Here is a 57,671-nt window from a genome sequence, read left to right on the forward strand (position 1 = left end):
TTGTCGGCCAGCATCATCGCATCTTTTGCTATGAAAGTTTTTATCGTGAAAACCCCGATTTCTGGAAAAAAATTGGCTAAGGTCAGCACTTTGTTGGGCGCTTTGAACGTAAAACGGCCAGCGGTGAGCGCATTTGGTTAGAAGCCAGTTACAATCCCGTCTATGACGCTGATGGCCATGTTTGTAAGGTGATTAAGATCGCATCTGATATCACAACCCGTGTCGAAGCCGCAAAACGGGTGGCCGATATCGCCGTTACCACCTCAGAAGAAACCTCGCAAATCACGCATAATGCCAATGAGGTGCTGGAAGAAACGGTGCGTAACTCCGGGCTGGTTGCTGTTCAGGTAAATGCCGCAACCGAGATTGGCGCAAAGCTCAATGCTTCGGCCAAAAGTATTACTGAAGTCGTTGATACAATTAACGTTATTGCCGCACAAACCAATATTCTGGCACTGAATGCCGCCATTGAGTCAGCGCGGGCTGGCGAAGCCGGACGCGGATTTAGTGTCGTCGCTGCGGAAGTCCGCCGACTGGCTGCATCGACCGCCAGCGCCACGCAAAAAATAACGTCCGTCGTAGAAGTGAATGCTGATTTGATCCAGCAGATGTATCAACAGTTGGATGCGGTAAAACAATTCGTGGTCACCGAACAGGATAAAATCAGCGACCTCTCGCGGAGCCTGAAGGAAATTAATCGCGGCGTGCACCAGTTTGTCAGCGTCATCCATCGGCTGGATGTGTAATCCACCCTGTTCAGTCGACGGGTTTAGATGGCGGAGAAAGAGCAATGATGAGCGAATACGGCAACAAGCTTATCTGGCCAGCAGCCCTGTGCTGCTGGCTTTGCACCACGTCCGGACCCGGCTGACATCAATGAAGAAGTGCCCCATCTCCCATGTTAAAATAGTATATTAATCGCATCTCTTAAGTTTAATCAGACCATTTTTCGTATGATCTTGCACAAAATCTGGACCATCAACCCAAACATATTTTTTCTTACTTTTATCAAAGAAACCGTGCCATCTGAACAATCCTGAACTGCCCTTAATGGTCATTTCAGCCACCGATTTCGTTGTGCTGAAACTATCCCACGCAAGGTTCATTCCACCCGTACCAAGATCAAGCGGCTTATCAAAATATACAGCGACCTGATTAGCGGAAACCTCTTTTGAATGGATTGAGATGATGATTTGATTGTCATTCACAATCAACGGACTGGGGATTTTACTTAGCTGAATTGAAAAACCCTCGTCATCACAGGTCGTTCCCCATGTGCCGAGATGAGACTGTGCATAAGACGTAAATGACAGAAAAAATAAACCAGCAATTAAAATTTTCATTAATACTCTTCAAAATATTTCAATAAAATGACGATGTTCTATGCGAAACAATAAATCCGGAGCAGTTAGCGCTCAACAAACAGTGACTGATTCTTTGCCAGATAGAAAGGCCTCAGATAAGCCACGGTATTGGACAATGGCAGTATTTCCGCACTCAGGTTGATGCCAATTTCCTCACGCAGATAACGCCGTCTCGTCTCAATACGATTCCATAACGCCGGATAGTGTTTGCTGATCTCTGCCTGAAGCGTGATATCCGCAAGTACCACGCACTCTTCCGCGCTAACGCCTGTGTAACCCGCGACCGAAGGGATGATATCAATCTGCATGATCATGCCGCTTTTCAGCGGTTCATCTGACCCCTCATAGACCGGGGAAGACATCCATTCTTCATCTGAAACGAGGTGACCCGGATTCAGGTGCCAGCCATAGCGTTCTTTAGGTAATACACGTTCCACCAACTGGTAAAGCTCGTCGCCGGTCATGCCACAGTGAATATTTTCCAGCCAGGCGACAACCGCAGCGAAATACGGTTTAGCCATACGCTGAAACCACTCTTCCTGCCCGGCAGGCAATTCACTCTCATCGGCAATGACAAAACCGGTTCTGCTGGACAATCCGCCTTTAAAGCCAGTGGTCAATGATAACGGATCACCCTTCTGCACTTTCTTATAGCTCGGGTATATATTGGCTTTATCGAAGCGGCTACCGGTGGCGGCAATGGATACCACCGTGTTGTCCTGGCCTTCCGCGGCCAGCAGCGCGCCCAGATCAACTTCACGGACGCCAACCTCAATCGCATTGATGGCATCAAGAATACAGTTTGATGCGAGGTTAGCGCCGTGTTCATAGTGAGCAATTTCGTTCGCATTACAGGTCGCACGCGCCCCCGATTTGCCACTAATAAAGAGGTGAGCGGCATTCTCCAGCTCTGCACTGGCTTTCAGGGTGCATCTGACCGCCTCAACAATAAAATACGGCAGATCAAAGAATGTTTTGCCGTTCCCGGCCGCCGGAGTGAACATCTTCCAGCCCACCAGCCCTACCTTACTTTTATTGTTAAGCCCGGCGGCGGTGAAGATACTTTCCAGCGGCGCTTCGTTATCCATTGGCTGATTTGGCAGAGAGAAGTACGGGCTGTGTGCCAGCGTAACCGGCACGCGTGAAAAGCGCGCGAGCTTCAGGTTTTCATTGCCCAGTACCAGTGTACATTTGCCACTGGTTTCCAGAATTAGCAGGCCTTCTTCAAAACGCGGAATAAATCCCGTCAGATAGGCGAAGTTAGCGCCATGCTCTTTGTCTGCGTAAATCACAAGAGCATCGAAGCCTTCGTTCTTCATCCCATTCAGGATTTTTTCTTTTCGCGCCAGAATCGTTTCATCTGTCAGGAGAACAGGCTCAACCTGGGTAAATTTCACCGGGGCGACGGTCGGTCCTAACTTTATTGTTGTGGAAACCATGATGCACTCCCTCAGGTTACGAATTAATGGTTAAGTAGCAGATGGATCACTGTGCGTAGCAGGATACCCAGCAAAACACCGGGAATGACGTAACGAAACAGCCTGACAAAGCGACTGGCAATACCCAGAAAAATACCGATGCCAGGCAGATCAAAGGTCTGAATCATTAAGCCAGCAGAGGCGTTAATCTGCTGAGGTGTGATCAGCCCTTTCTGTATCAGCTCCGTCATCACGCCGTAATATGCGGTGCCCCCTGCCAGCATTTTGGTCAGTGCCGGCATAACAAAGATATCCGGGATATTGAACATGCCGAGCAGCGGGGCAAGCAGTGCGGTCAGCCCTTCAATCGCCCCGGCCGCTTTCAGTATGCCCACCACCGTCAGCGACAGGAGAAGCATGGGAACGGATCCCAACGCCAGGCGAATTGCGTCTGAACCGGCACCGTTAATGACGGCGATCAGCCCCTGAGGCGCATTACCCTCCAGTCTCTCTTTTTCCGCCAGCGGCAGAGAATCCGTCGACAGCCTGCGCCCGCTAAGGTGATAGGTGAACGCCGCCGCAGCCAGCCCCCCGACGATTGAAATGATCACGGCTTCGCCCCAGTGCAGGCCAAAAGGGATAAGGGGATAAAACACGTTCCCCTGGCCCATGGCAAAAAGCATCGCCAGGGCTGCCGCGAGGTGACGGTCGGAAGTGCCGCGTTTCTCCATAATCGCCAGCGCCGCCAGCGGTGCGGCGAAACTAACAAAGTTCAGCTGGATCAGCGCAAAAATAGCCAGTCCGGTGATGCCAAATGGCCTGAATATCGGCGTCATCACACGCACAATCGCGTCAAGCACGCCCTTCTGTTCCAGATATCTCATGATAATCAGCATGACTACCATCACCGGGATCAGGGTGTAAAGTGCAACATCAACAGAGGTTCGCCCTGCCGACATAATAATGCCAATGATATCCATTAACGGGTTCCACAAGGGGAGAAAGAGGCGTGATCCACCTACTCAACATTTGCAATTCGGGCATGATCAGAGCAGATATAAGCATGCTAAAATGATTGAACAGATTAATCTATTTTTGCAGATTGTTGAACAGGTTAGCCAGTGCGATATACGCTTCCACGCCCCCTAATCCATTGACTTTACGGCCTGAAATAAGAGAATCTTCTTATCACTCGCCCATCAGAAAGAACCGGAGCATACCATCACCCGTTCTCGCCGTATTCCCGCCGTCATCGCCCTTAAAAGGTCGGCCGCACTGGCTATCGCCGCGCTGTTGCTGTTCAGTTGTTCTTCCGAACCGCCGAAATCGCTGGTCACCCCGCTCCCTCCGGTGGCAAAACAGCCACTGCCAACCCGGCCTGAGCTGGCGAAGGAACCGATGCGTGGCGTCTGGCTGGCGACCGTTTCGCGGCTGGACTGGCCGCCGATCGCTTCGGTCAATGTCAGCAGTGCGGCGCTGCGTATCAGCCTGCAGCAAAAAGCGCTGACCGATAAGCTGGATAAACTGAAAAGTCTCGGCATCAATACCGTATTCTTCCAGGTAAAACCCGATGGTACGGCGCTATGGTCGTCAAAAATCCTGCCGTGGTCAGATATGCTGACCGGGAACATTGGCGAGGATCCGGGCTACGATCCGTTGCAGTTTATGCTCGACGAAGCGCATAAACGCGGCATGAAGGTGCATGCCTGGTTAAACCCTTATCGCGTATCGGTGAATACCCAATCCTCTACCGTTACCGAACTGAACCGCACGCTGTCGCAGCAACCTGCCAGCGTCTATGTACTGCATCGCGACTGGATCCGCACCTCGGGGGATCGTTTTGTGCTTGACCCCGGCATCCCGGAAGTGCGCGACTGGATCACCAGCATCGTCGCTGAAGTGGTGGCGCACTATCCTGTCGATGGCGTGCAGTTCGATGACTATTTCTATACGGAATCGCCGGGATCTGCCCTCAATGACAGCCAGACGTTCCGGCAATACGGTCAGGGATACACTAGTAAGGCAGACTGGCGGCGGCACAACACGCAGCAGCTGATCGAGCAGGTGTCGCGCACCATCAAACAGTTAAAACCGGATGTCGAATTCGGCGTCAGCCCGGCTGGCGTATGGCGCAATCTGTCACACGATCCGGCAGGCTCCGATACACGGGGCGCGGCAGCCTATGATGAATCCTTCGCCGACACCCGCCGCTGGGTGCAACAAGGCCTGCTGGACTATATTGCCCCGCAGGTGTACTGGCCTTTCGCACGCCAGGCGGCACGCTACGATGTGCTGGCAAAATGGTGGGCAGAGGTGGTGAAACCCACCAGCACGCGCCTGTATATCGGCATTGCGCTGTATAAAGTCGGGGAACCGTCGAAGAATGAGCCAGACTGGACGGTACAGGGAGGCGTGCCGGAGCTGAAAAAACAGCTCGACTTGAATGAGTCGCTACCGAATATTAATGGCACCATCCTGTTCAGAGAAAACTATCTCAACCAGCCACAGACTCAGGATGCGGTAAATTACCTGAAAAGCCGCTGGGGTCAGGCCGCCTCCACGCACTAAAATAACCCGCAGGATCAGCAGGCTACCGCCCTGCCGATCCTGCTTTATCCCCCTCGCATCCTGCGCAAAAGTTTCTACCAATCTCAGCCCGCTTTACACGCAAATCTGTTATTTGACGGCCGATAAATTCCGTAATCTGTTCAGTAAACCCCTTAATCTGGATAACGAACCGGGATAACACCCTTATGTGTTTTTTAATCCTTGATAGCCGCCGTAATACCGTCACCTGAGGAATCATATTGATGAAAGTGCAGAAAATAGAACAGCCCGCCGCCATCGAATCGCTGGAGTCATGGGGAACCGTTGAAGGCCTGCCGGGCACCTCTGCCATCAAGCTCTCCGGCCTGCAAAAAGTGATTCCGGGGAAGGAAGATATTGATACCGGGATTTTTCAGTGTGGCGCGGGCAGCTATCGTCGCTCGGTTAAACAGGCTGAAATTATGCATTTCCTCGGTGGCTCCGGGTCATTTACACCCGACGGTGAAGAGACGTTAACCTTCAAAGCGGGTGATTCCTTCTTTTTCGAAGCCAACACCGAAGGCACCTGGGTGGTGGAAACCGAGATGCGTAAGCTGTATGTGATTTTTGATGCGGAAGTCTGAGTAATTCAGCCCTACCTGATCCCCTGTTTTGTCCTGCGGGGATCGGGTGTTAAACCCATAACCCCCCTTTTTACATCAATATCTTACGCAATCGATAATTGATAAAACTCTGGCCACGCACCGACACCTGCTGGGCTTCAACCAACTGGAAGCCGTGTCGGATAAAGAAGGGTTTCGCGGTAATGCTCGCCTCGGTATAGATAACCGGGATGTCCATCTTCACTACCGCCAGCTCCAGCCACTTTAGCAGCGCGGTTGCCACACCGCAGCGCTGATGCCGGGGATCGGTAAATAACATATCCAGATGTCCGTCATACTCCACGTTGCCAAACCCGGCGAGCTCCCCATTGCGGATCGCTAACCAGCACTGACTCTCTTTGAATCGTTTCTCCCAGGCCGTCCTGTCTACCTGCACCCAGGCGTCAATCTGTTCCGGGTTGTAATCTTGTGAGGCTATCTGACGCACCGCGCCCTGAAACAGCGTAATAGCAGCATCAAGATCGCTGGCCTGGAATGCTCTGATAGTGATGCTCATCGGTTCTCCATCTTGCCTGGGGTTATCACTTGTCCCTACATCTTAGTCTATGATTGTTATGGCCTGACAGCTATCCCGATCCCGATAACACCTTTTCCGACTAACGCTCAGAGTAGCGGAGCGCCGTTGTGTTGCCAGCGATCCCCGAGCGCTGGATAAAACGAGGACAGTGAATGGAAACCCGATCATATTTAAAACATTGGGGCGCCGAGTATGTGGCCACCGATACCGTTCGTTTTCGCCTCTGGGCCACGGGCCAGAACAAGGTCAAACTCCGGCTTTCTGGCAAAGAAACGGACATGCAGCCCACGGGAAACGGCTGGTTTGAGCAGCTGGTCAGCGGCGTATTACCCGGTGCGGAGTATCAGTTTGTACTTGCCGATGGCATGACGGTGCCGGACCCCGCTTCCCGCGCGCAGCGTGATGATGTCGATGGCCCTTCGCTGGTGATCGACCCCACCGCTTACGTCTGGCAGAACACCCAGTGGTCAGGACGGCGCTGGGAAGAAACCGTGGTCTATGAGCTGCATATCGGCACCTTTACGCCGCAGGGCACATTCCAGGCGGCGGCAGAAAAACTCCCTTACCTGGCGGAGCTGGGCATCACGATGATCGAAGTGCTGCCGGTGGCGCAGTTTGGTGGCCGTCGTGGCTGGGGTTATGACGGCGTTCTGCTGTATGCGCCCCATGCAGCCTACGGCACACCGGATGATTTTAAAGCCTTTATCGATGCGGCGCACGGTTACGGCATCTCGGTGGTGCTGGATATCGTGCTAAATCATTTTGGTCCGCAGGGGAATTATCTGCCGCTGCTGTCCCCCGACTTCTTCCACCCGGAGCGGATGACGCCCTGGGGAGCGGGTATCGCCCATGATGTCGAGGCCGTGCGTCAGTATATTGCAGAAGCACCGCTTTACTGGTTGCGGGAGTTTAACCTCGATGGCCTGCGTTTCGATGCCATCGACCAGATTGAAGACACCACCGACCCCCATATCCTGATTGAGATTGCCCAACGCATCCGCGCTGAACTGCCTGAGCGGCCGATCCATCTGACGACCGAAGACTGCCGTAACGTGATTTTCCTGCATCCACGCGACGCTGACGGCAACGCCCCGCTGTTTAACGGTGAATGGAATGATGACTTCCATAATGCGATCCATGTGTTCGCCACCGGGGAAACCCATGCCTATTACCAGGACTTTGCCGACCACCCAGAAAAAGGCGTGGCGCGGGCGCTGACGGAAGGCTTTGTCTATCAGGGTGAGGTTGCCGTTCAGTCTGGCGAAGCGCGCGGCGTCGACAGTCGCGGTCAGCCCCCTGCGGCGTTTGTTGATTTTATCCAGAATCATGATCAGGTGGGCAACCGCGCGCAGGGCGACAGGTTGCTCACCCTGACCGGGGCCGACCGTAACAAAGTGCTGCTGGCCACACTGCTGCTCTCACCGCATATCCCGCTGCTGCTGATGGGCGAAGAGTATGGCGAGACCAACCCGTTCCTGTTCTTTACTGATTTTCATGGCGATCTGGCGCGGGCCGTACGCGAAGGGCGAGCCAGAGAGTTCGAAGGCCACGCGGGGCATGAAGGGGAAGTCGTCCCCGATCCGAACGCGGAAACCACCTTCACCCGTTCTAAGCTCGACTGGCATAAGCCTGACAGCGCAGAGGGCAAAGCCTGGCTGGCGCTGACCAGACAGCTGCTGACACTGCGTCAAAACGTTATCGTGCCGCTGCTGGGGACTGCGGGCGGTCATGCAGGCCAGGTGCTGAAGACCGCACCGGGGTTTGTGGCCGTCAGCTGGACCTTCCCCCGGGGCCAGTTATCCATTGCTCTGAACATCGGTGACTCAACGCAGCCACTGCCCGCGCTGCCCGGCAAAACGATTTTCGCCTGGCCGGCTGATACGCAGGATCTGCCACAGCACGCCATCGTGGTTCGTCTTCTGCCAGGAGAGGAAAAATGACCATTCCAACCGCCACATGGCGTATTCAGTTTCGTAACGGCATGACGTTTGATCGCGCTGCCAGCCTCGTGCCCTACCTGAAACAGCTGGGTATCAGCCATCTCTATGCTTCGCCGATTTTTACGGCGACCACCGGGTCAACTCACGGCTATGACGTCACGGATGCCAATGAGATCGACCCGTCGATTGGCGGCCGTGCGGGGTTTGACCGTCTGGTCAGCGCGCTGAAAAATGCCGGGCTGGGACTGATCCTCGACATCGTGCCGAACCATATGGCGGCCTCGCTGGAAAATGCCTGGTGGCGCGATGTGGTTGAACACGGTGAGGCAAGCCGCTACGCGCGGCATTTTGATATCGACTGGTCACGCCGTCTGACGCTGCCGTTCCTGGGCGATGCCTTTGAGACGGCGCTGGATAACAATGAGATCACGGTGCAAGCCGATCCCGACAGCGGTAAACCCGCGCTGGCGTACTACGACACCTTCTACCCGCTGAAACCGGAAACCTGGCAGGAATGCGAAGCCGATGTGCTGGCACTCACCGATCGGTCGGAGATGGCGGCACTCCACCAGCGTCAGCCTTGGCGGTTGATGTGCTGGCGTGATGCGGCCAATGAACTCTCCTACCGCCGTTTCTTTGAAATCACCGGACTGGTGGGAATGCGGGTTGAGGATCGCGGCGTGTTTGATGATACCCACCGTTTGATCCTCGAACTGGTCCATTCCGGTGCCGTTGACGGGCTGCGGGTTGACCATGTGGACGGGCTGGCCAACCCACAGGCGTATCTGACGCGCCTGCGCCAGCAGGCAGGCCCGGACTGCTATATCACCGTAGAGAAAATCCTTGGCAAAGATGAACAGCTGCCGAGCGACTGGCCGGTTTCCGGCACCACCGGCTATGAGTTTATGGCAGCGCTCTCCGATGCGCTGGTCGATGGCAGTCAAATCAGCGCCCTGCGCAAAATCTACAATGATGTGCTGGATAAGCCAGTGAATATGGCCGCCGAACTGCGAGAAGCAAAGCGGCTGATGGTGGATAAGAACTTTGCCGGTGAGTTCAGCACGCTGCTGACCCTCGCCGGTGATATTGCCGCAGAGGAAAATGCGCTGTTGCCGGAGAACAATCTGCGGCAGGCGTTGCGCGAACTGCTGATTGCCTTCCCGGTGTACCGCACTTACGGCACGGAAAACGGATTGCCTGCGGCCGATAGCGAATTATTGCAACAGGTGGCAAACCACGTCAAAAACCGTACCGATGCCCCTGACCCGGCCGCACTTAATCTGATTCTGCGCATTCTCACGGGCGACATCCCGGCACACACGCGTCAGCAGGCCACCACGTTCCGCATCCGTTTCCAGCAACTGACTGGCCCGCTGATGGCGAAATCGGTCGAAGATACCCTGTTCTTCCGCCAGCACATGTCGCTGGCGCTGAATGAGGTTGGCGCGGAACCGCTGCCGCGTGCCTTCTCGCTTGACCGCTTTCACGCAGAGATGAAAGTGCGCCTTGAGCGACAGCCGGATGCCCTTTCCGGCACCACCACGCATGATACCAAACGCGGCGAAGATGCCCGGGCGCGGCTTTATACACTCTCCGAGGCCCCGGCGCACTGGGCTGCGTGCGTGGCGCGCTGGTGCGAGATGAACCGCAGCTGCGTGGTGACGCTTGACGATGGCCGGGCGCCAAAACCCTCTGTCGAGTGGATGCTCTACCAGGCGCTGGCCGGTGTCTGGCCTGCGACGCTTCAGCCCCGGGATCACGCCGGGCTGGCGGCGCTGGAAGAGCGTTTTCTCGCCTATGTGCAAAAAGCACTGCGCGAAGCGAAGCAGCGTACCAACTGGACTGCCGTAAACGATGACTACGAGAATGCGGTGCTCGACTATGCGCGTCACCTGCTCTCGCCGGCTAATACCGACTTTTTGCATGATTTCACCGCTTCGCTGCAACCGTTTATCCAGGCCGGGCTGGTGAACAGTCTTACCCAGACGGTGGTGAAACTGACTGCGCCAGGCGTTCCGGATATTTACCAGGGCAGTGAAACGCTCGATTTCAGTCTGATCGATCCGGATAACCGCCGGGAGCCGGACTTTCCCGCACTGCAACAGATGCTGACGGCACACAAAACGCCGCTGGATAGCGATCCGGCGCACTGGCTGAGCGGCCAGCTCAACCAGCATGTGATCGCCAGCCTGCTACAGCTGCGTCAGGCCCGTCCGGCACTGTTTCGTCATGGCGATTATCTGCCGCTGAGTGCACAAGGCCCGCGCGAAGACCATCTGATCCTCTTCGCCCGGCTGGACAGTACCCATGCGCTGATGGTGATTGCCCCGCGTCTGGCGCTGAAGCTGCCGGATAACGCCGGAGAATCTGATCAGACGGCGCCTTCTGCCTCGACCACCATCGCGCTGACGGCACCGCTTTCCCACCGTCGCTACCGTAATATCCTCAGCGGAGAAGTGATGTTTGTGACCGATCAGATCACGCTGGCTGTCACAGACACGGGTTTGCCGCTGATACTCAGCAGTGAATAGCATCCAGAAAAGTGAATAACAGACGCTACCGCTTACCATTTGCCAAGGGATGAAAAGAACGCTATGTCGAACGCAACACCTTATGTCATCGAAGCCGGGTTAAGCCACCAGCTGGGGGCCAATTTTGATGGTGAAGGGGTGAATTTCGCCCTCTTCTCCGCGCACGCTGAGCGCGTTGAGCTGTGCCTCTATGACCCCAGCGGACAGCAGGAGATCGCCAGACTGGAACTGCCGGAATACACCCATGAAGTGTGGCATGGCTATGTGCGGGGGCTCCAACCGGGTGCACTCTACGGCTACCGCGTTTATGGTCCCTATGAACCGGAAAACGGACATCGTTTTAATCCGCATAAGCTGCTGATCGACCCGTATGCCCGTGAACTGTCAGGGGATATTGAGTGGAATGAGGCGCACTTTGCTTACGATTTGTATGATGATGAGAAGGACCTGACCTTTGATACCCGGGACAGCGGCCCGTATACCCCCAAATGCCGGGTTATCGATCCGGATGAATTCCTCTGGCATGATGAAAATCGCCCGGTGGTCCCCTGGTCAACCACCGTGATCTACGAAGCGCATGTCAAAGGCTTTACCCAGTTGAACAGTGCGGTACCTGAAGCGCTACGCGGCACCTATGAAGGCATGGGCCATCCGGCCGTCGTGGATTACATCAAAAGCCTTGGCGTGACGTCAGTTGAATTGCTGCCAGTCCACTGGTTCCCGGACGATCAGCACCTGCTGGACAAAGGGCTGAAGAACTTCTGGGGCTATAATTCGCTCGCGTTCTTCTCTCCGGCTTCGCGCTACTTTGGCCCTAACGGCATTCAGGGTTTCCGCGATATGGTGCGCGCCTTCCACGATGCCGGGATCGAGGTGATCCTCGACGTGGTGTATAACCACACGGCAGAAGGTAACGAACTCGGCCCGACGCTGTCCTTTAAAGGCATTGATAACTTCTCTTACTATCGCACCTTGCCGGATCAGCACCGTTATTACATCAACGACACCGGCACCGGCAATACGGTCAACACCTCACATCCCCGGGTATTACAGATGGTAATGGATTCCCTGCGTTACTGGGCAGAATCGATGCATATCGACGGTTTTCGCTTCGATCTGGGCACTATTTTGGGCCGTGAACCGGGGGGCTTCGATCCCCGCGGCGGTTTTTTCGATGCCATCATGCAGGACCCGGTGTTGTCGCGTCTGAAGCTGATTGGCGAGCCCTGGGATATTGGCCCAGGCGGCTATCAGGTTGGCGCTTTTCCACCCGGCTGGGCGGAATGGAACGATAAATACCGTGACACGGTGCGGGAATACTGGAAGGGAGACAATGTCTCAACCGAGTTCGCGGCTCGTTTGCTGGGCTCAGGCGACCTCTACGATCAGCGCGGGCGTCGTCCCTGGGAGAGCGTCAACTTCATCACCGCCCACGACGGTTTTACGCTGAATGACCTGGTGTCGTACAACAACAAACATAACGACGCCAACGGCGAGGACAACAACGATGGTCATAATGATAATCGCTCCTGGCATTACGGTGTCGAAGGACCAACGGAAGATGAAGGGATCAACGCGATACGTGAACGTCAGAAGCGTAACTTTCTCGCCACCCTGCTATTCTCCCACGGGACACCGATGCTGCTGGCGGGTGATGAATTTGGTCGCAGCCAGCGCGGCAACAATAACGGCTACTGCCAGGACAACGACATCTCCTGGATTAACTGGGACGATGTACCGGAAAGCGGCGAAATGCTGCGTGAATTTACCCGCCAGCTGATCGCCCTGCGCACCGCTCAGCCTTTACTGCGGCGTGAAAGCTGGCGCGATAATATGGATATCAAGTGGTTTAATGCAGGCGGTGGTTTTCAGCAGCCGGAACAGTGGGATGAAGGTTCAACGCTCGGCGTCTATATTGGCCGGGCAGACCTGACGGAGGAGGAGAGCATCTGGCATGACGTGCTGATGTTGTTTAACCCATTTGAGGGCAATGTGCCCTTCCTGATCCCGCAGTTTGGCGAAGGTGGCTGGGTACTGGAACTCTGCACATCGGACAGAGCCACACCCGGCCAGGTGATCACCAAAGAGAAAAATGTCGAGCTGGAAGGTCGCAGCATTGCCCTGTATCGCAGGCCTTAATCGTACGCTTTCTTATCGGGTTAGCGCAGGTCAGCTTAACGGCTGACCTGATGCCCAATTACACCACCGATGGCTGCGCCGCCCAGTGTTCCCCAGGTGCTGCCTCCGGTCAGGACCGCACCACCCACCGCCCCCACACCCGCACCAATAGCGGTGTTTCTGCCACGATGAGACATGCCACAGGCCGTTACTGAAAGAGTCACCAGCAAAACAATGGCAATAGTACCGCTGCGTTTTAACAACATAAAAACCTCATTACCATTACGCATAATGGAAGGCAAAAAGTTAACGTTTTATTGTTCTTTTCCATCCCCTGGAAGAACCACTGCTCCTTTGCTGCAGAATATAGGCCTTGTTGTTGACCTCGGGCAGGTAAAAATTCTTATAAAATGGCACTATTTTTTGCCGCCCCTGACACCCCGCCAGCCACTGCTACAAGCGACCTGTACGCGATTTAACCTCTGCATTCGTGATGATGCATAAGCCCCCCTTCAGCGTTTTCACCGTGGTTTAGCTCTCACATCCACTGCCCTGTAGCCCGAAATGAAACCCTGTGAAACAGCTCACGCTCTGATATGAAACCGGTTGCAGAAATCGGTTTCACTGATAGCATCAAATCAGTTTCACCCTCTGTTACATAACCAGCTACCCATAATAAAAAGGTCTGACAATATGGCAGTTATCAGGGATTACAATAAGTTAGCAACTGATATTCTTCACGAGGTCGGCGGTGAAAATAATATCAATACCTTCTCGCGCTGTGCGACCCGTTTGCGTCTGGTACTAAATGAAACGCCGGATGGCGCTAAGGCGAAAGTCCAGAGCCTGCCGGGCGTCATCGCCGTGGTTGAGAGCGGTGGACAGTTTCAGGTGGTGATCGGCACCCACGTGGCCGATGTGTTCAATGCCCTCTCGTCACTGATTGGCGAGCAGCACGCCGGCGGCACCGCTAAACAGAAAACGCGTGTGCTGGATGCCGTCATCGGTACCATGTCGGCGGTGTTCGCGCCCATCGTTTATATTCTTGCTGCCGCCGGTATTCTTCAGGGGATCTTAATTGTCGTCGGCCTGATTGATGCGGATATTAAAACCTCCGGCACCTTTGCCATCTTCAACTTTATGTCGTGGACACCGTTTGCCTTCCTGCCGGTGTTTATCGCGATTACCGCGGCCAGGCACTTCAAATGTAATCCGTTTATCGCCGTGCTCTGCTGTTGCGCCCTGATTAACCCGGAATGGACATCCATGGCAGGCCGGATTGCCGGGGGCGAAACCATCAGTTTCCTGTTTATCCCGCTGGCCAAAACCGTGTATACCTCATCGGTATTACCGCCGCTGTTCCTTGTCTGGGCGCTCTCCTGGCTTGAAAAACGCGTTGAGAAAATCCTGCCGGAGGTGATCAGCGCCCTGTTCACACCGCTGATCTGCTTCGTGGTGATTGTGCCCCTGACGCTGATTGTGATTGGCCCGATCACCACCTGGGCGGCGATGGGCATTGCCAGTGGTTATAACGCCCTGTTTGCCTTTGCCCCTGCCGTTGCGGCTGCCGTTATTGGCGGTGTCTGGCAGATTATTGTGATCTTCGGCGTTCACTGGGGCATTACGCCGGTGATAATGGCGAACTTCGATACACAGGGTTATGACTCCTTCCAGGCCTACCAGACGATTGCGGTGATCGGTCAGATGGCCGCCGTGTTTGGTGTGTTCCTGAAAACGCGTAACCGGGCGCTGAAAGCGACCTCCTTATCTGCCGGTGTCACTGCGATTTTCGGTATCACCGAACCGGCTATCTACGGTGTGACGCTGCGTTTCAAAAAACCGTTTATCTGCGGCTGTATTGGTGGCGCCATTGGTGCCGTCGTGGCCAGTATGTTTGGCTCACTCTACTACGCGTATGCCGCCTTGCCGGGTCTGTTTACCCTCGTCAATGCCATCAGCCCCGATGCCCCGATGTCGTTTATTGGTGAACTGGCGGGCAGCGCCACAGCCATTATCCTGACGATTGTCATGGTGCAGTTTGTCGGCTTTGAAGATCCGATTGATGAAGAAATCCTGAGTGAAAAAAGTCAGCAGGCTCCTGCTGCGACTGCAACTACCGCTACTCCAGCTCCGGCTCCGGCTCCGGCACAGAACCTGGCACTATTCAGCCCGCTGTCGGGTACGGCAATCGCGCTGGAAAGTGTTAACGATGAAACGTTTGCCGGAAAAATGCTGGGTGACGGCATCGCCATCAGCCCGAGTGAAGGCCAGGTGGTGGCACCGTGTGATGCCGTGGTGGCCACGTTGATTGATTCTCATCATGCTATCGGGCTTCTCTGTGATAACGGTGCCGAGCTACTGATCCACGTGGGCCTGAACACCGTTAACCTGCAGGGCAAGCACTTCCACCCGCTGGTGAAAGAAGGTGACAGGGTCACGGCCGGGACGCCGCTGCTGACATTTGATAAGGCCGAAATCGAAGCGGCGGGTTACGACCTCACTACCCCGGTGCTGGTGGTTAACAGCGACGACTATCAGCTGGATAAACATCAGTCCCAGGGCGTTATTAAGCCACTGACACCGTTGATGACCCTCTCCTGATGACATAAAAACCCCGGCGTGCCGCGCAATGGCACGCCGGGGTTTCAACCTCTTCTTCCACCGCTGATTGCCAACACCCCGGGTATTCTGCTGGGGCTGATTACTTTTAGTACCGGGTTGTAATGTTTTTATGTCTGCGATATCTCCAGTTTTTAGTCGCTGGCTATTTAGTGTAAGGTCCGGGTCCAGTTTGACCACGCCGGAGCGGCAAAAGACGCATCCCTGCGGGCCTCGGCACGCGACGTCCTGTCGCGTGACGTCCGGCTTACCTCAAACTGGCCCCATCCCCTCAGAAAATGTACTTGCGGTGGGTTCTTATATCCCGAGATATTGAGACAGGATGTTTACAATTTTCATTCGTCCTCCCATGCGTTATCCAGATAAAGGAACGACTTTCTCTTCCCAAAATTATTTTTATCTTGAAAAGTAACGCCACCAAGACCACTGGAGTGCAACCCCCAGGTCCCATAGGACCCATCTTTGAAAGTCACAGTACCTGATGCTACACAAGGAGAATAATGTTCATGAAGCCACTCGCCGATATAATCAGCTTCTTCAGCCTTAGCAAAGTAATTAATTAACTGCTCTTTAGTGGGGTTGAAAAGTTTACACCACTTAGCATACCCATCTTTATCTTCAGCAAGTCCATCATAATGGCCGCTCTCAATAACCTCTACATGCTCCACCTGCCTTGCATGAACAGCCAATGAAGAAGATAATAAAATAAAGATCAATGTTATTTTTATTCCCATTTTGCTGTACTCGCTTCGGTTGTGTTTTTTCTTCCAATATCGGGGTGTCGGTGAACCTCAGTCATGGGCACTTGAAATTGACGAGTCAACTCTGACACCAGCCATTTAAGTGATTGGTTTTGCTCATCGGTAACCGCCTCAAAAACCTCCTTATTATCAGGGCCAATAGCAAGGCCAACCATTTCAATGCCAATGCTGTCAGTATTGTTTGGGAATCGCGCAGGGAAACTTTTCTCTCTTTCTATATTGGATATTTCCTGCGAAATTCCATCTTTCCAATAAGCTTTAGTATGCAATGCGAGCAGACGTGTTTCTGTTGGTTGGCATACTTTCTGTAGAACACATTTGGACTGCACCAGACCAACATGCCAGGTCATTTTGAATAATGAAGCCGTTTGATAAACCTTGCCATCCTTGTCGATCAAAAAATGCGCTCCGTTAGCCGATTTGTTGCCATAACTGTTAAAGGTACTTTGCGCTGTCGGACTGGCAGTTTGATGCACCACAATACCATTAACGCTATCGAGGCTTCCCCGCTCAATCGTTTTAAATATTTTCCGCTCAATGCGATCATCATAAATATAACCATCTTCATCTATATACATTTTACACTCCTTTATAAATGCACTAAATAATCGCGCTAGCTTTAATGTCATAACCCATCGCTACCACACCCAGTTTATTTCCTTCTGCACTCTGTGGATCGGCAAAATCCGCCTCCCTGCGGGCCTCGACTTCCGGCATTCATGCCGCGTGACGTCCGGTTTACCTCAAGCTGGGCCGCTCCGCGCATAACTTGTGCTTGCGGAGGGTTCTTAAATAGCGAGGCATCGAGACAGGATACTTACGATTTTCATTCTTCTTCCCATGAATTGTCGATGTAGTAAAAATACTGTCTTTTCCCTTTGGTAAAATCTACCCATCCAAGTCCGCTGGAGTGAATTCTCCACTCGCCAGAAGAGCCATCCTTAAATGTGATTGTGCCGGATGCCACGCAAGGTGAATAATAGTCATCCATCCACTCGCTGTTAGAGGCTGATTCTTCGGCTTTAGTGAAGTAATGGATAAGCTGCTCCTTAGTCGGGTTAAATGTCTTACACCCTTCCTTTTCGTACTCATATCTGCCCTCGCTATCGTAAGCACCTGTCTTAACGATGTTAATCTGGCTTACTTCTCTTGCCTGAGTAAATACAGGAACAAGTAATAAAAATAAAAAAATGACTTTTATTATTCCCATTTGGCTGTGCTCATATCCAGTAGCATTAGTCTTCCCATGCATTATCAAGATAAAGAAACGATTTTTCTTTTCCGTAATTTTCTTTATCTTTAAAAGTAACGCCACCAAGACCACTGGAGTGTAGTCCCCAAGTGCCATATGCACCATCTTTGAACGTAACGGTACCAGATGCTATACACGGGGAGTAATATTCATGCAGCCATTCACCGCTATAATCAGTCTCTTCAGCTTTAGAAAAATAATTGATAAGTTGTTCTGTCGTAGGGTTGAATAATTCACACCACTTAGCATACCCATCTTTATCTTCAGCAAGGCCATCGTAATGCCCCCCTTCAATAACCTCAATGTGTTCTACTTGCCTGCCCTGTACAGCTAGTGAAGTAGAACATAAAAAAATAATTAATATTTCTTTCATTCCCATTTTGCTGTGCTCGCTTCGGTTGTGTTTTTCCTTCCAATATCAGGATGTCGGTGAACCTCAGTCATGGGCACTTGAAATTGACGAGTCAGCTCTGACACCAGCCATTTAAGGGATCGATTTTGTTCATCAGTGACAGATTCGAAAACTTTTTTATTCTCAGGCCCAACAGCCATTCCAACGATTTCAATGCCTATACTGTCAGTATTATTTGGGAACCGGTCAGGGAAGTTCTTCCCTCTCTCTATATTGGATATTTCTTGAGAAATCTCTCTTTCCCAAAATCTTTGGGTATGTAATGCCAATAAGCGCACTTCAGTCGGTTGGCATACTTTCTGTAAAAAACATTTTGACTGCACCAGACCAACATGCCAGGTCATTTTGAATAACGAAGCCGTTTGATAAACCTTGCCATCCTTGTCGATCAAAAAATGTGCACCGTTGGCCGATTTGTTGCCATAACTGTTAAAGGTGCTTTGAGCTGTCGGACTGGCAGTTTGATGCACCACAATACCATTAACGCTATCGAGAACCCCTCTCTCAATCGTTTTAAATATTTTTCGCTCAATGCGATCATCATAAATATAACCATCTTCATCGATATACATTTTATACTCCTTTATAAATGTACTAAATAATCGCGTTGGCTTTAATGTCATAACCCATCGCTACCACACCCAGTTTATTTCCTTCTGCGCTCTGTGGTACGTATTCTAATTTCACTCTTGAAAAACTGAGGCCGACTCTTTCTATCGGCATTGGCATGTGGTTCATACCCATCGGCTCTACGCTGGTAATAATCAGCTCTTGCAGGGTTATTGTTAAGAAGTCTAATGGAGAACCACCGGCTTTTCTGACGGTCAGAATAGCCTCCGGGATATGTTTTCCCGCAAGGCAATATTGAATGAGAGTGGTCGAGGATTTATCAATGTAATGTTTGAAATATAAATCGTGTACGGTTGATTTTCCCGAACCTCCGCCACTTCCCGAGTGCATATTCGCTGGCTGAGCGACTGACCAGTTCCATCTTAAAACCTCAATTTCCCCTTTATGAGAATGATCGAGTGATTCGCCCTCAATACCATTGATTTTGATAAACATATCCTGAGCCATACATCCTCCTTGTGGTGGGCATCCGGTTATAACGTGAATCTTTCCTCTGTTTGGGTGCTGCGCGCATAACCTGACAGGCCCCATAACGAAATGGGGACCCTATCAGTTATCTGTGGCAACGTCAGTCATGGTTTTGCCTGGAATATCAGAAGTTCTGGTGCGATCGCATTCAGGAGTGCGGTCGGGTTTTCCCGGCGGAAAAGGCGGTCATACTCACCCCGGCGAACACCAGAGCCAGACCTGTCATAAACAGCCCTGATAGCGAGGTACCCAGAAAGACCACCGATGCCAGCGCGCCAATCAATGGTACGCCCAGCGTAAAGCTGGACATGGCAAACACGCTGATGCGCCGCCCGTGTTCAGACGAGATGACAAAGCAGACTGAGGTGGCAACCGGGCCAATAAAGAACAGCAGCCAGAGAAGGCCGGAGCTGAAATGGATCGCCTCAACGGGGCCATCAAGTAAACGGGCAAAGAAAATCAGTGGAATGGTGGCAATCAGCATTTGCCAGGGGGCCAGTGATAGCGGCGTTGCCGTCCACTTATGGTGCTTCACATGGATAATCACCAGTGACCACGAGATGGCACCGGTAATCAGAAACGCACAGCCCATCACGGCGCCAGGTGCGGACCAGTTCATTTCCAGCGGAGAGCAGATCAGCCCGATACCCACCAGCCCGGTTAACAGCGCAATGATCTGAATGAAAGATGGCGTATGGCGCAACAGCAGCCAGGAAGAGAGGATCCCCCACAGCGGCGTGGTATACGCCAGCAGTACTGCATGGCTGGTATCAGTGTATTGCATGGCGATCATCCCTAATCCGGTGAAGACCACCATCTGGAAAATGCCGATGCTAAGGATCACGGGCATATCGCTTTTGGCCGGCAGTTTCAGCTCTTTTTTAACCGCGACAAACAGAAACAGACAGGCTCCGGCGCTGCCGAAACGGATCGCCGCAAGCCATAACGGCGGCACATCGTTAAGCGCCATCTTGGTGGCAGGCCAGCTAAGCCCCCATAAAACCACCATCACCAGCAGCCACAAAACCGTGGTTTTCATTGAATGCTGCCCGGCATTCTGTACGGCTGTTTTCACGTTACTCATCATCATCACTCACTGTGCATCGATGTGATGATTTTATTTTCCCGTTACAGGAAAAGCTGTTCTAATTACCCGCCATAACGCTAAAAAAAGAAACGGTTTCCGTCAAAACACAATTTACAGGTAAAATATGCCCCAAGACACGATTGAACTGGATGAAACCAGTCTGCGCATACTGGATCTGTTGCAGCAAAATGCGGATATCAGCAACGCTGAGCTGGCGGAACGCGTGGGCCTGTCCACCTCCCCCTGCTGGCGCAGAGTCACGGAAATGAAGGAAAAAGGCGTTTTAAGAGGCGCAGTGATGCTGGCCGATCCGCTGAGCCTTGGCCTGGCGGTGAACGTCTTTGTGCATGTCTCGCTGAAGCAGCAGGACAAAGTGTCACTGCGGCATTTCACCGATGCCATCAGCGAACGCCCGGAGGTCATGGAGTGCTATCTGATGACCGGGGAGTCGGATTTTCTGCTGCGGGTGGTGGTGGAAAATCTGCAAAAATATCAGTTGCTGATGATGGATTGCCTGACGCAGATAGAGAGCGTATCCAGTATTCGTTCCAGCTTCGCCTTAAGCCAGGTGAAATACACCACCGCCCTGCCAACGCAGCATCTCAGAACGTCACCAGGGCGATCGGCGGCGTCTTCTCGTTAAGGGGGCTTGATAACCTGGTCGCGCATAAGTCAGAGGTTCCCCAGTACCAAGAAAGTCGAATTTTCTTCGTACTGACGTTAAAATGGGCGGAAAATCGCCCCTTTTAACGTCCTGTTTTATTCCGTGAGACGAAATGTTTTACGCCACTCACTCGGGCTGACGCCGAATTTTTCGCGAAACAATTGTCGAAAGGTCACAGCGGACTGAAATCCTACCTGCCCGGCCACCTGTTCTACAGGCATCGCCAGCGTTTCAAGGAGTTCCTGGCTACGATAGAGTCGCGCCACGGTTAGCCATTCGACCACGGACATACCGGTGGCTTTATTAAAATGCCGGGTTAACGTCCTGCGGCTCATTGACGCCCTGTTAGCCAAAGAATCAAGATCGTGGGGTAACTGAAGGTTCCTTTGCATATAGTCGAGTAGCATATTCATTCTGTTATCTGTCGTATTGTGCGGGATTGACTGTTCAATGAACTGAGCCTGGCCACCGTCACGATGCGGAGGCGTCACCATTCTCCTTGCGATCTGATTCGCGATCTGGCTTCCCAAACGCTGCCGAATAACGTGCAGGCAACAGTCCAACGCGGCAGCGGTCCCTGCAGAAGTGATCAGGCCGTCGTCTTCCACATAAAGCGCATTCACATTCAAATGAACGTTCGGGAATAATGTGCGGAAAATCGCTTCATATTCCCAGTGTGTCGCGGCCTGGCGCCCATCAAGCAGCCCGGCATAAGCCAGTACAAACGTCCCCAGACATAATCCCACAATCTGGCTGCCCCCTGCTCTCGCCTTGACCAGGGCATCAAGCAACGGCTGCGGCGGGCGTTTCTCAACCTGGTTCCAGAAGGGCACGATAACAATATCCACCTGCGCCAGCGCATCAAACCCGTGGTCCGCCTGGATTGCGGTTGCTTCTTTTGACCAGATGAGTCCCGGCGTCTCGGTACAGATAAGGCGTGTAAACAGCGTGTCATCTGTCGTGGCATCCCCAAACAGAATCAGTGGAACTGACACGTGAAAGGTGCTGAACCCTTCAGTAACAACAATCGCAACCGATGCCACAGACATACAACACTCCCGGACTGATTTGAGGATATTAGAACGTGACTGACTCTCCGTCTGCAGGTGCGCTGACAAAATCCTCCAGATGATTAATCCGTGCATACTCCAGCAACGCCTGGCGAGTCACCAGGCAATGATTGATGGCTTCCATATGGGTAGCAACAATCTGGGCTTCTGGCAGCACAAGATGGGCTTTCAGGACATCTTCTTTACCGAAGATAATCGAACCATATCCCAGAACATGCGCCCAGCCCGTGTTCATTATCACTACGCCGGGCAGATATTTACGCATATTATCCTCAACGGCATCGATCCAGATGGAGTCACCCACCAGATAAAGTGATTTCTCATCCGGGTGCTGAAACACAATCCCACTGGACTCTCCAAGTCGCTCCGCTAATTGAGGGTTGGCATAAGCCTCATCAGACCCATGCTGGCAGCGGGTCTTGATGAGCGATATGTCGCCAAACTGACTGGTTTCAGCCAGCACCACCAGGTTACTGAACCCTTGCGATCGCAGAAGCTGTTCATCACTGTCATTTTGCACAAAAATCAGCTTCTCTTTTGGAATGAGCGCCACGGCTGCTTCGTCCCAATGATCCTGATGCGTATGGGTAACAATGATGGCGTCAACGTCCAGTAATACTGGCACATCGAAGGGCAGCTCAACCATCGGATTACGGATTTCTGAGCGGACAGTGCCTGGAAACCCCGGCCATGCCTCTTTTTTGGATAGCATGGGATCGATTAGAAACGTCTTTCCTGCATAAACAATCCGTTGAGTCGCATTGCGCACCTGAGTAATTTTCATCGATATTCACCTTAATGTTATGCCTGTTGGCAGTGCCGGTGCTTAACCTGGCCCGAAAAACATTATCGATGATATCAGGACAGTCAGCGATCCCCCTTCAGGCCATATTGCGATGGGATCGGGTCAACATCACTATCAAACCACTGATCTAACAACAAACACACACCGTGTTTCAGGTGGTGTCAAAAAAATAACAATGATTCTATAAAAGAAAATGATTATCATAATCATTAGTATTGAACTTTAGCTGCGCCACCCTGTCTCGGGGCCATCTGGCCCGTGACTGACCGATAAAAAATGGCCACGCTTTTTGTTATTCCCTATTTCGCACAAGGAAAAACCATGTCTTCCCGCACCTTCTCATCCCACACCAGGGGAATGGGCTCGCCTCTGCGCGTGCCGGGCCAAAAAACGACGTTGTCCGTTTCACTGCTGGCGCTGATGATCCATGCGCTGGTTAACCCGGCCATGGCGCAGGAAGCCGCCTCCCCGCAGGAAATGGTGGTGGATGCCACTGCAGATGACACCGCCGCCAGCGAGAAGCAGGATTACACAGTCAAAACCACCCGCGCCGGCACCAAAATGCTGATGACCCCGCGCGATGTCCCGCAGTCATTAAGCGTCGTCACCGAGCAGCGAATGCTGGATCAAAATCTGCAAACCGTGGGCGAGGTGCTGGATAACACCACCGGGATCGCCACCCAGCTGGTTGACAGCGAACGCTCCTCTTACTTCTCTCGCGGTTTCCAGATCACCAACTACACCTTCGATGATATCCCTACCTCAGCGGCAGATAACTGGAACTACGGCGATGCCGGAGAAGACACCGCCATCTATGACCGCATCGAAGTCGTGCGCGGCGCAACCGGGCTGATGAGCGGTGCGGGCAGCCCGTCGGCGTCGGTCAATATGGTACGCAAACATGCCGACAGCAAGACCGTGACCGGCAATCTGAGCGCCAGCTATGGCCGCTGGAACACCCAGCGTTACGTGGCCGACCTCTCTGCCCCGCTGAATGAAGAAGGCACCGTGCGTGGCCGCGTTATCGCCGGTTATCAGGATCAGGACGGCTGGCTGGATCGCTACCATAAAAGCAAAAAGTTCCTCTACGGCGTGCTGGATGCCGATGTGACCGACAACACCACGGTGTCGCTCGGCTACGACTATCAGGAGAGCAACACCGGCAACCCGACCTGGGGTGGATTGCCGACCTGGTACAGCAACGGTTCGCGCACCCATTACAGCCGCAACCTCAATCCGTCGGCCGACTGGACGCGTTACAGCCTCGACTCGCGTAAGGTTTTTGCCAACGTCAAACATGACTTTGATAATGGCTGGACCTTCCGCGTCAATGCCACGCACGCTGAGCAGACTTTTGCTGACAAGCTGCTGTATGTGATGGAGTTCCCCGATGCGGTTACCGGGACCGGGGTCAGCGGCTATGGCAGTCTGGATCGCGGTAAGCGCACGCAGGAATCCATTGATACCTATGCCAGCGGTCCGTTTGAACTGCTGGGGCGTAACCATGAGTTGATGGCCGGCGTCAGCTACAGCCGCCAGCATAACCAGACCTACAGCGTGGACGGTGCATTGGATTATGCGCAGATGGGCAGTTTTGATAATAACTGGAACGGCAACGTTCAGGAGCCCGAATGGGGTGACTGGTATCTGAATGCCGATGACGTGATCCGCCAGAAATCGGCCTACACCGCCGCGCGCTTCTCGCTGGCCGACCCACTGTCGCTGATCCTCGGCGCACGTTACACCCAGTGGAGCACCGTTGGCAGCAGTGGCAACATGAACAAAAATAACATCACGCCATACGGTGGCCTGGTATATGACATCGATGACACCTGGTCGGCTTACGCCAGCTACACCTCGATCTTCCAGCCACAGACCTACCGCAGTACTGATGGTGCTTATCTGTCGCCAGTGACCGGGAAAAACTATGAAACCGGCCTGAAGTCTGACTGGTTTGATGGGCGTCTGACCGCCACCTTTGCGGTATTCCGTATTGAGCAGGAGAACGTGGGTCAGGAACTCAGCGGCACGTTTGTGAATGGCTCCAGCGAGCAGGCGTATGTTGCGGCTAAAGGCGCGGTCAGTAAAGGCGCGGAGTTTGAGCTGAACGGTGCCGTCACCGACAACCTGCAAATGACCTTCGGGGCAACGCGCTATGTGGCGCGAGATACCTCCGGCCGTTTCAACAGCAATATGCCGCAGACCTCATTTAAACTCTTCTCCCGCTATCGTTTACCGATGTTGCAGGACCTGACCATCGGCGGCGGGCTTAACTGGCAGAACCGCACCTTCCAGGATGCCACCGGCCCGGATGGTGAAGTGCAGCGCGTCTACCAGGGCAGCTATCCACTGGCCAACCTGTTTGCCCGCTACCAGTTCACCAAACAATTGGCGGTACAGGCCAACGTCGATAACCTCTTTGACCGCTCTTATTACTCATGGGGCAGCGATTATGTGGTTTACGGCGAACCGCGTAGCTACTCGGTCAACCTGTCGTACGCCTTCTGATAAAAAAAGCCCCGGCACGATGCCGGGGCTGATCATACAGACAAGACGATTACTGCATAAATGAGAACTGCGTGGTGATACTGGAAGAGATTGGCTGACGCGGTTGATCAGTTTTTTTTAGAGAAAAAAATCCTGACAGTACCGACTGCAACGATGGTTAAAAGACTACTTAAAAACCAATAATCCGGCACAACAAAATAGTAAAAAACAAACAAGAAAATAACCACCATATTCACGATCAAATCAGACGCTGTATCCTTTATGAAATATAACAATGCTTTCATTTTTATTTATTTCCTTTTTAGCTACTGTCAAACTATCACAAACCAAATAACCAATAAAAAACAAAGAGTAAAATCATAAAATATCCAATAACGTTGGCGATAAAACTCAACTGTCGCCTTAAACTACGCTATTCCCGTTTCCCAACCCGCGCCTTATCAGCGCGGTAACAATCGATGCGATGAATCCTTATAACCGACGTGAACACAGTGTGACAGGATGGAGTTATCCGCGCCAATGCGCCCTGTCACCGTCATTAAGGAGTGCCTGTGTCTGCTATCGAATCCCTGGCTGAAGCCACTGAATTTTATGTTAACTCCCCGGAACACTTCGATCCGCTGCCGCGACCGTCACAGCCTGCGAATATCATTACCAGTGATGCTGAAGCGATTGCTGTCGCGGAACGGCTGGCGCAGCAGTTTGCACCGGGGGCTGCCCGCCGCGACCGTGACGGTATTTTACCGGTGGCCGAGCTGGACGCGTTCTCCCAAAGCGGCCTGTGGGGCATCAATATTCCACGGGAATACGGCGGCGCAGGTGTTTCCTATGCCACGGTCGCGAAGGTGATTGCCATTATCTCCGCTGCGGACTCGGCGCTGGGGCAGATCCCGCAAAATCACCTGGCGGGTGTTGCCCATCTGCTGGAGGACGGAACGGAAAGCCAGAAGCAGACGCTGCTGGCAGGCGTGTTATCGGGACTACGCTGGGGCAACGCGTTCTCCGAAAAAGGCACCGCCACGGTGGCCGATTTCAAAACAACAGTGCGTCCGCATAACGGTGAACTGGTGGTGAATGGCGAGAAGTTCTACGCCACGGGCGCGTTGCTGGCGCATCTGGTGCATACCGTGGCGGTAGATGAAGAAGGTCGCGCCAATCTGGTGGTACTGGATCGCGATGCTGCGGGCCTGACAGTGATCAACAACTGGTCGAGCTTTGGCCAGCGCACTACTGCGTCCGGCACCGTGCTGCTGGACAATGTTCATGCACCGCAGGAACGACTGATTCCCGTCTGGCAGGCATTTGAACGCCCAACTGCCGCTGGCCCGATTTCTCAAATTATTCAGGCGGCGGTGGATACGGGGATTGCACGCGGTACGCTGGCCGATACACTGGCCTTTGTGCGCGAGAAATCACGCCCGTGGATCGACAGCGGCCAGGAACGCGCCAGCGATGATCCCTTTACCATTGCTGCCATCGGCGACCTGCAAATCCGTCTGCATGCCGCCGAAGCGCTGCTGTGGCGCGCCGGAGAGCTGATCGACGTTGCTGTCACCACACCCAGTGAAGAAACGGTGGCCGCCGCTACCGTCGCCACAGCCGAAGCCAAAGTGCTGTCCACCGAGATCGCCATTCTTGCGGGTAACAAGCTGTTTGAACTGGCCGGCACGCGCTCCACGCTGGCGGAATATCAGCTTGACCGCCACTGGCGCAATGCCCGCACTCACACCCTGCACGATCCAGTGCGCTGGAAGTATTTCCATGTCGGGAACTACTATCTGAACGGCGTTAACCCACCGCGCCATGCGTGGAGTTAATGCAGAAAAAAGCCCGCATCAGCGCTGAGGTATCCCCACAAAAATGAATGGCTTCCCGTCTGGCGTCAGGTCCGGGGCCAGTTTGAGCACGCCGGAGCGGCAAAAGACGCATCCCTGCGGGCCTCGGCACGCGACGTCCTGTCGCGTGACGCCCGGCTTACCTCAAACTGGCCCCGTCCCCGCAGAATCGTTGCTCGCTGTGGATTTTAAAACCGCAACAGCATGACGCTCTCTGTGCATTGGTTAGGGTTTTGACCTGGATTTTGACGTTGAGGCGGCATTCAGCAGCGCTGAGGAAGCACAGTGAACCAGGACGAACCGCCACGACGGCGGTGAGAGGGAGAGCCGGCACAGGGATGTGCCGTCACGACCGGTGCGTCGGTGAACGACGCTTGCGAAGGCATCCACGCAGTGGACGCAGCGCCTGCCGCAAAGCCCGGGTCCCCAGGGTGGGGGCGACTGCCCACCCTGGGGCGCTCAGCCCGCGCAGCGGGAAAGCGAAACGCCCTTGACGTTGACCTGAACCTGGCCATCGTGCAGGCTTGCGTCACTGGCCGACCGGAAAAGAAGGTGGCTGCTAATAATGCAGGTCTTGTTTTGTGGGGATCCCTCAGCGCATCAGCGGGCTTGATGATCAGACGGCGCGTTTCTGGCGCAGGGCGTTAAGATGTTGCTGTATTCCCTCCTCAAGACAAAACACGCAATTCAGATGTGAGCAGTCTTCCAGTATCAGGAAGCGCAGATGAGTGTTGCCATGCTGTTTAGCAAATACCGCCATCGCCTGCGCACTGAACAGCTCATCGTCCCCGGCGGCAAACCACGAGGTGGGCAATGGTAGCGCCGCCAGCTGTTTTGCCGGATGACGAGGGGTCAGCGCATTCGCCATATTAACACTGTAGTGCTGCACGAAATCCAGTGCAATGGCCTTCACCTTATCCGGGAAATTCAGCCGCACCGCCGGGTAGTTGCCCAGCAGCTTGCCGCCACTTAACGCGTTGATGATAAAAGGCCACTGACTCACCTCAGCAAAGGGAGCGGAGGTCTGAGGGCAACGCACTTCAGGCGCAAATAGACCCAGCTCAGGGGCCAGCAAAATCAGGCTGTCTGACCGTTGTTGCGGGTGATAGTGCGAGAAATAGTTAATCAGCATCCCGCCGCCGCTGGAGTGCCCGAGCAAATGCATCGCGGTATGTGGAAAAAGGGTTCGCATCCAGCTCACCAGCGTATCGACATCACGCCAGACGATGGAAACGTTCACCAGCTGGCCTTTTGCCCCTGTCGATCCGCCGTGGCCGCGAATATCCACCAGACAAACTGCGATGCTTTCATCCTGTGTTATCTGCCGGGCAAGAATGTCATAGCCAGCATCCAGATGGACGCCGCCGCCATGATAAACAATGATCAGATCATTTGGCGTCTGTTCTGACCGATAAAGGCGATAACGCAACCCTTCTCTTTCTAAGGTATTGACCTGCGAAGGCAGCGGTAATGTCGCAGCAAGGTGCTTTGCCTGGTCGATAAAATAATCGAAATTAATCATGTTGATCACTCCCTGTGAGATGTCTCAGCTGGGATGCCATCATACGCGACACTTAAAATCATGCCTATTGCCGATGCTGCGTGTTCAAACTGGCTTCAGCCTTTGTCACACCGTTTTACGGGTATACATCGCCAGCACCCCGCCTGTGAGAAGCAATGCAACAATCGATGTACCGATCACCGAAACAAAGCCACGGCTAAAGGCCGCTTCGGCCAGATTCAGCAACACGCGCCCTTCCGCAGGTATCAGCGATCCGGCGGCAATTAACGCACCATCAATGCTGTCCTGTGCCAACGCGGGCAGATGCGGAATGGCAGACATATCATACGAATACAGCGCGGCCAGAATCCCGCCGAGAATGGTAATACCGATTGCGCCACCGAACTCAAACGCCACGCCCTCAATCGATGCTGCCGTCCCTGAGCTGTTTTCCGGTGAGTTGAGGATGATCGCGGTCGATGCCGCCGTCATCGCGCCACCAAGTCCGGCGCCGGTCAGCGCCAGGGCTGCGACCGTCATCCACAAGGCGGCATCATACACCATCAGGTAAACCGCCAGGCCCGCCGCAGAGAGCAGCAAGGAATACTGAATCGCCCGGAGTGAGCCTATATGCGGCACCAGCCATCCTACCGCAGGCCCGGCAATAAAGGAGGCGAGCGGCAGCGGCAAAATAAACAGCCCGGCCAGTAAAGGCGACATAGACAGCACCAGTTGCAGCCGCTGCGTCACGGCCAGTTCAACGCCGATGACGCAGGCAATCGACACCATTGCGGCGATCACACCCGCCGTAAAGAACCGGTTGCTAAACAACGCCAGATCGAGCATTGGGCTGGCTGAGCGCTGCTGTTTTCTGACAAACAGCAGCGTCATCATCACCCCGATTACCCCGGCGATCACCGCAATGCTGAGCTGCGGTGACGGCTTGCTGAACTCCTTCATGGCATAAATCAGCCCGGTGAGGCCCGCCATAATCTGAACGGCAGCGGTCAGACTGAATACCCGGGTGTGGTCGCCCGGTATCGGCGGGATCAGTTTCAGCGAAAACAGCAGCACCAGAACCACAATCGGGACGTTGATCAGAAAAACCGATCCCCACCAGAAATACTCCAGCAGCAGCCCACCAATCACCGGACCGAGCGCCGCCCCGCCGGAAGCCACCGCGGCCCAGATGCCAATCGCCAGTGAGCGCTCGGCGGGATCGTCAAAGGCTCTGCGCACAATCGTCATGGTTGCGGGCATCATCATCGCCGCCCCGACAGCCAGCAGCGCACGAGAGGCAATCAGCATCTCAGCGGAAACGGAAAATGCCGCCGCCAGCGAGGCGATGCCAAAAATGACCAGCCCGAGAATGAAGAAGCAGCGTGCGCCAATACGGTCATTCAGCACGCCCATGCTGATCAACAAACCTGCCATCGTCAGCGGATAGGCATTAACGATCCACAGCTTCTGCGTCGCCGTTGCCTGAAGATCATGGGTCAGGCGCGGCAGCGCGGTATAAAGCACGGTCATATCAATGACCACCAGTAATAAAGCGCTGGAGATCACCGCCAGGATTACCCAGCGAAATGAGGAAGACATATCAACTTTCCTTGTGGGTTATACGATGATAGCTGATGCTTGCTATGCTTTTGGTAAACATACCGGCCGTTTTCCTGATATTTTTAACGTTAACTTATGTGTTAACGTAATAATAATGGTCGTAAGTTGAGGCTGCGTGGAGGTTATGTGGAGATTGTGTGGAGAGGGAATGAGATGACACAAAAAGCGGAACAGAAATGAAGAATATTAAAATTTTGCTCGCTGAAGACGAGGAAGATATTGCCGAGATCCTTTTTGCTTACCTGCAAAAAGAAAGCTTTACCATTATTCATGCCGCTAACGGGCGTGAAGCACTGGAACGTTATTTTGAGGATCGGCCTGACTTTGTCATCCTGGATATTAAAATGCCATTTATTGATGGCTGGCAGGTACTTAACGATATCCGTAAAGACTCAGATGTCCCCGTGATGATGCTGACCGCACTGGATGCTGATGTGGATAAAATTCATGCACTGAGAGTCGGCGCCGATGATTACATCGTTAAACCTTTTAATCCGGCAGAAGTGGTGGCAAGAATTCACGTGATATTACGCCGCCTGCCCTTCTACAGTAATAATAAAAACCAACATATCTACAGCAGTAAAAATATTGATATTGATACGGTTAATCATCTGGTGAAAATAAAAAGTAGCGGTACAGAAATGGGTAATAGGCTGACCTCAACGGAATTTAAAATCCTGATGCATTTGATCCGTTATCCGAAGCGTGTATTTACCCGCCGGGAATTGCTGGAACATTGCCTGCCAGAAGGTGAAGCCAGTGAGCGCACCGTTGACAGCCACATCAGCAAACTGCGTAAAAAGATTGAGCAGGCCGGGCTGTCTTCTGTTCCTGAGAGCATTCGCGGCTTCGGCTACCGGCTGGGAGATTAAGATGGCAAAGCCAGGCATCCGTTACCAGCTGTTTATCCTGACCTCGAAAGTGGCTGTCAGCACGCTGGTGCTGCTGTCGGTGGTTTACAGCGTCTATATCGGCATTTTTTATGATGGCAAAGATGAGATCAGCTGGATCCCTTCCTCGCATGACTGGATCCTGACGCTGATCTCCGGCGTATTATCCGCCGCGGTGGCGCTCTATTTTGTCTGGGGCTTTGCCAAACGCGTGATTATTCCGCTGAATGCGGTTGCGCACAGTGCGCGCCAGGTGGCTGAAGGCAATCTGAGCATCCGCGCAGAACACAGCACCTCCGAAATACGCGAAACTGCGCTGCTAATCGATGATTTCAATTCGATGGCGGAGAAGCTGGAAGTGATGTCGCATGAGATGAAAAAGTGGAACGCGGCCATTGCCCATGAACTGCGCACCCCGGTCACCGTATTGCAGGGGCGTATCCAGGGAATGATGGAAGGTATTTTTGACCGCGACGATCGGCAGTTCGCTATCTTACTCCGTCAGACGGAAGGATTATCGCGAATGATCGACGATCTTCGGGTACTCAGCCTCTCCGACAGCGGCCAGCTCTATCTCTACCGGGAAACGCTGCATCTGAAGGAAATACTGACGTCATCCGTCGATTCCTTCCGCGACAAGCTGAAACAGCGCGGGCTGGAGCCGGTAATTGAAGCCGAAGATATTGTCTGTTTTGTCGATGAAGTGCGCCTGCGTCAGGTGCTCTTCGCGCTGCTCAGCAATGTCAGTAAATATGCGGTTCCGGGCGTGGTAATGATCACCTGCCGCCCCTCCAGTGATGCCATTGTGCTGACGGTGGAAGATGAAGGCCCCGGTATTGGTTATGCCGATCAGGACGCAGTATTTGACGCCTTTTTCCGTGCAGAAAACGACCGGGTGCAAAAGCCCGATGGTTCCGGCCTTGGCCTGGCAGTGGTGTATGCCATTGCCCGAGCGCACGGTGGCACCGCACGCTGCCTGCCCAGCCGACTGGGCGGAACCTGTATGCAGATTACGCTTCCGGGTGGTGGGAAATAGGGATGCAGACTAAAGAACTCAATTCCCTTGCCTCAAGCAGGCATTACCACTTGCCGTAAGGGTATTTCTTTCCTTTGATAAAATCTTTTATGTCCTGGTCATATCCATAAGAAAAATCGCTCTTAGTGATTCCTTTGCAAATATCTAATTTATCCCCGGATAACGTTTTCAGGACAGAGGGCTTTATACGATAGTTATGTTCGAAACGGATACCATTTACCCAGACGGCCACCTTTCCTCCTGGGGCCAGCCCCATCTGTACACTGTCGTAATACGCAGCCTTACCAAGATAGTCCTTGTGTACGCTGGGTTTACGCATTTTATCCACCACATCCCAGGGAAAAGTCAGATGAGTTTCATAGACCTTTTTATCAATCACTGAATCCCAGCAAAAAATAATATGCTTGGGAGGTTTTTCAACATGATTCCAGTAACCATTGAGCGCCCGCGCACTGTCGTTCCACTCACCCACCACGTCATGTAATGGCTGCGTGCTGTCCAGGGTATTAAAGCGATAAACAGTACCAGCCGCATCCTGTACCACAACAAACGTCACCAACGCGGGTAGGTATATGGGCGTGAAAAAGTTAAATTTCCACTCCGTTGGTTCCGTGTTGTGAGCCGCCTTGTTGGTCTGACCTGCTCCCTGGCAGGCAGTCAGGATCAATAGCGAAAGCAGCCCTGCGATACGTTTTATTTCCATATTGTGTTCCCGTCCCTACTCTAAAAACCACCTGAACTCCCTTGCCTGAAGCAGGCATTACCACTTGCCGTAAGGGTATTGTTTTCCTTTGATAAAATCTTTTATATCCTGATCATCTCCATGAGAAAAATCACTTTTAGTTATTCCTTTACAAAGAATTAATTCATCCCCAGAAACCGTGTTTAATACTGATGGCGTTACACGGTAATTAGGTTGAGGTCCTGTGCCGACTAACCAGACTGCCACTTTTCCTTCAGGGGCCAGACCAAACTGGATATTGTCGTAATACGCAGTCTGGCCAAAATAGTTTTTATGCCCGCTGGGCCTGCGCATTTTTTCCACATCAGCGTCAGATAACGTCAGCCGGGTTTCATACACTTTCTTATCAATGATCGAATCCCAGCAGAAAAACAGTTGTTTTGGCGGATGCTTCACATGGTTCCAGTACCCGCTGGGTGCCCGCGTGTAATCGTTCCATTCACCGACCATGTCACTGAGATCGGGCGTACTGTTCAGCGTCACAAACCGCGAAACCCGGTTGTTGGCATCAATAATAACGGCAAAGGTCACCAGTGCGGGCAGGGCTTTGGGCGTGAAAAAGTTAAATTTCCACGCTGTCGGCTCCGTATTTTGCACTGTCTTACTGGCCTGGCTTACTCCCTGGCAGGCCGTCAGCATTGAAAATGAAATCAGTACTATAAGGCGTTTTATTTCCATATTATATTCCCGTCCATATCGTAAGTGGTTCGTTGCCAGCGATAATCCGGCCTGTTGGTAAAGGTAACCAGCTTAGCGGGCTTTACTGCTCCGGTAATTCTTCCCTGACTATCTTTTATCACGCTGTTCCAGTTGGCCGAGCAGTGAAGGTATTTTCCGGCCAGTACATTAATTTCCGGGGTGGTAAATCCGCTGGCCCGCTGGCCGTTGCGAACGGCGCGCCCCATCACCATAGCTTTTTTATAGAATTCATAGAGTTCTGATGGCAGTTTTAATTCTGTATTCGTACTTCGAATGGGTTCAAACACCACCCCTGCATCCTGCGCGGCATCGATCATCACCCGCAGCGCCACCTTTGACCAGTCATTACGCGTGGGGCGTTCAAGGGTTAGTGCGGCAGCGCTGCGTTTTTGCAGCGTGCCGTAGCGGTCGGCGGGCATTCGGTCATCATGCCAGGCTCTGAGTTTAATTTTGTTGCCCTGCAGCAGCGGCGCAATCATGGGATAACAGGCCATAATCCTGAACTGTGCCCCGGCATGCCGATAGGTGTTGGTTTCCTTATCGGGAACAGAAACCGGCACGGTTTCAAACTGCGGGCGCGTAAGGAAACAGGCTTCGTACTCGTCGGGATTATACCCACCGCCAATATCCGAGTGCGCCCCCGGCAACGCCAGTTCCGGCCAGGCAGGTTTTACGCTGTTCAGGGCGAAGTTAAAACGGCACTCATGCTGCGCGGTGATATGGAATACTTTCTCCGCCACGCCGGGCCGCAGCACAATATTCACCTCTCCGGTATCCGCGCTGTGCGGGTTAAAGCCGTTAATCGGCGTGCCGACCCCCGCCACGGTATCGAATATCCCCAGGAAGCGGGTTTTGCCGCCGGGCGTGCCATTGAACTTAATCTCACCTAATCCGGCTTTAATCGCTGCCACAATGGCATCGTCCTGATCAAACACGCGGTTAGCAAAATGTCGTGCTGCTGCCGCGCCACGACTAAACCCAAAGATATCGAACTGCAACTCACTAATAATGAGAGATTTGATATCGGGAAGTTGAGAAAGATAGTCCTGAATACTGGTCACCAGCAGTGTCACCGCCTTATCAGTTTTGCTGACTACCCCAGTACTGCCTCTGCCAGTCCCCATCCCGTAGGAACTGTCCCCCTGACCACTTTCAGTACCGATCCCCTCAATATAAATGGCTCTCTGTGTATATGCCCTGTCCTGGTTATACAGCGTATACAGCCAGTGAACATTGGTGAAATAGCCCAGATGGCTTCCGGCGGCGAAACCGCTGTGACCATATTTTAACTTTACACACTGAGCCTGAGCAGAAGAGGAATCCCCGTCACTCATACCAAAATGCTCGCCAGCACAGGCATTCTGACGGTCAGCACTGTTATCCGCATTATTCCCCGACCCATCAAAAAACACCCCGATCGTCAGCATGATTTCGCGCCGCTTTTTCTTCGCGGACTGGGCGTATTGTTGCGGTACGATGCCCTGAGAGGGGGCGAACAGCGAGAGTTCAATCGGCTGTGGCTTGCGCTGCCTTACGCTGGCGGGTTCTTTGCCGTAACCGTCAGGAATGGAGGAAATAAACGTAGCCCCGCAGGGGCAGGAACTGACGCTGTCGAGCGTGCCGGCCAGTGACATCCCGCCCACCCTTATTTTGCCCGGCCCGCTGATGATGCGGTACGTCATACCCGGGTTCTTACCACAGGAGACCAGACTGCCCTCCCGGGGAAGCTCCGCACCACGCAGAAAAACGGTCGAGTGACCGCTCAGTACTTCCCCACCGCAGGTGGTTTTATCGCCAACGCGAAGAAAATATCCCTTTGTCACAGGCTGTCCTTAGCTCATTCACGGTGAACATTAAATGCACAAAGAACAACTTAACCCAAACGCTTCTGAGGAGAAATAGGCGTTCCGCTAACAAAGCCCTCGTTTTTTTACGATTTATCGTCCGGGTCAACTTAATTTCAAGGCGTTATATCTGACACCGTTTTTGTGAGAATGAATCGTAAATACCCGTCAGGAGCGATTTTATTCCTGCATAAAAAGCAAGCGCTACCATTTGCCGTAAGGGTATTTCTTTCCGTTGATAAAATCTTTTATGTCCTGATCATAACCATAAGAAAAATCGCTCTTAGTGATTCCTTTGCAAATATCTAATTTATCCCCGGATAACGTTTTCAGGACAGAGGGTGTTATACGGTAGTTATGCTCGAAACCGATTCCATTCACCCAGACGGCCACCTTCCCTTCAGGGGCCAGCCCAATCTGGATACTGTCGTGATACCGGGTCTTTCCCTGATAGTATTTGTGTGGGCTGGGCTTACGCATTTTATCCACTATCTCATCGGACAACGTCAGATGAGTTTCATACACCTTTTTATCAATCACCGAATCCCAGCAAAAAATAATATGCCGGGGGGGATGCTGTACATGATTCCAGTACCCGTAAAGTGCACGCGCACTGTCGTTCCACTCACCCGTCACGTCATACAGCGCCTTGGTACTGTCGAGAGTATTAAATCGATAATCAATATTGCCCATATCCAGGATGGCGGCGAAGGTCACCTGCGCAGGCAGCCCTTTCGGTGTGAAAAAATTAAACTTCCACTCTGTTGGCTCTGCGTCGAGAGCCGTCTTGTTGGCCTGGTCTGCCCCCTGGCAGGCCGTCAACGTCAGTAGTGAAAGCAGCACAGCGATCCGTTTTATTTCCATATTCTGTTCCCGTCCCTGTTCTAAAAACTACCAGACACCATACGGATACACTTTGTTTTTAATGAACTCTGGTGTATCCCCGTAGTATTTATACCCATTCGGGTGTTTGGTTATTCCTTTGCACAGCGCTAATTTATCGCCGGAAACCGTTTTCAGCACTGCAGGTATTACGCGATGGTTCGGTTCAAATCCTATGCCATCTATCCAGACGGCGACTTTTCCTTCAGGGGCCAGTCCAATCTGGATACTGTCGTAATACGCAGTCTTGCCAAGATAGTTCTTGTACATGCTGGACCTGCGCATTTTATCTATAGCGGCATCAGGTAACGTCAGGTGAGTTTCATACACCTTTTTATCAATCACCGAATCCCAGCAGAATAAAATATGACGGGGGGGAGATTTTGTCCGGTTCCAGTGTCCATTGGCAGCCCGCGAGCGTTCGTTCCACTCGCCGACAACGCTATCCAGCGCAGGCGTATAGTCTAAGGTGTTAAACCGATAATCAATATTGCCAGCATCGAGGACGGCGGCAAAGGTCACCAGTGCGGGCAGGGCTTTGGGTGTAAAAAAGTTAAATTTCCACTCCGTTGGTTCCGTGTTTTGAGCCGCCTTGTTGGTCTGACCTGCTCCCTGGCAGGCAGTCAGGATCAATAGCGAAAGCAGCCCTGCGATACGTTTTATTTCCATATTTAGTTCCCGTCCTTGCGCTAAAAATTACCAGACACCATACGGATACACTTTGTCCTTAATAAATTCTTTTGTATTTTCTCCGTATTCATAACCGTTTGAAAAACGTGTTATCCCTTTGCAAATCTCTAATTTTTCCCCGGAGAGCGTTTTCAGGACAGACGGGGTGACACGATAATTAGGCTCAAATCCTACCCCCCTTAGCCAGATAGCCACCTTCCCCTCCGGCGCCAGCCCAATCTGGATATTGTCGTAATACGCCGTTTTGCCAAGATAGTTTTTATATACGCTCGGCCTGCGCATTTTATCTACTACTTCCCAGGGGAAAGTCAGATGGGTTTCATAGACCTTTTTATCAATCACAGAGTCCCAGCAAAAAATAATATGCTTGGGCGGTTTTTCAACGTGATTCCAGTGTCCGCCAGGTGCCCGCGAAATGTCGTTCCACTCACCGATGACCTTATCCAGATCCGGGGTGTTGTTGAGCGTATTAAATTGATAAACGGTGCCAACCGCATCCTGGACCACGACAAAGGTCACCAGGGCAGGCAACGCTTTGGGTGTAAAAAAGTTAAATTTCCACTCTTTTGGTTCCGTGTTTTGAGTCGCTTTGTTGAGTTGTCCTGCTCCCTGGCAGGCCGTCAGGATCAATAGCGAAAGCAGCCCGGCAATACGTTTTATTTCCATATTCTGTTCCCGTCCATATCGTAAATCGTCCGTTGCCAGCGTTCATCCGGCCGGTTAGTAAAAGTCACCAGTTTCGCGGGCTTCACCGCCCCGGTGATCCTTCCCTGAGTGTCCCGTATCACGCTGTTCCAGTTGGCCGAGCAGTGAAGGTATTTTCCCGCCAGCGCAGTAATTTGCCCGGTGGTATACTCGCTGACCAATTGACCATTGCGGACAGCGCGGCCCATCATAATCGCTTTTTTATACAACTCTTTTAGTTCGGTCGGTAATGAAAGGTTGTCATCTTTAGGTAGTATGGGTTCAAACACCACCCCCGCATCCTGCGCGGCGTCGATCATTACCCGTAGCGCCACCTTTGACCAGTCATTGCGCGTCGGGCGCTCAAGAATTAGCGCGGCACCGCTGCGTTTTTGCAGCATACCGAAGCGGTCGGCGGGCATTCGGTCGTCATGCCAGGCTCTGAGTTTAATCACGTTACCCTCAAGCAGCGGCGCTATGGCCGGATAACGCGTCATGATCCCAAACTGTGAACCGGCATGACGATACGTTGCGGTCTCCTTATCAGAAACAGAAACCGGCACGGTTTCAAACTGCGGGCGCGTAAGGAAGCAGGCTTCGTACTCGTCGGGATTATACCCGCCACCAATATCCGAGTGTGCCCCGGGCAACACCAGCTCCGGCCACGCGGGCTTTACGCTGTTCAGCGCAAAGTTAAAACGGCACTCGTGCTGTGCGGTGATATGGAAGACCTTCTCCGCCACGCCGGGACGCAGCGCGATATTCACCTCTCCGGTATCCGCGCTGTGCGGGTTAAAACCGTTAACCGGCGTACCGATCCCCGCCACGGTATCAAATATCCCCAGAAAACGGGTTTTACCGCCGGGTTTACCAGTGAGTTTAACTTCACCCACTCCGGCTTTAATCGCTGCCACAATGGCATCATCCTGCTCGAACACCCGGTTGGCAAAATGCCGCGCCGCCGCTGCCCCCCGGCTAAAACCGAAAATATCAAACTGTAATTCTTTGATAATACAATCTTTGGCTTCAGGGAATCTGAAAAGATAATCCTCGATACCCGTTACCAGCAACGCCACCGCCTTATCGGTTTTACTGGCTACGCCAGTGTTACCTCTACCGGTTCCCATCCCGTAAGAGCTGTCACCCTTTCCGCTTTCTGTACCAATTCCTTCGATATAAATGGCACTCTGTCCATGTCCGGTATCGGTGGTAATTTTCTGGTTATACAGCGTATTCAGCCAATACACATTGGTGTAATAACCAAGATAACTTCCTGCGGCAATACCGCTATGACTCCGTTTCAGCCTTTACGCACTGAGATAACGTAGATTCGGCATCCCCGTCACTCATGCCATAATGCTCGCCTGCACAGGCATTCTGACGGTCAGCACTGTTATCCGCATTATTCCCCGTCCCATCAAAAAACACCCCGATCGTCAGCGTGATTTCGCGCCGCTTTATCTTCGCGGACTGGGCGTGTTGTTGCGGTACGTCTGCCTGAGAGGGAGCAAACAGGGGGATATCAATCGGCGCAACGGGTTTTCGTTGCGTTACGCTGGCGGGTTCTTTGCCGTAACCGTCAGGAATGGAGGAAATAAATGTCGCCCCGCAGGGGCAGGAACTGACGCTGTCGAGCGTACCGGCCAGCGGCATCCCGCCCACCCTGATTTTGCCCGGCCCGCTGATGATGCTGTACGTCATACCGGGGTTCCTTACCGCAGGAGACCAGACTGCCCTCCCGCGGAAGCTCCGCGCCACGCAGAAAGACGGTCGAGTGACCGCTCAGTATTTCCCCACCGCAGCTGGTTTTATCGCCGACGCGAAGAAAATAGCCCTTTGCCATATGCTGTCCTTAGCCCGTTTACGTTGAACATAAAATGTGCGAAGGACAACTTAACCAAAAGTTTTCTGAGAAGAAATACGCGTACCGCTAACACAGACGTCTTTTTTTTACGATTTATCGCCTGTAATGCTGTCCCGCACCAAACAGCCTTTCGCGCAGGGTCAGCGGCTGCGCAGGTCGGGGTGCAACGCGTCCGCGGGCTTTCAGCTCCGGTATCACATAGCGGGCAAAATCCTCAAAGCTGCCGGGACTGATGGCATAGCCGATGTTAAAACCGTCCACGCCCGATGCCGCGGCAAACTGTTCCAACTGGTCGGCCACCGACTGCGGGCCGCCCACCAGCGTGGGATGCAGCCCCCCAATCCCGATGTAGTGTGCCGCTTCACGCAGTGTCCACTGTCGGCCACCGTCAATACGCGTCAGGCTGGCGAGCGCCGAGCGGCAGGCGTCAGTTTCGATATATTCCAGCGGGCGATCAGGATCGTAGTCGGCCCAGTCCACCCCCGTCCAGGCGGAGAACAGCGCCAGCGCCGCTTCTTTACTGATGTAACGCTGAAAATCGGCATAGCGTGCCTGGGCCTGTGTGTCATCCGGCCCGGTCACCACGGTGACGGCGGCAATAAAGCGCAGGGCATCGGGATGCCGCCCCTGCTCCACCGCCAACTGGCGAATGGTGGCAATATCATGACGAATGGCCTCCGGCGTCAGCCCGGCCATAAAGATCACCTCGGCGTTGGCGGCGGCAAACAGGCTACCGCGTGCGGAGGTACCCGCCTGAAACAGCACCGGGGTACGCTGCGGGCTGGGTTCGCTGAGATGCGCATCCGGCACCTGGTAGTAACGGCCCTGGTGACGAATGGGGTGAACTTTATGCGGATGGCTGTAAACCCCGGCCTGCTTGTCACGGACGACGGCATCCTCCTCCCACGAGCCTTCCCACAGTTTGCAGGCAACATCGACAAACTCCTGCGCACGATCGTAGCGCTCGTCATGAGGGATCTGCTGCGTCAGGCCGAGATTGCGCGCGGCGGAGTCCAACATTGAGGTGACAATATTCCACGCCACCCGCCCGTTGCTGAGATGGTCCAGGGTGGTGAATTTCCGCGCCAGCAGATAAGGATGTTCGTAGGTGGTGGAAACGGTCACGCCAAAACCCAGATGCCGGGTGGCGGCCGCCAGCGCGGAGACCAGCAGCAGCGGATCGTTAACCGGCATCTGGGCGGCACCGCGCAGCGCCGCATGGGGCTGCTGCTGATAAACATCCAGCTGCCCCAGCGCATCCGCAAGAAACAGCGCATCGAACCCCGCCTCGTCCAGCAGCTGCGCGATCTCCACCCAGTAGCGGATATCGGTGTAGCGTGATGCCTGATCCTCTGGATGACGCCACAGCCCGGCGGAGATATGCCCGACCACGTTCATCATAAAACCAAACAGGATCAGCGGCGGCTTCGGAGCACTCATCATACCCCTCCGCGCTGGCGACGGTTCAGCGCTCCGGCGGCCAGCACCACGAAGATCAGCACCCCGGTCGCCACCTGCTGCCAGTAAAAGTTCCAGCCGATCAACAGTAACCCGTTGGCGACAAAGCTGAGCAGGACAACGCCAAGCAAGGTGCCCGGCACGCTGGGCCGCCGCGAGCGGGAGAAGGTGCTGCCAATAAAGGCCGCGCCGATGGCATTCAACAGATAGGCATTGCCCGACAACGACACCCAGGCTTTCACATTCGATGCCAGCATCAGTCCCACCAGACCAGCGGTGACGGCGCTGATCACAAAGGCCAGCGTGATCAGCCGTTTGGTATGGATACCCGAATAGTGCGCCACGCTACTCTGGCTGCCGAAGACGTTGAGCGCCCGGCCATGACGACTGCGCTGCAACAGCAGATGCAACCCCAGCGCCAGCAACGCAACGACCCACAGCGGCAGCGGAATGCCCAGCCAGCTGCCGTGGCTGATGGCTGAGAATCCCGGCGGCAACACCTGGCTCAGCAGGTAGATCGGCTGACCGCCGTTCGATGCCAGCTGCTGCACGCTCTGGCCGATAAACAGTGTACCCAGCGTGGCAAGAAACGGCTCCACGCCCAGTACCGCAATCAGAAATGCGTTAAACAAACCCACGCACAGTGCTGCCAGCAGCGCCGCACCAATCGCCAGCGGCAGCCCAACCTGGTGCAGCACCAGCGTGACCAGCACCAGGCAGGCAAAATCAATCGCGGTGCCGACGGAGAGATCAACGGCGCCCATCGAAGCCACCACCGTCATCGCCAGGGCGACAATCGCCAGCGGCGCGACGTTATTCAGTAGCACGCTTTCGATATTGCTCAGGGTGAAAAAGCCGGGGGCGAACAGGCTGAACAGCAGCAATAACAGGGCAAAGGCCAGCAGCATCAGCAGGCTGAGCAGGTTGCCGCCTGCCCTTGCCGCCACATGACGAAGGGTTAACTCAGACACGGACTTTTCTCCTTTGCTGGCGCTGGCGCAGCAGTGCGGTCAGTGATACCACCGAGAGGATCAGCACCCCTTCCACACCGTTAATCCAGTAGCTGGACACATTAATTAACTGGAAACCGTTGGCAATCAGGCTGAGGAACAGCACGCTGACCAGGGTTCCGGCCACGGTCGGCACCAGACGCCGTGAAAACACCACGCCCAGCAGCACAGCGGCAATCACCATCAGCAGGTTATCGCCCGCCCCCGGCGAACTGCCGCTGAGCACGGTCACTGAACCGAAAGCGGCTAATGCCGACGCTACGCCACAAAGCACATAGCTGGCAGCGATATAGCGCCACACGACCAGGCCATTTGCTCGCGCCGCCAGGGGATGGCTGCCCACTGCCTGTAAGCGCAGCCCGAAGCGGGTGCTGTGTGTCAACAGAATTGCCAGCAGCGCCAGCAGGGCAAAGGCCCAGGCCAGCCAGGGCAACGTCAGCGGCCCGGCGGCCAGCAGAGCATCAAACAGCGGGCCACTGACCGGAATGGTGGAGTTCTGCGTCAGCACCATCTCCAGCCCGATGGCGATATTCATGGTGGTCAGCGTCGCCAGCAGCGGCAGAATACGCAGCCACACCACCGCCAGCGCATTCAGCGCGCCGAGGGCAGCACCGCTTAATACGGCCAGGCTCAGCGCCACCGTCAGGGAATGACCTGCCGCCAGTTGCGTGGCAAACACCGCCGCACTCAGCCCCATATTGGCTGCCACCGACAGATCAATGCCGCCGGTGAGCGAGTGGCTACCGCCACCGGTCAGCACCAGCGTCAGGCCAAAGGCCAGCGTGCCGGTCACGGCGGCCTGTTGGAGCACGTTACCCAGATTACCGACGGTGAGAAAAATCGGTGACAGCACGGCAAACACCGCCAGTACTGCAACAATGATCAGCAGCGCACCGCCCTGTAACCACTGCACGGCCTGCCCGGATGCCGGAGCAGCGGGCACCGGACGGGCCAGCCCCGCAGGTGAAGTGAGTTCGCTCATGCGGCGGCTCCCTGCGTCTGTTCCTGCGCCGCGCCCGAGGCCCAGGCGAGGATCTCATGGTGATCGGTGTCGGCGGTATTGAGGGTTTTGACCAGTTGCCCGCGCGCCAGCACCAGAATGCGGTCGCACAGGGATTGCAGCTCCAGCAGGTCGGTTGAGAAGACAATCACCAGCGCGCCCTGCGCCACCAGCTGATGCAGCGCCTGATAGATTTCCGCTTTTGCGCCGATATCCACCCCGACCGTCGGTTCATCGAGCAGGTAGAGCTGTGCATCGGTGTTCAGCCATTTCGCCAGCACCACCTTCTGCTGGTTGCCGCCGGAGAGGGAGCGCAGCGGTGCTTCAGCACCAGGAGTACGAATCCCCAACTGCTGAATATTGCCCGCCACCAGTGCCTTCTCACGTCGTCGATCAATAAACAGACGCCTGACCAGCGTTTTCAGTGAGGTCAGTGCAATATTCTCACGCACGCTGAGATCGGGTGCGATGCCGTTGGCGCGGCGATCTTCCGGCACAAAGGCAATGCCCTGCTGCACCGCCTGATGGGGCGAACGCGGCAGCAGCGGCTGGTCATTCAATGTGATGCTGCCGCTCAGGCCACTTTCCAGCCCGAACAGCGAGCGCACCAGCGCTTTTCCGCCGGAGCCCAGCAGCCCGGTCACGCCGATAATCTCACCGCGTTGCGCACTAAAGCTGACGTCGCTGAAACGCCCTGGCGCAGAAAGACCCTCCACGCGCAGCAGCGTCTGTTCACGGCGCTGAGACGGCGTGCGGGCCTGGGTTTGCAGGGCATCACCGAGCATATCGTGGATCAGCTGCGGGCCGGTGACTTCGCTGACCTGATGCTGTGCCACGTTTTGCCCGTCACGCAGTACGCTGACCTGCTGGCACAGTTCGGTGATTTCATCGAGGTAGTGTGAAACGTACAGCACCGCCAGCCCCTGGCCGCGCAGCGTGCGGATAGCGCGAAACAGTGCGTCCACTTCATGGCGGGCCAGCGCCGCCGTGGGTTCGTCAAACACCAGTACGCGCGGCGAGTGCCGCAATGCACGGGTGATCTGCACAATTTGTTGTTCTGCCACGCTGAGGTCGGCAATCAGGTTGTCCGGGTTAATATCCAGCGCAAAGTGCTGACGGATCGCCCGGCGTGCAATGTGCCGCAGGCGACGACGGTTCAGCAGCCGCACGCCGGGATAAACCGGCTCCTCACCCAGCAGCAGCGTTTCCGCCACGGTCAGGCTGGGGGCCAGCAGACGCTCCTGATGCACAATCTCAATACCCAGCGCGTGCGCCCTGCCCGGCGAATCAATGCGCACCGGCTGGCCGTCGAACCAGATCTCGCCGCCGTCGGCGGGTTGCAGCCCGCCGAGGATTTTGATCAGGGTGGATTTCCCCGCGCCGTTATGACCAATCAGGCCGTGGATCTCCCCTGGTGCGAGGCTGAGTGACACCCCGCGCAGGGCCGGAACGCCGTCAAAGGCTTTATCAATATTATTCAGCGCTAACAGCGGCGGTTTATTTGGCATCGCTCTGGCCCAGCGTTTTCTGTGCTTCTGCGGCGTTCTCTTTGGTCACTACCAGCGAAGGTACATAGGTAGCCGGAGGCAGGTTGCGATCCCCCGCCAGATAACGGGCCGCATTTTGCACTGCCGTTTTACCAATCAGGTAAGGCTGCTGGGCCACCACTGCCGCCGCGCTGGATTTCGGATCTTTCACCAGTGACACCACGTCCGGGCTGCCGTCGACCGCATAGGTTTTGATTTCACTGCGGCCAGCGGCATCCACCGCCTGCGTGGCACCAATCTGTGGTACATCCCAGGCGGCCCAGATCGCCTGTACCGAGCCTTTCGGGTATTTATTTAACAGCTGGCTGATTTGAGAATAAGCATCCTGCACGGTATTCGGGATCACATCGCGCAGTTCCGGTTCAATAATTTTAATTTTCGGATACCACTTCAGTACCGCTTTTAACTGGTCGTAACGCATTGCCACTACCGGCACGCCATAAAAGCCGTTAAATACCAGAATATTTCCTTCGCCGCGCAGATCGTTAACCAGTTTCAGCGCCAGCTGTTCGCCAATATAAAAGTTATCTGAGGTTGTGACGTTAATACTGGAGGGGCTGGCGGTATCGACGGTAAACAGCGGAATACCTGCAGCACGGATTTTTTTAAGCCAGGGTTCGAGCACCGACGCGGTGCCGAGAGTTTCAATAATGGCATCCGGCTTTTGTGCGATAAGCGTTTGAATCTGAGAGATTTGCTGGGCTTCTTTACGCCCGCCATCCAGTGCAATTGGCGTGCCACCAAGGCGTTTCACTTCGTCGATTTGCCCCTGATAGGCTTTCAGATCCCAGTAGTGATCGGTGCCCGCCACGGTAATACCAATACGTTTCCCTTTTAATGACGGCACATCAGCATCATTGTTTTCTGCCTGTGCGGGCAAGGCCATCAATATCGCCGAAGCGACCAGCACAGCCAGTGAGGCTTTAATCAGAGAGAAGGTTTTTGTTTTATTATTCTTAGCCATTTTTATTGTATTCCTGTCAGATGAATTAATGCCAAAGTAGCACAGTCATCTGAGAGGAATAATGCCGATTTCGACTAAGAATCCGGCATCTTTGGTTATTAAGAAAAACTGAACTAAAGATGATGTAGGGGTCGATCATCTTTTCCGATCGACCCGTGCTGCAGATTTGCACCCAACGGGCTGACCGAAACAGATGATCGACCACGACAAATAATGGATCAACGGTGATTCAATCGCCGCGATAAACGATCCCCACACAGCTGTAGTACCGTCACCAGCGCCACCAGCACCACAATCACCGTCAGCATCACCTGCGAGTCAAAGCGTTGGTAACCGTAACGATACGCCAGATCCCCTAACCCGCCGGCGCCAATCGCCCCCGCCATCGCTGAAGCATTGATCATGGTGACCAGCGTAATGGTAAATCCGCTGACAATCCCCGGACGCGCCTCCGGCAGCAGCACGTGCCAGATAATATGCCGTCGGTGAAAGCCCATCGCCTGTGCCGCTTCCACCAGCCCTTTATCCACTTCACGCAGGCTGACCTCCGCAATGCGGGCAAAAAAGGGCGTAGCCGCCAGCGTCAGCGGCACCACGGCGGCCCAGACGCCATAAGAGGTGCCGACCACCATACGGGTAAAGGGGATCAATGCGACCATCAGGATCAGGAATGGCACAGAACGGAACAGATTCACCACCCAGCCCAGCAGACGGTTCAGTAACGGGTTGGCAAACAGGTTTTGTTTGTCGGTGATCACCAGCACCACCGCCAGCGGCAGGCCCAGCAGCAGCGCGGCCAGTGAAGACACCCCGACCATCATTAACGTATCCAGCAATCCCTGCCATAAACGATCAATCTGCAGTGACATAGCCCAGTACCTCCACACGGTCGGCTAACGGCTCAAGCGAAGTAGCGACAAACGGCGCGGGTCCGGCGGGTTTCAGTAAGATCATCTGACCAATCTGCCGTTCCTGCACCCACTCCAGCGCACTCTGTATCAACTGCGTTTCACTGCCCAGCAAGGCGATAATCTCCGCCAGCTGCGGCGCCGCGCCCTCTCCGGTCCAGGTCAGGCGCAGCAGCGCCCGGTCATTGGCACTGCTGAGTTGCGGACGCAGACGGTCAGCCAGCGCCGCAGGCAGCGCATGCTGTTGCGGGCTGAGTAGTATCTGCGTCGTCGGTTGTTGCGGATCGCCATACACCTGCCAGACCGGGCCTTGCTCAATCACTTTGCCCTGTTCCAGCACTGCCACCTGATGGCACAAATCGTGGATCACGTTCATCTCATGGGTGATCAGCACAATGGTGATGCCCTGCTGCTGGTTGATCTCGCGCAGCAACGCCAGAATCGAGGCGGTGGTTTCCGGGTCGAGCGCCGAGGTGGCTTCATCGCACAGCAACAGCTGCGGTTCATGCACCAGCGCACGGGCAATCCCCACGCGCTGCTTCTGCCCGCCGGAGAGCTGGGCGGGCCAGGCGTGCTGGCGCTCCTCCAGCCCGACCAGTTTAAGCAGCGCATCCACTTTCTGCTGGCGTGCGCGCGCCTCAACCCCGGCGACCTTTAGTGGCAGCTCAATGTTCTCACGCACCGTCTTCGCCGACAGCAGGTTGAAGTGTTGGAAGATCATCCCGGTGCCGCGCCGCCAGTTCACCAGCGCGTTGTCGCTCAGGCTGCCGATATCCACGCCATCCACCACCACGCTGCCTGCCGTCGGGTTTTCCAGCCGGTTGAGGCAGCGGATCAGTGAGGATTTCCCCGCACCGCTGCGGCCAATAATGCCGAAAATAGTACCGCGTGGAATATGCAGGTTAATGTTATGCAGCGCATCGGTTTGCTGCCCGGCATAACGTTTAAACAGGCCGTCGATGGCCACATGTGCCGCCCCCGACGCACGGGAAACGGCGGCGCTCTGTTCGGTACTGTCCGGCCAGGTCAGGCTGACCATGATTACGGCTTCCAGCCTGGCTGATAAAGTTTGCCGTAGAATTTATCCAGGCTGGCGCGTACCGCCGGGGAGTGCTGATAGATATCAACAAACTTTTTCAGGCGCGGGTCATCCTGGTGGCCGTCGCGGATAACAAACTGGATCACGTACTCCGGGTTTTCCAGCCCATCAAACAACAGCGCATTATTCGGATCAATCACCCCGGAGGCGCGCAGATAGTGTGGATAGCCCTGCGCCAGGTCCACTTCTTCCAGTGAACGCGAGAGCTGCACCGCTTCCACTTCAATAATCTTCAGATGCTTCGGGTTGTTGACGATGTCATCAACGGTCGACTTCAGGCCCGCACCCGGTTTCAGGGTGATTAACCCGGATTTTTGCAGTAGCAGCAGGCCGCGCCCGCCGTTAATCGGGTCATTTGCAATCGCCACGGTGCCGCCGTCAGGAATCTGATCAATAGCGGTATGTTTTTTGGAGTAAAGGCCGACGTTATTGATGATCGCCGGGGCGTATTTCACCAGGTGGAAACCGCCCTGCTGATTGGCGTTATCGAGGAACGGCTGATGCTGGAACAGGTTGACATCAATGTCGCCGTTTTCCAGGCTGACGTTCGGTGCCGTCCAGTCGCTGAACTCGATCAGATCCACCTTCAGGCCCTGCTTTTTCGCCTCTTCAACGGCGGTTTCCAGCGGTGGTGCAAAGGCGGCGGTAGTGCCGACTTTCAGCGGGCCGCTGTAATCGGCTGCCTGCGCAAAAGCCGTCGTGCCTAACAGTGCCGTCAGCACCAGAGTATTCAGTAATTTCATATTGTTATCCTTATTTTCCCGGAGGGATCAGGCATCCCGACGCCAGCGTGCCGCCGGATGGCGTGCTGGCAGACGGTCGTGGCTGAACAGTTTGTGACGCAATGTGCCTGGCTGATACGCGGTCTTATAGCGGCCTCGCTGCTGTAATTCCGGCACCACCAGATCAATAAAATCGATATAACTCTGCGGGTTGACGATGCGCGTCAGGTTAAAGCCGTCGATGCCCGCTTCGTCCATCCAGCGGATCAGCGCATCGGCCACCTGTGACGGGTTGCCGACAATCAGCGGATAACGCCCGCCCAGGGCGTGCTGCTCCAGCAGGCGACGGCGGGTCCAGCCGCTGAAGGTTTTGCTCACCGACTCAATGGCGCGCCCCGATCCGCTGTGGATCGGTTCATCCAATGCGAAAGCAGCGAGATCGAGACCGATCGAGCTGGAGAAATGGGCGATCCCCCCTTCCGGGCTGGCATAGCGCAGATACTCCTGATGCTTTTCCTGCGCCTCTTTCTCGCTGGGTGCCACGATCACCGAGACGCCCATAAAGACTTTCAAATCGTCGGCTTCGCGCCCGGCCTCGACCGCGGCGTGACGCAGGCGATCGACCTGGCTGCGCATCGCGGCCGGGGTACTGCCGTTAACAAAGCTGCACTCCGCGTGGCGGGCGGCAAAGCGGATGCCGCGATCGGAGCTTCCTGCCTGGAACAGCAGCGGCGTGCGCTGTGGGGAAGGCGAACTGAGGTGATAGCCTTCCACCTGGTAATACTCGCCGTGATGACGCACCGGGTAGATTTTGGCCGCATCGGCATATAACCGCCGCTGACGATCCGCCACCACGGCATCGTCCTGCCAGCTCCCTTCCCACAGCTGATAGCTGACATCAAGAAACTCGTCAGCCTGATCGTAGCGCTGATCGTGCCCGAGCAGCTGAGTCTGCCCCATCGCACGCGCAGCGCTGTCGAGGTAACCGGTGACGATATTCCAGCCCACCCGCCCCCCGGTCAGGTGGTCGAGGGTGGAGAAACGGCGGGCAAATGGATACGGCGCTTCATAGCTCAGGTTGGCGGTGAGACCAAAACCGAGATGTTCGGTCACGCTGGCCATGCCGGAGACCAGCATCAGCGGATCGTTGACCGGAAGCTGGATGGATTCGCTGGCCGTCAGGCCAATCCCCTGCTGGTAAACGTCGTACACACCGAGAATATCGGCGATGAACAGCCCGTCGAACAGCCCGCGCTCCAGAGTGCGCGCCAGATCCAGCCAGTAGCGCAGATCGTTAAATTCGGTGGAGCGGTCAAGCGGATGAGTCCACATGCCGTGATGAATATGCCCTACGCAGTTCATATTGAAGGCGTTAAGCAGGATTTTTTTCGGTTGGCTCATAGGGTTCCCCGGCGTGGCGGTAGCACATCGTTCAGCACGTAGTTGCCAATGGCCGGATATTTCCAGCGCACCGGATCGTGCAATGTATGGGTGCGGGCGTTGCGCCAGTGGCGATCCAGATTGTGCTCGCGCAGCGCCGAGCGCGTGCCGGAGAGCTCAAACAACAGGTTGGACGCTTCCAGCGCTCGTTCAGTGGTCCAGGCTTTTACTGTCGCTACCGCAATCGAGGCCTCGGCCACCGTGCGCTCACTAACCTGATGGCGTGCGGCATCTACCGCATCGCCAGCGTCGGCCAGCAGTGCGTCTCCGGCCTGTAAACGCGGGGCCAGTTGTCCAACCCGGTCAATGGTCAGCGGGTCCTGCCCGGCATGATCGACCCCGGCATCCGGCCACGGACGCGCACGGGTATTGATAAAGTTCAGCATGTCGTTAAAGGCGGCGCGGGCAATGCCCTGTTCAATCGCCGCATGGAGGATTTGTGCGAACGGCCCAAGGCGGGTGGGCCGATCAAAGGCGCTCTGGAACGGGATAATATCCTCAGCATCCACCGCCACCGTGGCAAACTGCACCGACCCGCTGCCAGTAGTGCGCTGACCAAAGCCCGACCAGTCGTCGGTCACGGTGATGCCGGGCTGATGGCGCGGCACAAACACCAGTTGCTCTTTACCGTCTTCCCCGCGCGCGGCGGTGGGAATGCGGTCGGCAAACAGTGCCCCCGTAGCGTAAAACTTCTGGCCGCTAAGCTGCCAGCCGTCACCCTGCGGCAATACCGAGGTGCTGCGCTGGTGGGCGGCGGCAGAACTGAACTCGGCCAGTGCATTGCCAAGATGCACGCCATCGAGCACTTCCTGATAAAAACGCTGTTGCTGCGCGGCGTTGCCGTTCAGGCGCAGCACTTCCAGCGCATAAAAATGGTTCTGCGGCACCTGACCAATCGCCGCGTCGGCTTCGCTGATAATGGCGATCACCTGCGCCAGTACGGCGGTGGAGACATCCGCTCCACCAAACGCTTTGGGCACGGTGATCGCCCCCAGGCCTGCGGCAAACAGCGCCCGCAGCGGTGCGACGGGCAGTTTACGTTCGCGGTCACGACGTGCAGCACCGCTGCGAAATTCTGCTGCCAGATGCTGAGCAACGTCTATCGCCTGCGCGGCACTGGTGATACGGCTGGCCTGCTGTTTCGGTTTAACCTGGCTGAGAGGCATAAGGGGCTCCTTAAATCCAGGCATGACGCACCGGAAGCTGACCGTTGAGGTAGTAATTACCGATGGCGTGAAACTTCCAGCGGAGCGGATCGTGCAGGGTATGGGTACGCGCATTGCGCCAGTGGCGGTCAAGGCCGTGCTCGCTGAGCGTGGCGCGACTGCCGCCCCACTCCAGCAGCTTTTCGCTGGCCTTAAGCGCAATCTCGGTGGTCAGCACTTTGGCTTCGGCCACGGCGATGGAAGCCTGCGCGGCGGTCTGCGCATCCAGCCGCGCGGGATCAATGTTATCCAGCGTGCGGGCTGCCTGACGCAGCAGGGATTCCGCCGCGACCAGTTCAATAAACACACGGCCAACATCGGCCTGTAAATGGGGATCGTCAGCGTTACGTTCTACCCCGGCATCCACCCACGGGCGCGAATGGCGGCGAATAAATTCGCAGCCCTCATCAAAGGCTCCCCGGCCAATCCCGGCATCAATAGCAGCCTGTAGCAGCTGCGAGACCGGGCCACGCAGTGAGGGTTTATCGCTGGCGGGCACCGGGATCACCAGCGCAGCATCCACCCGCACCGCGTCGAGATGGATCGTGCCGCTGGCAGTGGTGCGCTGACCAATGCCGGACCAGTCGTCGACGATTTCCAGCCCGGCCGATTTGCGTGGCATAAAGGCCATCACCGCCTGCCCGTCATCATTCAGCGCGGTCGTAACAATGATGTCGGCGAACAGTGCGCCAGTGGAGTAGAACTTGCTGCCGGTCAGACGCAGGCCATCCGGCCCCAGGACCAGGCGGGCCGTGACTTCACGGGTATGTCGGGTATTTTTTTCCGGGCCGCCGTTACCGAGGCGCTGCCCCTGCACCACGGCGCTGAAAAGGGTGTGTTGCTGGGCGGGTGTACCTTCATCGAGCAGCAGTTGGATCAGGGCGAAATGGTTTTGCGGGATCTGCCCCAGTGAGGGGTCCACGGCCGAGATAATGCGGAACACCTCCGACAGCGTGCGGTATGACAGCCCGCCACCGCCAAAGGCGCGAGGCACAGAGATGCTGCCCAGTCCGCTGCGACTGAACAGTGCCAGCGCCTCCAGCGGGTAGATGCGATCCCGGTCGCGGGCCACCACATCGAACCGGGCGAGGTCGGCCACGGCCTGTGCGGCCTGGATCGCCTGTTCGTGACTGAGGATCACTGCCGCTGTTTTATTCTGGCCGGTAGTACTCGCTGATTGGCTCATGATGTCCCTTAATTAACAGGCAAATAAATGCCAGATGGCGCAGGCCATCAGCAAAGAGATTTTTCAGATTTCATTAATATAATCAGAGCGATAATATGAAGTAAAGCGTCGTACTTATGACAAATATGACGTTGGATTGCTGATATTTAGCTATAGCGGTTTTATTTAAAAATAATAATGGGCGCGGTTAATTTATAACGGTGTTAATTATTGGCAATATAAAATTGCCGAACTCTATGGGCGATCACGGTGGGATCCCCGGTTATATTCCCTGGCTGAACGTTCGGCGTCAGGTCCGGGGCCAGTTTGAGCACGCCGGATCGGCAAAAAACGCATCCATGCGGGCCTCGGCACGCGACGTCCTGTCGCGTGACGTCCGGCTTACCTCAAGCTGGCCCCATCCCCGCAGAACCGTTACTCGCTGTGAGTTTAAAACCTCCACGGCATCGCGATCTAATGTAGGGGTCGATCATCTTTTCCGATCAACCCGTGCTGATGACGGGCATCAGGCGGCAATCTGGACGTTTTCCCCGATGATGGTATTATCCCTGCGCCGCCAAAACTTCAATGGAGTCAAGCATGTCCACACTGCGTTTACTGTTATCGGATTCCTGGGACCCGTGGTTTAACCTGGCCGTGGAAGAGTCTATTTTCCGCCAGATGCCAGCGACGCAGCGGGTGCTGTTTTTGTGGCGCAATGCCGAAACGGTGGTGATTGGCCGTTCGCAGAATCCGTGGAAAGAGTGCAATACGCGGCGTATGGAAGAAGACCGCATCCGCCTGGCGCGACGCAGCAGCGGCGGTGGCGCGGTGTTTCATGATCTCGGTAACTGCTGCTTTACTTTTATGGCCGGGAAGCCGGAATACGATAAAAGCGTGTCCACCGGGATTATTCTGCGGGCGCTGGCGTCGTTGGGTATTCAGGCTGAAGCCTCAGGACGAAACGATCTGGTGGTGAATACCGCCGACGGCGTGCGTAAAATCTCCGGTTCTGCCTACCATGAAACCCACGATCGCGGTTTTCATCACGGTACTATTCTGCGCGATGCGGACCTCTCGCGCCTGGCCGATTACCTCAACCCTGACATCAAGAAATTGCAGGCCAAAGGCATTACTTCCGTGCGCTCGCGCGTGGCGAATCTGGAAGAGCTGGTGCCGGGGATTACCTTTGAAGCGATTTGCAGCGCAGTAACGGCGGCGTTTTTCGACCATTTTGGCGAAGAATGCCAGCCCGAACATATCTCCCCGACCTCCCTGCCCGACCTGCCAGGTTTTGAGGCGCAGTTTGCCAAACAGAGCAGCTGGCAGTGGAATTTTGGCCAGGCACCGCAGTTCCAGCACCTGCTGGATACCCGTTTTAGCTGGGGTGGCGTGGAAATCCACGTCGATGTTGAGCGCGGCAAGGTCAGCCGCTGCCAGATTTTCAGCGACAGCCTGAACCTGGCGCCGCTGGAGAAACTGGCGGAACTGCTGCCCGGCACCGAATATCGCCCGGAGGCGCTGGCCGCTAAGGTGGCACGGCTGAGGGAGGCGTTCCCTCAGCAAGAGGTGGAGCTGACGGAGCTGGAGCAGTGGCTGGCGGAGAGTGTGCGATGATGACCGCATTGGCAGGCCAGTTGACAAAAGCAGAAGATCAGCCCGAAGTCATTATCCTGCCTACTGGCATTGCAATAAGTAAATGGTAAGTGGAAAACACATCATGTTTAAAATTATTCTGGTCATAATTATTGTATTAGTACTCTTTCCTTTTTGGATTTTGGCGTTCTTCCTTGTCAAGAACAGTGTTCTGCCAACTTGGGAAAGTGGGAATCTGTCTGATTGGATGAGCACTATATGTAATTTAGTTATGGCATTGTCCGCAGTCTATGCGGCTTTCAAAGCAAAAAAATGGTTCAAAGAAAAAACACTTCTCAATACTTTGGATTCCGCCCATGTTTTTGCTCTAAAATTCGACAGTTTGTTATGGGAAATAAATGAAGAAATATTCAACGATGTACTAATACGAGCAGACCTCCATTTTAGATCTAAAAAACATAGAGATAGCCAAAAAACAGCAGAATTGTTAGCGACACTTAAATTAGAGGAGGAAAAATCAGCATCAACGCAATTATCTTATTACGCTAAAATTAACAACACCAAGATAAGACTTGAACGATATAATATATTAACCAGTGAACATCTCAATCGTCTTTTTGATGAAATAATGAAAGCAAGAAAAGAATATTTAAATGAACATAATGATTACATTTCTGATTTAACCAAAGTTGTGTTGTCGGGAGATCAAAACCCTGACTCTATTTCGACGGACAAACTAAATATGAAAATGAATAAACTTGCTGCGTTATTCGAAAATGAACTCGTAAAAATAGATATTAATAGTGATTATACTTTCAAAATGTAGAAAGGTATAAGCTCATCCTTTAATCTAGCTCACAAGCGCGGAGCAGCATAATGCACAGCGCACAAAGGTTGACCTCTGAGGTTTCCCCACAAAACATGACCCGCATTCCCCGTAATTGACGAGCTTATTTTTACACCAGCCAGTGATGCTTACCTGAGCCGTGACGATGGCCCAGCTCAATACAACCTCAATCCCAAATCAATCCGCTGACATCGTCATGCCGTGGCGGTTTTAAAACTTACAGCGAGCAACCGTTCTTTGGGGATGGGGCCAGTTTTAGGTAAGCCGGACGTCACGCGGCAGGGACGCCGCGTGCCGAGGCCCGCAGGGATGCGGATTTTGCCGATCCGGCGTGCTCAAACTGGCCTCAGACCGGAAGCCAAACTGTCAGCCACAAAAAATGACAGGAACGCCCTCATAGGTCGACCTTCTTCGATCCACCTTTTTCCCGACAGTCATGTCAACGGCACTGGCCGACCCTAAAAAACGTCGGTAGCAACAGATGATGAATTCCGCATAAGCTAATGATTTAAAATTGTTTAGTCTCCCGCCTCGTTTCTCCTATGCTTCACCTCTTCCTTGTTTTTTCACGGCCGTTGATAGCGTCGGCCGTGTCCGTCTCCAACCTGACGACGCCACCGATGAACAACATATAGTATGGATATTCGTTCACTTCCTTTTGATCAAAATATCAATGGCTGGGCGGCGCAGTTGCCCCCTCATGCGCGCCTGCCCGCGCTGAATCGTTCCATCCAGGCAGACTGGCTGGTGATCGGTGCCGGCTACGCCGGGCTGGCTTTCGCCCGACGTATTGCCGAGCTGCGCCCGCATCAGCAGGTGGTGGTGATTGATGCCGTTGATATTGCGGATAATGCGTCTGCACGCAACTCCGGCTTTATGATCGATTTACCGCACAATGTCGGCAGTTCAACGGAAGAGCTGGCGCACGCGCAGACCTATCGCCGCCTGCTGCAGTTTGGCGTCAGCCAGCTAAAAAAAACCGTCCAGACCCATAACATTGACTGTCACTGGAGCAATACGGGCAAATATCACTGCGCCGTTACTCCCCAGTTTGACAGGCTGATTGATGCCTACTGCGCCGAACTGAACCGGCTTGATGAACCCCATAAGGTGATGGAAAAAGCTGAGCTTGCTTCACTGCTGGGCACCGATTTTTATCGCCGCGCGGTTTACACGCCTAACTGCATTCTCGTCAACCCCGCCGCGCTGGTGCGGGGCCTGGCGACATCGTTGCCTGACAACGTCACGATCTACCCCAACACCCCGGCGCTGAACATCGATACCCACAGCGGTATTCGCGTGCAAACGCCGCACGGTGACATTCAGGCATCGCAGTTGATGCTGGGCATGAACGGGGCGATTCGCGGCTTGTTGCCGGGCAAAAGTAACGTCTTCGCCATGGCAACCTTCGCCACCCTGACAGAACCCCTCACTACCGCGCAGCGCCAGCGCTTGGGGGATATTCAGCCCTGGGGCCTGACGCCGATGAATGCGCTGGCGGGTGCCACCTTACGTTACACCCACGATCACCGTTTCCTGATCCGTGAACACGTCAATTTCACCCCAGGCCTGACCACCAGTGCGCGTGAAACCGGCCTGCATGCTCGCCGTCATCAAGCGTTGTTCAATCGACTCTATCCGCAACTCAGTGATGTTGCGATGAACTGGAGCTGGTCGGGAATGATTGGGATTACGGGGAATGGCGCCCCGGTCTGGGGCAAGGTCGCGCCCCATATTTATGCGTCGGCAGGGTGTAACGGTGCGGGGATCTCCAAACAGAGTGCCTTTGGGCACCTGCTGGCGGAATACGCCTTGCAGCAGGACCATCCGCTGCTCAGCGACATGGCCTCAGTGGGTCTTGCCAACTGGCTGCCGCCGCGCCCGGTTCTGGATATCGGCGTAAAAGGTTATCTGGCACGCGAGCGCTGGAAAGCGCGCAGTGAATGTTAATGCCAACATCATCATCAGCGGGTTTCGGCCCCTTCTTAAGGTTATCTTATGACGCACTCATTTAATCGACGGGATTTTATTAAAGCATCGCTGGCCGCCAGCGTCGTGGCCAGTGGCTTATCGCTGACGCTCACGGCCCGTGCGGCAGAGACTACGGTCAAAAAAGGCGGACACCTCAAACTGGGCATCGACGGGGCCGCCACCACGGATCAACTGGATCCGGCAAGCTGGATCAGTGCTTATATGATGGTGGTGGGCTGTGCCTGGGGCGATACGCTCATTCGCACCGATGCCAAAACGGGCAAAGCGCTGCCCGGACTGGCAGAATCCTGGGAGGCCAGCGATAAATCAACGCGCTGGCTGTTTACCCTGCGCAAGGGCGTGCTGTTCCATAACGGCCAGTCGTTAACGGCAGACGATGTGGTAAAGACGATTGAACGTCACCGCGATGCCAAATTCCGCTCTGGCGTTATTGCCTATCTCTCCGCGATTAAAAGCGTCACCGCACAGGGCGATAAAATTGAGATCGTCCTGAGCGAGAGTAACGTCGATTTCCCGCTGGTGCTGTCATTGTGGAATTTACAAATTCAGCCGGACGGCGGCTTTGACAATCCGAACGCCGGTATTGGCACCGGTCCTTACCGTCTGGTGAAGTTTGAGCCGGGCGTGTATGCGCAGCTGGAGAAAAACCCACACGACTGGGATGCCGAACGTGGTCATGTCGACAGTGCGGAAGTGATTGCCATTAATGATGCTTCGGCACGTGTTGCGGCCCTTTCCACCGGTAAGGTCCATTTTATCAGCAGCCTGAACCCGAAAATTGTTGCGCTGCTGCAACGCGGCCCCGTCACGCTGTATAACACGCCAGGGCGCGGACATTACACCCTGCCGATGATGGTTGACCAGGCGCCGTTCAGCAATAATGACCTGCGCCTGGCGCTGAAATATGCCATCGACCGCGAGCAAATTTTACAGCGTGTGCTGGGCGGCTACGGTTCACTCGGCAATGATTTCCCGGTCAATGCAGCCTATCCGCTGTTCCCGTCAGAGATCCCGCAGCGCACTTATGATCCTGATAAAGCGGCGTTTCATTTTAAAAA

48 protein-coding genes and 2 pseudogenes (2 of these 50 cut by a window edge) are annotated in these 57,671 nt (G+C 54.5%); 16 read left to right on the forward strand and 34 right to left on the reverse strand.

Annotated elements, in window-relative coordinates:
• Positions 1-746, forward strand: a pseudogene (locus FVB43_RS10630) (methyl-accepting chemotaxis protein) (it extends 541 nt beyond the left edge of the window).
• Positions 747-914: 168 nt separating this feature from the next.
• On the opposite strand, the gene FVB43_RS10635 reads toward FVB43_RS10630, so the two are convergent.
• The 3 genes from FVB43_RS10635 to FVB43_RS10645 form a co-directional block, all read right to left on the reverse strand.
• Positions 915-1,343, reverse strand: a complete 429-nt coding sequence (locus tag FVB43_RS10635; protein ID WP_159338138.1) for a hypothetical protein — start codon at positions 1,341-1,343, stop codon at positions 915-917.
• A gap of 65 nt (positions 1,344-1,408) precedes the next feature.
• The gene (locus FVB43_RS10640; RefSeq protein ID WP_167863958.1) at positions 1,409-2,803 is read right to left on the reverse strand and encodes a M24 family metallopeptidase; all 1,395 of its coding nucleotides are present in this window, start codon (positions 2,801-2,803) and stop codon (positions 1,409-1,411) included.
• 23 nt (positions 2,804-2,826) lie between these two features.
• Positions 2,827-3,762: a nucleoside recognition domain-containing protein gene (locus FVB43_RS10645; protein ID WP_167863959.1), complete on the reverse strand. Its 936-nt coding sequence runs from the start codon at positions 3,760-3,762 to the stop codon at positions 2,827-2,829.
• A gap of 259 nt (positions 3,763-4,021) precedes the next feature.
• Between FVB43_RS10645 and FVB43_RS10650 the strand changes: the two genes are divergently transcribed.
• Together FVB43_RS10650 and FVB43_RS10655 are read left to right on the forward strand one after the other, a co-directional pair.
• Positions 4,022-5,350, forward strand: a complete 1,329-nt coding sequence (locus tag FVB43_RS10650) for a glycoside hydrolase family 10-like protein (protein WP_242462141.1) — start codon at positions 4,022-4,024, stop codon at positions 5,348-5,350.
• A 242-nt stretch (positions 5,351-5,592) separates the two neighbouring features.
• A complete protein-coding gene (locus FVB43_RS10655; RefSeq protein WP_133846566.1) occupies positions 5,593-5,952 on the forward strand; it encodes a cupin domain-containing protein in 360 nt (119 codons plus the stop codon).
• A 70-nt stretch (positions 5,953-6,022) separates the two neighbouring features.
• On the opposite strand, the gene FVB43_RS10660 is transcribed toward FVB43_RS10655, so the two are convergent.
• Entirely contained in the window at positions 6,023-6,487 is a 465-nt protein-coding gene (locus FVB43_RS10660) for a GNAT family N-acetyltransferase (RefSeq protein WP_133846567.1), read from the reverse strand.
• 173 nt (positions 6,488-6,660) lie between these two features.
• Between FVB43_RS10660 and treZ the strand changes: the two genes are divergently transcribed.
• The 3 genes from treZ (at position 6,661) to glgX (ending at position 13,118) form a co-directional block, all read left to right on the forward strand.
• The gene (treZ, locus tag FVB43_RS10665; protein WP_167863960.1) at positions 6,661-8,448 is read left to right on the forward strand and encodes a malto-oligosyltrehalose trehalohydrolase; all 1,788 of its coding nucleotides are present in this window, start codon (positions 6,661-6,663) and stop codon (positions 8,446-8,448) included.
• Complete coding sequence (gene treY / locus FVB43_RS10670; RefSeq protein ID WP_167863961.1) at positions 8,445-10,979, forward strand: malto-oligosyltrehalose synthase; 2,535 nt, start codon at positions 8,445-8,447, stop codon at positions 10,977-10,979. Before treZ ends, treY begins: the two co-directional genes overlap by 4 nt.
• A gap of 63 nt (positions 10,980-11,042) precedes the next feature.
• Entirely contained in the window at positions 11,043-13,118 is a 2,076-nt protein-coding gene (gene glgX / locus FVB43_RS10675) for a glycogen debranching protein GlgX (protein ID WP_167863962.1), read from the forward strand.
• A 35-nt stretch (positions 13,119-13,153) separates the two neighbouring features.
• On the opposite strand, the gene FVB43_RS10680 is transcribed toward glgX, so the two are convergent.
• Positions 13,154-13,363 carry a glycine zipper 2TM domain-containing protein gene (locus FVB43_RS10680; RefSeq protein WP_133846571.1) on the reverse strand — a complete coding sequence of 70 codons (210 nt, stop codon included), beginning with the start codon at positions 13,361-13,363 and terminating at the stop codon, positions 13,154-13,156.
• A 427-nt stretch (positions 13,364-13,790) separates the two neighbouring features.
• On the opposite strand from FVB43_RS10680, the gene FVB43_RS10685 reads away from it, so the two are divergent.
• Entirely contained in the window at positions 13,791-15,698 is a 1,908-nt protein-coding gene (locus FVB43_RS10685) for a beta-glucoside-specific PTS transporter subunit IIABC (protein WP_167863963.1), read from the forward strand.
• A gap of 353 nt (positions 15,699-16,051) precedes the next feature.
• Here FVB43_RS10685 and FVB43_RS10690 read toward each other — a convergent pair whose 3' ends face one another.
• The 7 genes from FVB43_RS10690 to FVB43_RS10720 form a co-directional block, all read right to left on the reverse strand.
• Positions 16,052-16,450 carry a hypothetical protein gene (locus FVB43_RS10690; RefSeq protein ID WP_133846573.1) on the reverse strand — a complete coding sequence of 133 codons (399 nt, stop codon included), beginning with the start codon at positions 16,448-16,450 and terminating at the stop codon, positions 16,052-16,054.
• A complete protein-coding gene (locus FVB43_RS10695) occupies positions 16,441-17,055 on the reverse strand; it encodes a peptidoglycan recognition protein family protein (RefSeq protein WP_133846574.1) in 615 nt (204 codons plus the stop codon). The genes FVB43_RS10690 and FVB43_RS10695 overlap by 10 nt, the downstream gene beginning before the upstream one ends.
• 248 nt (positions 17,056-17,303) lie before the next feature.
• A complete protein-coding gene (locus FVB43_RS10700; RefSeq protein WP_166653766.1) occupies positions 17,304-17,792 on the reverse strand; it encodes a hypothetical protein in 489 nt (162 codons plus the stop codon).
• On the reverse strand, positions 17,713-18,102 hold the full coding sequence (locus FVB43_RS10705; RefSeq protein WP_159338130.1) for a hypothetical protein: 390 nt from the start codon (positions 18,100-18,102) through the stop codon (positions 17,713-17,715). The genes FVB43_RS10700 and FVB43_RS10705 overlap by 80 nt, the downstream gene beginning before the upstream one ends.
• The gene (locus FVB43_RS10710; protein WP_167863964.1) at positions 18,099-18,713 is read right to left on the reverse strand and encodes a peptidoglycan recognition protein family protein; all 615 of its coding nucleotides are present in this window, start codon (positions 18,711-18,713) and stop codon (positions 18,099-18,101) included. The genes FVB43_RS10705 and FVB43_RS10710 overlap by 4 nt, the downstream gene beginning before the upstream one ends.
• A gap of 22 nt (positions 18,714-18,735) precedes the next feature.
• Positions 18,736-19,218, reverse strand: coding sequence for an Hcp family type VI secretion system effector (locus FVB43_RS10715; protein WP_167863965.1), 483 nt, complete (start codon positions 19,216-19,218; stop codon positions 18,736-18,738).
• Between the two features lie 169 nt (positions 19,219-19,387).
• Positions 19,388-20,314, reverse strand: a complete 927-nt coding sequence (locus tag FVB43_RS10720) for a DMT family transporter (RefSeq protein ID WP_197931279.1) — start codon at positions 20,312-20,314, stop codon at positions 19,388-19,390.
• A gap of 136 nt (positions 20,315-20,450) precedes the next feature.
• On the opposite strand from FVB43_RS10720, the gene FVB43_RS10725 reads away from it, so the two are divergent.
• Positions 20,451-20,969 (forward strand): Lrp/AsnC family transcriptional regulator, encoded by a 519-nt coding sequence (locus tag FVB43_RS10725; protein WP_133846580.1) that lies wholly within the window; start codon positions 20,451-20,453, stop codon positions 20,967-20,969.
• A gap of 116 nt (positions 20,970-21,085) precedes the next feature.
• Here the strand turns inward: FVB43_RS10725 and FVB43_RS10730 are convergent, their stop codons facing one another.
• Both FVB43_RS10730 and FVB43_RS10735 read right to left on the reverse strand, forming a co-directional pair.
• Complete coding sequence (locus FVB43_RS10730) at positions 21,086-22,039, reverse strand: GlxA family transcriptional regulator (protein ID WP_167863967.1); 954 nt, start codon at positions 22,037-22,039, stop codon at positions 21,086-21,088.
• A gap of 28 nt (positions 22,040-22,067) precedes the next feature.
• Entirely contained in the window at positions 22,068-22,844 is a 777-nt protein-coding gene (locus tag FVB43_RS10735) for an MBL fold metallo-hydrolase (RefSeq protein ID WP_133846582.1), read from the reverse strand.
• A 378-nt stretch (positions 22,845-23,222) separates the two neighbouring features.
• On the opposite strand from FVB43_RS10735, the gene fhuE reads away from it, so the two are divergent.
• Both fhuE and FVB43_RS10745 read left to right on the forward strand, forming a co-directional pair.
• The gene (gene fhuE / locus FVB43_RS10740; RefSeq protein ID WP_167864008.1) at positions 23,223-25,373 is read left to right on the forward strand and encodes a ferric-rhodotorulic acid/ferric-coprogen receptor FhuE; all 2,151 of its coding nucleotides are present in this window, start codon (positions 23,223-23,225) and stop codon (positions 25,371-25,373) included.
• A gap of 560 nt (positions 25,374-25,933) precedes the next feature.
• Positions 25,934-27,190, forward strand: a complete 1,257-nt coding sequence (locus FVB43_RS10745; RefSeq protein ID WP_420361208.1) for an SfnB family sulfur acquisition oxidoreductase — start codon at positions 25,934-25,936, stop codon at positions 27,188-27,190.
• 634 nt (positions 27,191-27,824) lie between these two features.
• Here the strand turns inward: FVB43_RS10745 and FVB43_RS10750 are convergent.
• Together FVB43_RS10750 and FVB43_RS10755 are read right to left on the reverse strand one after the other, a co-directional pair.
• Positions 27,825-28,730, reverse strand: coding sequence for an alpha/beta hydrolase (locus tag FVB43_RS10750; protein WP_167863968.1), 906 nt, complete (start codon positions 28,728-28,730; stop codon positions 27,825-27,827).
• A gap of 105 nt (positions 28,731-28,835) precedes the next feature.
• Positions 28,836-30,308, reverse strand: a complete 1,473-nt coding sequence (locus FVB43_RS10755) for an MFS transporter (RefSeq protein ID WP_167863969.1) — start codon at positions 30,306-30,308, stop codon at positions 28,836-28,838.
• A gap of 197 nt (positions 30,309-30,505) precedes the next feature.
• On the opposite strand from FVB43_RS10755, the gene FVB43_RS10760 reads away from it, so the two are divergent.
• On the forward strand, positions 30,506-31,201 hold the full coding sequence (locus FVB43_RS10760) for a response regulator (RefSeq protein ID WP_167863970.1): 696 nt from the start codon (positions 30,506-30,508) through the stop codon (positions 31,199-31,201).
• A gap of 1 nt (position 31,202) precedes the next feature.
• The gene (locus FVB43_RS10765) at positions 31,203-32,255 is read left to right on the forward strand and encodes an ATP-binding protein (protein ID WP_167863971.1); all 1,053 of its coding nucleotides are present in this window, start codon (positions 31,203-31,205) and stop codon (positions 32,253-32,255) included.
• Positions 32,256-32,298: 43 nt separating this feature from the next.
• Here the strand turns inward: FVB43_RS10765 and FVB43_RS10770 are convergent, their stop codons facing one another.
• From FVB43_RS10770 to FVB43_RS10855, 18 genes and pseudogenes are all read right to left on the reverse strand, one after another.
• Entirely contained in the window at positions 32,299-32,958 is a 660-nt protein-coding gene (locus FVB43_RS10770; RefSeq protein ID WP_167863972.1) for a DUF2931 family protein, read from the reverse strand.
• 57 nt (positions 32,959-33,015) lie between these two features.
• Positions 33,016-33,675, reverse strand: a complete 660-nt coding sequence (locus FVB43_RS10775) for a DUF2931 family protein (RefSeq protein ID WP_167863973.1) — start codon at positions 33,673-33,675, stop codon at positions 33,016-33,018.
• Complete coding sequence (locus FVB43_RS10780; protein ID WP_167863974.1) at positions 33,666-35,519, reverse strand: phospholipase effector Tle1 domain-containing protein; 1,854 nt, start codon at positions 35,517-35,519, stop codon at positions 33,666-33,668. Before FVB43_RS10780 ends, FVB43_RS10775 begins: the two co-directional genes overlap by 10 nt.
• Before the next feature lie 225 nt (positions 35,520-35,744).
• Complete coding sequence (locus FVB43_RS10785) at positions 35,745-36,404, reverse strand: DUF2931 family protein (RefSeq protein WP_167863975.1); 660 nt, start codon at positions 36,402-36,404, stop codon at positions 35,745-35,747.
• A gap of 27 nt (positions 36,405-36,431) precedes the next feature.
• Positions 36,432-37,091: a DUF2931 family protein gene (locus tag FVB43_RS10790; RefSeq protein ID WP_167863976.1), complete on the reverse strand. Its 660-nt coding sequence runs from the start codon at positions 37,089-37,091 to the stop codon at positions 36,432-36,434.
• 27 nt (positions 37,092-37,118) lie between these two features.
• Positions 37,119-37,778, reverse strand: a complete 660-nt coding sequence (locus FVB43_RS10795) for a DUF2931 family protein (protein ID WP_167863977.1) — start codon at positions 37,776-37,778, stop codon at positions 37,119-37,121.
• Positions 37,769-39,639 (reverse strand): annotated as a pseudogene (locus tag FVB43_RS10800) (phospholipase effector Tle1 domain-containing protein). The gene FVB43_RS10795 and the pseudogene FVB43_RS10800 overlap by 10 nt, the downstream one beginning before the upstream one ends.
• 114 nt (positions 39,640-39,753) lie before the next feature.
• Positions 39,754-41,103, reverse strand: a complete 1,350-nt coding sequence (locus FVB43_RS10805; RefSeq protein ID WP_242462138.1) for an LLM class flavin-dependent oxidoreductase — start codon at positions 41,101-41,103, stop codon at positions 39,754-39,756.
• Positions 41,100-42,089, reverse strand: coding sequence for an ABC transporter permease (locus tag FVB43_RS10810; RefSeq protein ID WP_197931280.1), 990 nt, complete (start codon positions 42,087-42,089; stop codon positions 41,100-41,102). Before FVB43_RS10810 ends, FVB43_RS10805 begins: the two co-directional genes overlap by 4 nt.
• On the reverse strand, positions 42,082-43,110 hold the full coding sequence (locus FVB43_RS10815; protein WP_167863978.1) for an ABC transporter permease: 1,029 nt from the start codon (positions 43,108-43,110) through the stop codon (positions 42,082-42,084). Before FVB43_RS10815 ends, FVB43_RS10810 begins: the two co-directional genes overlap by 8 nt.
• Complete coding sequence (locus FVB43_RS10820) at positions 43,107-44,636, reverse strand: sugar ABC transporter ATP-binding protein (protein WP_167863979.1); 1,530 nt, start codon at positions 44,634-44,636, stop codon at positions 43,107-43,109. Before FVB43_RS10820 ends, FVB43_RS10815 begins: the two co-directional genes overlap by 4 nt.
• On the reverse strand, positions 44,626-45,639 hold the full coding sequence (locus tag FVB43_RS10825) for a sugar ABC transporter substrate-binding protein (protein WP_167863980.1): 1,014 nt from the start codon (positions 45,637-45,639) through the stop codon (positions 44,626-44,628). The genes FVB43_RS10820 and FVB43_RS10825 overlap by 11 nt, the downstream gene beginning before the upstream one ends.
• Positions 45,640-45,857: 218 nt before the next feature.
• Complete coding sequence (locus tag FVB43_RS10830; RefSeq protein WP_133842077.1) at positions 45,858-46,508, reverse strand: methionine ABC transporter permease; 651 nt, start codon at positions 46,506-46,508, stop codon at positions 45,858-45,860.
• The gene (locus FVB43_RS10835) at positions 46,492-47,586 is read right to left on the reverse strand and encodes a methionine ABC transporter ATP-binding protein (RefSeq protein ID WP_167863981.1); all 1,095 of its coding nucleotides are present in this window, start codon (positions 47,584-47,586) and stop codon (positions 46,492-46,494) included. The genes FVB43_RS10830 and FVB43_RS10835 overlap by 17 nt, the downstream gene beginning before the upstream one ends.
• Positions 47,587-47,588: 2 nt before the next feature.
• Positions 47,589-48,389, reverse strand: a complete 801-nt coding sequence (locus tag FVB43_RS10840; RefSeq protein WP_133842075.1) for a MetQ/NlpA family ABC transporter substrate-binding protein — start codon at positions 48,387-48,389, stop codon at positions 47,589-47,591.
• Positions 48,390-48,416: 27 nt separating this feature from the next.
• Positions 48,417-49,769: an LLM class flavin-dependent oxidoreductase gene (locus FVB43_RS10845; RefSeq protein WP_133842074.1), complete on the reverse strand. Its 1,353-nt coding sequence runs from the start codon at positions 49,767-49,769 to the stop codon at positions 48,417-48,419.
• Positions 49,766-50,974, reverse strand: coding sequence for an SfnB family sulfur acquisition oxidoreductase (locus tag FVB43_RS10850; RefSeq protein ID WP_167863982.1), 1,209 nt, complete (start codon positions 50,972-50,974; stop codon positions 49,766-49,768). Before FVB43_RS10850 ends, FVB43_RS10845 begins: the two co-directional genes overlap by 4 nt.
• A gap of 10 nt (positions 50,975-50,984) precedes the next feature.
• The gene (locus tag FVB43_RS10855; protein WP_133842072.1) at positions 50,985-52,199 is read right to left on the reverse strand and encodes an SfnB family sulfur acquisition oxidoreductase; all 1,215 of its coding nucleotides are present in this window, start codon (positions 52,197-52,199) and stop codon (positions 50,985-50,987) included.
• Between the two features lie 579 nt (positions 52,200-52,778).
• On the opposite strand from FVB43_RS10855, the gene FVB43_RS10860 reads away from it, so the two are divergent.
• From FVB43_RS10860 to FVB43_RS10875, 4 genes are all read left to right on the forward strand, one after another.
• A complete protein-coding gene (locus FVB43_RS10860) occupies positions 52,779-53,795 on the forward strand; it encodes a lipoate--protein ligase (RefSeq protein WP_167863983.1) in 1,017 nt (338 codons plus the stop codon).
• A 103-nt stretch (positions 53,796-53,898) separates the two neighbouring features.
• Entirely contained in the window at positions 53,899-54,600 is a 702-nt protein-coding gene (locus FVB43_RS10865) for a hypothetical protein (protein WP_167863984.1), read from the forward strand.
• A gap of 657 nt (positions 54,601-55,257) precedes the next feature.
• The gene (locus FVB43_RS10870; protein WP_167863985.1) at positions 55,258-56,571 is read left to right on the forward strand and encodes an NAD(P)/FAD-dependent oxidoreductase; all 1,314 of its coding nucleotides are present in this window, start codon (positions 55,258-55,260) and stop codon (positions 56,569-56,571) included.
• Between the two features lie 48 nt (positions 56,572-56,619).
• On the forward strand, positions 56,620-57,671 hold the 5' portion of the coding sequence (locus tag FVB43_RS10875) for an ABC transporter substrate-binding protein (RefSeq protein WP_133842068.1). 499 nt of this gene lie beyond the right edge of the window; only the first 1,052 of its 1,551 coding nucleotides appear in the window; its start codon is at positions 56,620-56,622; its stop codon lies beyond the right edge, outside the window.

Source organism: Erwinia rhapontici (assembly GCF_012271765.1).
Lineage (GTDB): Bacteria > Pseudomonadota > Gammaproteobacteria > Enterobacterales > Enterobacteriaceae > Erwinia > Erwinia rhapontici.

Coding starts and splice junctions, on each gene's coding strand:
- FVB43_RS10840 (WP_133842075.1), bottom strand. CDS start 48,389: ATGAAATTACTGAATACTCTGGTGCTGACGGCACTGTTAGGCACGACG.
- FVB43_RS10825 (WP_167863980.1), bottom strand. CDS start 45,639: ATGGCTAAGAATAATAAAACAAAAACCTTCTCTCTGATTAAAGCCTCA.
- FVB43_RS10870 (WP_167863985.1), top strand. CDS start 55,258: ATGGATATTCGTTCACTTCCTTTTGATCAAAATATCAATGGCTGGGCG.
- treY (WP_167863961.1), top strand. CDS start 8,445: ATGACCATTCCAACCGCCACATGGCGTATTCAGTTTCGTAACGGCATG.
- FVB43_RS10850 (WP_167863982.1), bottom strand. CDS start 50,974: ATGCCTCTCAGCCAGGTTAAACCGAAACAGCAGGCCAGCCGTATCACC.
- FVB43_RS10660 (WP_133846567.1), bottom strand. CDS start 6,487: ATGAGCATCACTATCAGAGCATTCCAGGCCAGCGATCTTGATGCTGCT.
- FVB43_RS10815 (WP_167863978.1), bottom strand. CDS start 43,110: ATGAGCGAACTCACTTCACCTGCGGGGCTGGCCCGTCCGGTGCCCGCT.
- fhuE (WP_167864008.1), top strand. CDS start 23,223: ATGGGCTCGCCTCTGCGCGTGCCGGGCCAAAAAACGACGTTGTCCGTT.
- FVB43_RS10770 (WP_167863972.1), bottom strand. CDS start 32,958: ATGGAAATAAAACGTATCGCAGGGCTGCTTTCGCTATTGATCCTGACT.
- FVB43_RS10685 (WP_167863963.1), top strand. CDS start 13,791: ATGGCAGTTATCAGGGATTACAATAAGTTAGCAACTGATATTCTTCAC.
- glgX (WP_167863962.1), top strand. CDS start 11,043: ATGTCGAACGCAACACCTTATGTCATCGAAGCCGGGTTAAGCCACCAG.
- FVB43_RS10710 (WP_167863964.1), bottom strand. CDS start 18,713: ATGTATATCGATGAAGATGGTTATATTTATGATGATCGCATTGAGCGA.
- FVB43_RS10830 (WP_133842077.1), bottom strand. CDS start 46,508: ATGTCACTGCAGATTGATCGTTTATGGCAGGGATTGCTGGATACGTTA.
- FVB43_RS10760 (WP_167863970.1), top strand. CDS start 30,506: ATGAAGAATATTAAAATTTTGCTCGCTGAAGACGAGGAAGATATTGCC.
- FVB43_RS10635 (WP_159338138.1), bottom strand. CDS start 1,343: ATGAAAATTTTAATTGCTGGTTTATTTTTTCTGTCATTTACGTCTTAT.
- FVB43_RS10645 (WP_167863959.1), bottom strand. CDS start 3,762: ATGGATATCATTGGCATTATTATGTCGGCAGGGCGAACCTCTGTTGAT.
- treZ (WP_167863960.1), top strand. CDS start 6,661: ATGGAAACCCGATCATATTTAAAACATTGGGGCGCCGAGTATGTGGCC.
- FVB43_RS10785 (WP_167863975.1), bottom strand. CDS start 36,404: ATGGAAATAAAACGGATCGCTGTGCTGCTTTCACTACTGACGTTGACG.
- FVB43_RS10820 (WP_167863979.1), bottom strand. CDS start 44,636: ATGCCAAATAAACCGCCGCTGTTAGCGCTGAATAATATTGATAAAGCC.
- FVB43_RS10695 (WP_133846574.1), bottom strand. CDS start 17,055: ATGTATATAGATGAAGATGGTTATATTTATGATGATCGCATTGAGCGG.
- FVB43_RS10855 (WP_133842072.1), bottom strand. CDS start 52,199: ATGAGCCAATCAGCGAGTACTACCGGCCAGAATAAAACAGCGGCAGTG.
- FVB43_RS10705 (WP_159338130.1), bottom strand. CDS start 18,102: ATGAAAGAAATATTAATTATTTTTTTATGTTCTACTTCACTAGCTGTA.
- FVB43_RS10690 (WP_133846573.1), bottom strand. CDS start 16,450: ATGGGAATAAAAATAACATTGATCTTTATTTTATTATCTTCTTCATTG.
- FVB43_RS10805 (WP_242462138.1), bottom strand. CDS start 41,103: ATGATGAGTGCTCCGAAGCCGCCGCTGATCCTGTTTGGTTTTATGATG.
- FVB43_RS10845 (WP_133842074.1), bottom strand. CDS start 49,769: ATGAGCCAACCGAAAAAAATCCTGCTTAACGCCTTCAATATGAACTGC.
- FVB43_RS10730 (WP_167863967.1), bottom strand. CDS start 22,039: ATGTCTGTGGCATCGGTTGCGATTGTTGTTACTGAAGGGTTCAGCACC.
- FVB43_RS10835 (WP_167863981.1), bottom strand. CDS start 47,586: ATGGTCAGCCTGACCTGGCCGGACAGTACCGAACAGAGCGCCGCCGTT.
- FVB43_RS10640 (WP_167863958.1), bottom strand. CDS start 2,803: ATGGTTTCCACAACAATAAAGTTAGGACCGACCGTCGCCCCGGTGAAA.
- FVB43_RS10750 (WP_167863968.1), bottom strand. CDS start 28,730: ATGATTAATTTCGATTATTTTATCGACCAGGCAAAGCACCTTGCTGCG.
- FVB43_RS10795 (WP_167863977.1), bottom strand. CDS start 37,778: ATGGAAATAAAACGTATTGCCGGGCTGCTTTCGCTATTGATCCTGACG.
- FVB43_RS10755 (WP_167863969.1), bottom strand. CDS start 30,308: ATGTCTTCCTCATTTCGCTGGGTAATCCTGGCGGTGATCTCCAGCGCT.
- FVB43_RS10775 (WP_167863973.1), bottom strand. CDS start 33,675: ATGGAAATAAAACGCCTTATAGTACTGATTTCATTTTCAATGCTGACG.
- FVB43_RS10865 (WP_167863984.1), top strand. CDS start 53,899: ATGTTTAAAATTATTCTGGTCATAATTATTGTATTAGTACTCTTTCCT.
- FVB43_RS10765 (WP_167863971.1), top strand. CDS start 31,203: ATGGCAAAGCCAGGCATCCGTTACCAGCTGTTTATCCTGACCTCGAAA.
- FVB43_RS10790 (WP_167863976.1), bottom strand. CDS start 37,091: ATGGAAATAAAACGTATCGCAGGGCTGCTTTCGCTATTGATCCTGACT.
- FVB43_RS10715 (WP_167863965.1), bottom strand. CDS start 19,218: ATGGCTCAGGATATGTTTATCAAAATCAATGGTATTGAGGGCGAATCA.
- FVB43_RS10655 (WP_133846566.1), top strand. CDS start 5,593: ATGAAAGTGCAGAAAATAGAACAGCCCGCCGCCATCGAATCGCTGGAG.
- FVB43_RS10860 (WP_167863983.1), top strand. CDS start 52,779: ATGTCCACACTGCGTTTACTGTTATCGGATTCCTGGGACCCGTGGTTT.
- FVB43_RS10735 (WP_133846582.1), bottom strand. CDS start 22,844: ATGAAAATTACTCAGGTGCGCAATGCGACTCAACGGATTGTTTATGCA.
- FVB43_RS10680 (WP_133846571.1), bottom strand. CDS start 13,363: ATGTTGTTAAAACGCAGCGGTACTATTGCCATTGTTTTGCTGGTGACT.
- FVB43_RS10725 (WP_133846580.1), top strand. CDS start 20,451: ATGCCCCAAGACACGATTGAACTGGATGAAACCAGTCTGCGCATACTG.